The sequence below is a fragment of the Burkholderia sp. IO2 genome (assembly GCF_029522185.1).
Taxonomy (GTDB): domain Bacteria; phylum Pseudomonadota; class Gammaproteobacteria; order Burkholderiales; family Burkholderiaceae; genus Burkholderia; species Burkholderia cenocepacia.
In genome coordinates this window covers 1-55,658 of sequence record NZ_JAKWFH010000047.1, presented here as the reverse complement: position 1 = coordinate 55,658, position 55,658 = coordinate 1, and the positions used below count along the sequence as shown (strand labels likewise).

Annotated in this window: 52 protein-coding genes and 1 other RNA gene (1 of these 53 running past the window's edge); 27 read left to right on the top strand and 26 right to left on the bottom strand. The window is 67.8% G+C overall.

Annotated features, from left to right (window positions below; genetic code table 11):
* The 4 genes from MMB92_RS26235 to MMB92_RS26220 all read right to left on the bottom strand — a co-directional run.
* Positions 1 to 1,062, bottom strand: partial view of an MFS transporter gene (locus tag MMB92_RS26235; RefSeq protein ID WP_006482466.1) — the 5' portion only. The gene continues 216 nt to the left of window position 1, outside the view; 1,062 of the gene's 1,278 nt are visible here — the first part of the coding sequence; the start codon lies at positions 1,060 to 1,062; the stop codon falls past the left edge of the window.
* Between the two features lie 192 nt (positions 1,063 to 1,254).
* Positions 1,255 to 1,836, bottom strand: a complete 582-nt coding sequence (locus MMB92_RS26230) for a YceI family protein (RefSeq protein WP_006476873.1) — start codon at positions 1,834 to 1,836, stop codon at positions 1,255 to 1,257.
* A gap of 65 nt (positions 1,837 to 1,901) precedes the next feature.
* On the bottom strand, positions 1,902 to 2,462 hold the full coding sequence (locus MMB92_RS26225) for a YceI family protein (RefSeq protein ID WP_006482463.1): 561 nt from the start codon (positions 2,460 to 2,462) through the stop codon (positions 1,902 to 1,904).
* A gap of 8 nt (positions 2,463 to 2,470) precedes the next feature.
* On the bottom strand, positions 2,471 to 3,031 hold the full coding sequence (locus tag MMB92_RS26220) for a cytochrome b (RefSeq protein ID WP_006482464.1): 561 nt from the start codon (positions 3,029 to 3,031) through the stop codon (positions 2,471 to 2,473).
* A 259-nt stretch (positions 3,032 to 3,290) separates the two neighbouring features.
* On the opposite strand from MMB92_RS26220, the gene MMB92_RS26215 reads away from it, so the two are divergent.
* From MMB92_RS26215 to MMB92_RS26190, 6 genes are all read left to right on the top strand, one after another.
* Complete coding sequence (locus MMB92_RS26215) at positions 3,291 to 3,956, top strand: paraquat-inducible protein A (protein ID WP_012492950.1); 666 nt, start codon at positions 3,291 to 3,293, stop codon at positions 3,954 to 3,956.
* Positions 3,953 to 4,588, top strand: coding sequence for a paraquat-inducible protein A (locus tag MMB92_RS26210; protein WP_043205735.1), 636 nt, complete (start codon positions 3,953 to 3,955; stop codon positions 4,586 to 4,588). The genes MMB92_RS26215 and MMB92_RS26210 overlap by 4 nt, the downstream gene beginning before the upstream one ends.
* Entirely contained in the window at positions 4,581 to 6,200 is a 1,620-nt protein-coding gene (locus MMB92_RS26205) for an MlaD family protein (protein WP_006482664.1), read from the top strand. The genes MMB92_RS26210 and MMB92_RS26205 overlap by 8 nt, the downstream gene beginning before the upstream one ends.
* Complete coding sequence (locus tag MMB92_RS26200) at positions 6,197 to 6,922, top strand: PqiC family protein (RefSeq protein WP_006497516.1); 726 nt, start codon at positions 6,197 to 6,199, stop codon at positions 6,920 to 6,922. The genes MMB92_RS26205 and MMB92_RS26200 overlap by 4 nt, the downstream gene beginning before the upstream one ends.
* Before the next feature lie 479 nt (positions 6,923 to 7,401).
* A complete protein-coding gene (locus tag MMB92_RS26195; protein ID WP_006493515.1) occupies positions 7,402 to 9,516 on the top strand; it encodes a site-specific recombinase in 2,115 nt (704 codons plus the stop codon).
* Positions 9,517 to 9,668: 152 nt separating this feature from the next.
* Positions 9,669 to 10,970 (top strand): class I SAM-dependent RNA methyltransferase, encoded by a 1,302-nt coding sequence (locus MMB92_RS26190; protein ID WP_006497517.1) that lies wholly within the window; start codon positions 9,669 to 9,671, stop codon positions 10,968 to 10,970.
* A 73-nt stretch (positions 10,971 to 11,043) separates the two neighbouring features.
* Here the strand turns inward: MMB92_RS26190 and MMB92_RS26185 are convergent, their stop codons facing one another.
* On the bottom strand, positions 11,044 to 11,508 hold the full coding sequence (locus tag MMB92_RS26185; protein ID WP_006493327.1) for an SRPBCC family protein: 465 nt from the start codon (positions 11,506 to 11,508) through the stop codon (positions 11,044 to 11,046).
* Positions 11,501 to 11,833 carry a winged helix-turn-helix domain-containing protein gene (locus MMB92_RS26180; RefSeq protein WP_006483451.1) on the bottom strand — a complete coding sequence of 111 codons (333 nt, stop codon included), beginning with the start codon at positions 11,831 to 11,833 and terminating at the stop codon, positions 11,501 to 11,503. Before MMB92_RS26180 ends, MMB92_RS26185 begins: the two co-directional genes overlap by 8 nt.
* A gap of 177 nt (positions 11,834 to 12,010) precedes the next feature.
* Between MMB92_RS26180 and MMB92_RS26175 the strand changes: the two genes are divergently transcribed.
* Together MMB92_RS26175 and MMB92_RS26170 are read left to right on the top strand one after the other, a co-directional pair.
* A complete protein-coding gene (locus tag MMB92_RS26175; protein ID WP_006483432.1) occupies positions 12,011 to 12,415 on the top strand; it encodes a VOC family protein in 405 nt (134 codons plus the stop codon).
* 73 nt (positions 12,416 to 12,488) lie between these two features.
* Complete coding sequence (locus tag MMB92_RS26170; RefSeq protein ID WP_006497518.1) at positions 12,489 to 13,175, top strand: YafY family protein; 687 nt, start codon at positions 12,489 to 12,491, stop codon at positions 13,173 to 13,175.
* A gap of 73 nt (positions 13,176 to 13,248) precedes the next feature.
* Here the strand turns inward: MMB92_RS26170 and MMB92_RS26165 are convergent, their stop codons facing one another.
* Complete coding sequence (locus tag MMB92_RS26165) at positions 13,249 to 14,172, bottom strand: carbon-nitrogen hydrolase family protein (RefSeq protein ID WP_006483427.1); 924 nt, start codon at positions 14,170 to 14,172, stop codon at positions 13,249 to 13,251.
* A gap of 89 nt (positions 14,173 to 14,261) precedes the next feature.
* Between MMB92_RS26165 and MMB92_RS26160 the strand changes: the two genes are divergently transcribed.
* Positions 14,262 to 15,182 carry a LysR family transcriptional regulator gene (locus tag MMB92_RS26160; RefSeq protein ID WP_125332827.1) on the top strand — a complete coding sequence of 307 codons (921 nt, stop codon included), beginning with the start codon at positions 14,262 to 14,264 and terminating at the stop codon, positions 15,180 to 15,182.
* 90 nt (positions 15,183 to 15,272) lie between these two features.
* On the opposite strand, the gene MMB92_RS26155 is transcribed toward MMB92_RS26160, so the two are convergent.
* The 3 genes from MMB92_RS26155 to MMB92_RS26145 are packed head-to-tail and all read right to left on the bottom strand — an operon-like array spanning position 15,273 to position 18,201.
* Entirely contained in the window at positions 15,273 to 16,727 is a 1,455-nt protein-coding gene (locus tag MMB92_RS26155; RefSeq protein WP_058902145.1) for an NAD(P)(+) transhydrogenase (Re/Si-specific) subunit beta, read from the bottom strand.
* Positions 16,724 to 17,050: an NAD(P) transhydrogenase subunit alpha gene (locus MMB92_RS26150; protein WP_006476884.1), complete on the bottom strand. Its 327-nt coding sequence runs from the start codon at positions 17,048 to 17,050 to the stop codon at positions 16,724 to 16,726. Before MMB92_RS26150 ends, MMB92_RS26155 begins: the two co-directional genes overlap by 4 nt.
* Positions 17,051 to 17,061: 11 nt before the next feature.
* Positions 17,062 to 18,201 carry a Re/Si-specific NAD(P)(+) transhydrogenase subunit alpha gene (locus MMB92_RS26145; RefSeq protein WP_012492952.1) on the bottom strand — a complete coding sequence of 380 codons (1,140 nt, stop codon included), beginning with the start codon at positions 18,199 to 18,201 and terminating at the stop codon, positions 17,062 to 17,064.
* Positions 18,202 to 18,480: 279 nt separating this feature from the next.
* Here MMB92_RS26145 and MMB92_RS26140 point away from each other — a divergent pair, with 279 nt between their 5' ends.
* From MMB92_RS26140 to MMB92_RS26130, 3 genes are all read left to right on the top strand, one after another.
* Positions 18,481 to 18,990, top strand: a complete 510-nt coding sequence (locus tag MMB92_RS26140; protein ID WP_006493325.1) for an NUDIX hydrolase — start codon at positions 18,481 to 18,483, stop codon at positions 18,988 to 18,990.
* Complete coding sequence (gene mnmA, locus MMB92_RS26135; protein WP_048987091.1) at positions 18,987 to 20,162, top strand: tRNA 2-thiouridine(34) synthase MnmA; 1,176 nt, start codon at positions 18,987 to 18,989, stop codon at positions 20,160 to 20,162. Before MMB92_RS26140 ends, mnmA begins: the two co-directional genes overlap by 4 nt.
* 118 nt (positions 20,163 to 20,280) lie before the next feature.
* Positions 20,281 to 21,900 (top strand): FMN-binding glutamate synthase family protein, encoded by a 1,620-nt coding sequence (locus MMB92_RS26130; protein WP_006483441.1) that lies wholly within the window; start codon positions 20,281 to 20,283, stop codon positions 21,898 to 21,900.
* A 103-nt stretch (positions 21,901 to 22,003) separates the two neighbouring features.
* Here the strand turns inward: MMB92_RS26130 and MMB92_RS26125 are convergent, their stop codons facing one another.
* A complete protein-coding gene (locus MMB92_RS26125) occupies positions 22,004 to 22,618 on the bottom strand; it encodes a glutathione S-transferase N-terminal domain-containing protein (protein WP_034178360.1) in 615 nt (204 codons plus the stop codon).
* Between the two features lie 184 nt (positions 22,619 to 22,802).
* On the opposite strand from MMB92_RS26125, the gene MMB92_RS26120 reads away from it, so the two are divergent.
* The 10 genes from MMB92_RS26120 (at position 22,803) to MMB92_RS26075 (ending at position 33,333) form a co-directional block, all read left to right on the top strand.
* On the top strand, positions 22,803 to 24,188 hold the full coding sequence (locus tag MMB92_RS26120; protein WP_062911010.1) for an aminopeptidase P N-terminal domain-containing protein: 1,386 nt from the start codon (positions 22,803 to 22,805) through the stop codon (positions 24,186 to 24,188).
* Positions 24,189 to 24,225: 37 nt separating this feature from the next.
* The gene (locus MMB92_RS26115; RefSeq protein ID WP_006483428.1) at positions 24,226 to 25,413 is read left to right on the top strand and encodes a UbiH/UbiF/VisC/COQ6 family ubiquinone biosynthesis hydroxylase; all 1,188 of its coding nucleotides are present in this window, start codon (positions 24,226 to 24,228) and stop codon (positions 25,411 to 25,413) included.
* Positions 25,414 to 25,541: 128 nt separating this feature from the next.
* Complete coding sequence (dusB, locus tag MMB92_RS26110; RefSeq protein WP_006497523.1) at positions 25,542 to 26,609, top strand: tRNA dihydrouridine synthase DusB; 1,068 nt, start codon at positions 25,542 to 25,544, stop codon at positions 26,607 to 26,609.
* Positions 26,606 to 26,839, top strand: a complete 234-nt coding sequence (locus tag MMB92_RS26105; protein WP_006476892.1) for a Fis family transcriptional regulator — start codon at positions 26,606 to 26,608, stop codon at positions 26,837 to 26,839. The genes dusB and MMB92_RS26105 overlap by 4 nt, the downstream gene beginning before the upstream one ends.
* A 44-nt stretch (positions 26,840 to 26,883) precedes the next feature.
* Positions 26,884 to 28,449 carry a bifunctional phosphoribosylaminoimidazolecarboxamide formyltransferase/IMP cyclohydrolase gene (gene purH / locus MMB92_RS26100; protein ID WP_006483450.1) on the top strand — a complete coding sequence of 522 codons (1,566 nt, stop codon included), beginning with the start codon at positions 26,884 to 26,886 and terminating at the stop codon, positions 28,447 to 28,449.
* Between the two features lie 154 nt (positions 28,450 to 28,603).
* Positions 28,604 to 29,146 (top strand): crossover junction endodeoxyribonuclease RuvC, encoded by a 543-nt coding sequence (gene ruvC, locus MMB92_RS26095; protein WP_006476894.1) that lies wholly within the window; start codon positions 28,604 to 28,606, stop codon positions 29,144 to 29,146.
* A 171-nt stretch (positions 29,147 to 29,317) separates the two neighbouring features.
* Entirely contained in the window at positions 29,318 to 29,899 is a 582-nt protein-coding gene (gene ruvA, locus MMB92_RS26090; RefSeq protein ID WP_006483429.1) for a Holliday junction branch migration protein RuvA, read from the top strand.
* A gap of 108 nt (positions 29,900 to 30,007) precedes the next feature.
* A complete protein-coding gene (ruvB, locus tag MMB92_RS26085) occupies positions 30,008 to 31,078 on the top strand; it encodes a Holliday junction branch migration DNA helicase RuvB (protein ID WP_006483430.1) in 1,071 nt (356 codons plus the stop codon).
* A 23-nt stretch (positions 31,079 to 31,101) separates the two neighbouring features.
* Complete coding sequence (locus MMB92_RS26080) at positions 31,102 to 32,055, top strand: oxygenase MpaB family protein (protein ID WP_006497524.1); 954 nt, start codon at positions 31,102 to 31,104, stop codon at positions 32,053 to 32,055.
* Positions 32,056 to 32,208: 153 nt separating this feature from the next.
* Entirely contained in the window at positions 32,209 to 33,333 is a 1,125-nt protein-coding gene (locus MMB92_RS26075; RefSeq protein ID WP_034178361.1) for a ParB/Srx family N-terminal domain-containing protein, read from the top strand.
* 62 nt (positions 33,334 to 33,395) lie between these two features.
* Here the strand turns inward: MMB92_RS26075 and MMB92_RS26070 are convergent, their stop codons facing one another.
* From MMB92_RS26070 to tyrS, 3 genes are read right to left on the bottom strand one after another with little or no spacing between them, the layout of a single operon-like run.
* Positions 33,396 to 34,058, bottom strand: a complete 663-nt coding sequence (locus tag MMB92_RS26070; protein ID WP_212093140.1) for a histidine phosphatase family protein — start codon at positions 34,056 to 34,058, stop codon at positions 33,396 to 33,398.
* Between the two features lie 23 nt (positions 34,059 to 34,081).
* The gene (gene dtd, locus MMB92_RS26065; protein WP_006483442.1) at positions 34,082 to 34,540 is read right to left on the bottom strand and encodes a D-aminoacyl-tRNA deacylase; all 459 of its coding nucleotides are present in this window, start codon (positions 34,538 to 34,540) and stop codon (positions 34,082 to 34,084) included.
* Positions 34,537 to 35,778 carry a tyrosine--tRNA ligase gene (tyrS, locus tag MMB92_RS26060; protein ID WP_006483424.1) on the bottom strand — a complete coding sequence of 414 codons (1,242 nt, stop codon included), beginning with the start codon at positions 35,776 to 35,778 and terminating at the stop codon, positions 34,537 to 34,539. The genes dtd and tyrS overlap by 4 nt, the downstream gene beginning before the upstream one ends.
* Positions 35,779 to 35,920: 142 nt before the next feature.
* Between tyrS and MMB92_RS26055 the strand changes: the two genes are divergently transcribed.
* Positions 35,921 to 37,069: an anhydro-N-acetylmuramic acid kinase gene (locus tag MMB92_RS26055; protein ID WP_006483425.1), complete on the top strand. Its 1,149-nt coding sequence runs from the start codon at positions 35,921 to 35,923 to the stop codon at positions 37,067 to 37,069.
* Positions 37,070 to 37,176: 107 nt separating this feature from the next.
* Here MMB92_RS26055 and erpA read toward each other — a convergent pair whose 3' ends face one another.
* From erpA to rplM, 3 genes are all read right to left on the bottom strand, one after another.
* Positions 37,177 to 37,548, bottom strand: a complete 372-nt coding sequence (erpA, locus tag MMB92_RS26050; RefSeq protein WP_006476903.1) for an iron-sulfur cluster insertion protein ErpA — start codon at positions 37,546 to 37,548, stop codon at positions 37,177 to 37,179.
* Between the two features lie 227 nt (positions 37,549 to 37,775).
* Positions 37,776 to 38,168, bottom strand: coding sequence for a 30S ribosomal protein S9 (gene rpsI, locus MMB92_RS26045; RefSeq protein WP_006476904.1), 393 nt, complete (start codon positions 38,166 to 38,168; stop codon positions 37,776 to 37,778).
* Between the two features lie 11 nt (positions 38,169 to 38,179).
* On the bottom strand, positions 38,180 to 38,608 hold the full coding sequence (gene rplM / locus MMB92_RS26040; RefSeq protein WP_009687896.1) for a 50S ribosomal protein L13: 429 nt from the start codon (positions 38,606 to 38,608) through the stop codon (positions 38,180 to 38,182).
* 310 nt (positions 38,609 to 38,918) lie between these two features.
* On the opposite strand from rplM, the gene MMB92_RS26035 reads away from it, so the two are divergent.
* A complete protein-coding gene (locus MMB92_RS26035) occupies positions 38,919 to 39,227 on the top strand; it encodes a DUF1090 family protein (RefSeq protein WP_006497529.1) in 309 nt (102 codons plus the stop codon).
* 410 nt (positions 39,228 to 39,637) lie between these two features.
* A complete protein-coding gene (locus MMB92_RS26030; RefSeq protein ID WP_012492957.1) occupies positions 39,638 to 40,102 on the top strand; it encodes an OsmC family protein in 465 nt (154 codons plus the stop codon).
* 68 nt (positions 40,103 to 40,170) lie between these two features.
* On the opposite strand, the gene rnpB is transcribed toward MMB92_RS26030, so the two are convergent.
* The 3 genes from rnpB to pyrC form a co-directional block, all read right to left on the bottom strand.
* An RNA gene (rnpB, locus tag MMB92_RS26025) (RNase P RNA component class A) lies at positions 40,171 to 40,582 on the bottom strand.
* Between the two features lie 12 nt (positions 40,583 to 40,594).
* Positions 40,595 to 41,485: a DUF3025 domain-containing protein gene (locus MMB92_RS26020; protein ID WP_212123221.1), complete on the bottom strand. Its 891-nt coding sequence runs from the start codon at positions 41,483 to 41,485 to the stop codon at positions 40,595 to 40,597.
* Complete coding sequence (pyrC, locus tag MMB92_RS26015; protein WP_006492342.1) at positions 41,482 to 42,546, bottom strand: dihydroorotase; 1,065 nt, start codon at positions 42,544 to 42,546, stop codon at positions 41,482 to 41,484. The genes MMB92_RS26020 and pyrC overlap by 4 nt, the downstream gene beginning before the upstream one ends.
* Positions 42,547 to 42,751: 205 nt before the next feature.
* Here pyrC and MMB92_RS26010 point away from each other — a divergent pair, with 205 nt between their 5' ends.
* Both MMB92_RS26010 and MMB92_RS26005 read left to right on the top strand, forming a co-directional pair.
* On the top strand, positions 42,752 to 43,666 hold the full coding sequence (locus tag MMB92_RS26010; protein WP_006483857.1) for a class II glutamine amidotransferase: 915 nt from the start codon (positions 42,752 to 42,754) through the stop codon (positions 43,664 to 43,666).
* Positions 43,667 to 44,279: 613 nt separating this feature from the next.
* Positions 44,280 to 49,568, top strand: coding sequence for an autotransporter outer membrane beta-barrel domain-containing protein (locus MMB92_RS26005; RefSeq protein ID WP_277563036.1), 5,289 nt, complete (start codon positions 44,280 to 44,282; stop codon positions 49,566 to 49,568).
* 85 nt (positions 49,569 to 49,653) lie between these two features.
* Here MMB92_RS26005 and MMB92_RS26000 read toward each other — a convergent pair whose 3' ends face one another.
* From MMB92_RS26000 to MMB92_RS25975, 6 genes are all read right to left on the bottom strand, one after another.
* Positions 49,654 to 50,379, bottom strand: coding sequence for an amino acid ABC transporter ATP-binding protein (locus tag MMB92_RS26000; RefSeq protein WP_006492344.1), 726 nt, complete (start codon positions 50,377 to 50,379; stop codon positions 49,654 to 49,656).
* The gene (gene gltK, locus MMB92_RS25995) at positions 50,376 to 51,053 is read right to left on the bottom strand and encodes a glutamate/aspartate ABC transporter permease GltK (RefSeq protein ID WP_006483854.1); all 678 of its coding nucleotides are present in this window, start codon (positions 51,051 to 51,053) and stop codon (positions 50,376 to 50,378) included. The genes MMB92_RS26000 and gltK overlap by 4 nt, the downstream gene beginning before the upstream one ends.
* Positions 51,053 to 51,793 (bottom strand): amino acid ABC transporter permease, encoded by a 741-nt coding sequence (locus MMB92_RS25990; RefSeq protein ID WP_006483858.1) that lies wholly within the window; start codon positions 51,791 to 51,793, stop codon positions 51,053 to 51,055. Before MMB92_RS25990 ends, gltK begins: the two co-directional genes overlap by 1 nt.
* Before the next feature lie 84 nt (positions 51,794 to 51,877).
* Positions 51,878 to 52,771 carry a glutamate/aspartate ABC transporter substrate-binding protein gene (locus MMB92_RS25985; RefSeq protein WP_006483860.1) on the bottom strand — a complete coding sequence of 298 codons (894 nt, stop codon included), beginning with the start codon at positions 52,769 to 52,771 and terminating at the stop codon, positions 51,878 to 51,880.
* Between the two features lie 218 nt (positions 52,772 to 52,989).
* Entirely contained in the window at positions 52,990 to 54,276 is a 1,287-nt protein-coding gene (locus MMB92_RS25980) for a Glu/Leu/Phe/Val dehydrogenase (protein WP_006483853.1), read from the bottom strand.
* Between the two features lie 276 nt (positions 54,277 to 54,552).
* Entirely contained in the window at positions 54,553 to 55,515 is a 963-nt protein-coding gene (locus MMB92_RS25975) for a LysR substrate-binding domain-containing protein (RefSeq protein ID WP_006483851.1), read from the bottom strand.
* Positions 55,516 to 55,658: the final 143 nt, after the last annotated feature.

Genomic DNA, 55,658 nt, shown 5'->3' with positions numbered 1-55,658 from the left:
CAGCCCCGGCAGCGCCGCGAAGTAGCCGGTCATCAGGAACGCGAGCAGCACCTGCAGCGCGATCAGCGTGCCGAAGCCCGGATGCGCGACGAGATACGCGAACGCCGGATAGATCAGCACGAGGATGCCGACGGCCGGCGCGATCATCACGCGCACGCGGCCGTAGCGATCCGACCAGTGGCCGACGAGCGGCGCGAACGCCATCTGGATCACGCCGACCACGAGGATCGCGGCGAATGCGGCGGACGGCGCGAGGCCGAGCTGCTTCACGCCGTAGGTCGGCATGAACAGCACGAGGTAGGTGGCGACGGTGCCGAGCACGACCACGCCCATGGCCGCGACGAGGCGCGCCTTGTGCGACGCGAACGTATCGCGCAGCGGGTTGGCGGTGCCTTCGGCCGCGAGGAATTCGGGCGTCTCGTCGACCTTGGTGCGGATGTAGTACGCGACCGGCCCGAGCAGCAGCCCGAAGAAGAACGGCACGCGCCAGCCCCACGACGCCATCTGCGCGGCCGACAGCTGCGCGTTCAACACGGTGCCGAAGCCCGCGGCGAGCAGCGTCGTGAGCCCCTGGCTCGCGACCTGCCAGCTCGCGAAGAAGCCGCGCCGGCCGGGCACGTGCTCGGCGAGGAACGCGGTCGCGCTGCCGAACTCGCCGCCGGCCGAGAAGCCCTGCATCAGCCGCGCGGCGACGAGGATCACCGGCGCGGCGACACCGATCGTCTCGTAGGTCGGCAGCACCGCGATGATCAGCGTGCCGGCCATCATCAGCAGGATCGACAGCGTCAGCGCGGCCTTGCGACCGGCGCGGTCCGCATACGCGCCAAGCACGATCGCGCCGAGCGGCCGCATGAAGAACGACACGCCGAACGTGCCGAGCGTGAGCAGCAGCGACACGGTGTCGTTGCCGGCCGGGAAGAACAGCTTCGAGATCGTCACCGCGAAAAAGCCGTAGACGACGAGATCGAACCACTCGAGCGCGTTGCCGATCGACGCGGCGACCACCGCGCGCCACACGCGCGGCGACGAGGCAATGGAGCTGGACTGCGTGACGGCATGCATCGGCGATCTCCTTGTCGTTGTACGTTCTGTTCGAGGCGGCCGCCGTCGCGCCGTCGGCCTGCCCGGCGCCGCATGGCCACATGCGGCGCTCGGGCGATTATAGGCGCGCAAAAAAACCGCCGCGCCCCGGTAACGGGAACGCGGCGGTTGATCCGCGGCGGCCGGCACGATGGCCGGCCGTGCCGGGAAGCCTTACTGCTGCTTGACCGCTTCGGCCGTGATCAGCAGCTTCGTCTTCATCTTGAAGCCGTACTGCTTGCCGTAGTCGAGGCCGAAATCGTCGCGGCTGAATTCGCCGACCGCGTCGACGCCGCACACTTCACGCTTGAGCATCGGGTGCGGCATGCACTTGAACGAATCGATCTTCAGCGTGAGCGGCTTCGTGACGCCATGCAGCGTCAGGTTGCCGACCACCGACACCGGCTTGTCGCCGTCGAACTTGATCGTGCCCTTGTAGTTCGCCTGCGGGAACTTCGCCGCATCGAAGAACTCGGCCGTCTGCAGGTGCTCGTCGAGCTTCGCGCTGCCCGTGTGGATCGACGCGATGTCGGTCGTCACGTCGACCGTGCCGGTCTTCGCCGCACGGTCGAGCGTCACGGTGCCGCTCGACTTGTCGAACTTGCCGCGCCAGACCGACAGGCCGCCGAAGTGGTCGGCCTCGAAGCTCGGGTACGTGTGGCTCGGGTCGAACTGGTAGGTGGCGCTTTCGGCAAAGGCCGAGAACGACAGCGAAGCGGCCAGCGCGCCGGCAGCGATGATCAGATGCTTTTTCAAACCTTTTCTCCTGGAAACGGCGCCGCGCCCTCGCGCGGCATTCAGTTGAGGCAACAACCCGCCGCCTACTTCGTGGCGACGAGATGGAACTTGATCTGCACTTCGTCCGCGACGATCGACGTGTCCTTCCACTCGCCGGTGCCGACGTTGAAGGCCGAACGCTTGATCGGCAGCACGCCGTCGAACGTCTGCGTCGCGCCGTTTTGCGCGACCGTGACGGGCACCGTGACGGTCTCGGCCTTGCCCTTGATCGTCAGCTTGCCGGTCACGTTGTACTTGTTGCCGCCGGCCGGCGCGATCGCCGACGACACGAAGGTCGCCTGCGGATAGGTCTTCGCGTCGAACCAGTCCTTGCCGGCGACCTGGTCGTTGTACATCTTGTCGCCGAGGTCGAAGCTCGCGACGTCGATCGTCATTTGCGCGCTGCCCTGCGCGGCTTTCGCCGGGTCGAACTTCACCTGCGCGGAGAACTTCTTGAACGCGCCTTCGGTCGGCACGTTCATCTGCTTCGACACGGCGGACACCTTGCTCTTCGCGAGATCGACGTCGGCATGCGCCGCGCCCGACGCGACAAGCGCCGCCGCGGCGAACGCGGTCAGCATGGAGCGGGAGAAAGACACTTTCATGGGATCCTTCATTTGGCAAAGGGAAGCATGCGCGACAGCAGGCCGTCGCGGTCCAACAGCTGGTGCTTGAGCGCCGCGAGCACGTGCATCGCGACGAGCGCAAGCAGAATGTAATTCAAAGACACGTGCAGCGTCTTGAAGGTTTCCTTGAGCGCCGGATCGGGATCGATCAGGCGCGGCAGCGGCACGATGCCGAGATAGACGACCGGGATGTTCGACGCCGAGCTGTACAGGTAGCCCGTCACCGGGATCACGATCATCAGCACGTACAGCAGCATGTGCACGCCGTGCGATGCCGCGCGCTGCCACGCCGGCGTGTCGCCCGGCAGCGGCGGCGGCACGTGGGTCGCCCGCCACAGCACGCGCACGACGGCCAGCGCGAACACCGTCACGCCGATCCACTTGTGCCACGAGAAGTACTTCAGCTTGGTCGGCGTGAAGCCGGGGATGTCCGTCATCACCCAGCCGAGCGCGAAGCCGCAGACGATCAGCAGCGCGATCAGCCAGTGCAAGGCGATCGCGGTGTGTGCGTACCGTGCCGGCGCGGCCGGCGGCGATTTCGATGCCATCTTGGATTCCTCAGTTCAGCGAACGGCTGCGCCGGTAAATTCGTCCGACGCATGTCAAGGGCGCCATGCTACCGCAACCTTTTGACGTGCGCGGACTCCGAGAACAGGCGCGCCAGCCGGCTGACGGCTTCCCGCCATGTTACCGACCGGTCACGAAACTCACGATCCTTGACGCATCGAAAAAGCCCTTTTGGTAAGATTGGCGCGGGTTCCGGCCCCGTCGACGCGTTCCCCCAGCCGTCGCGACACCGCCTTTTCCATGCAACGATACGACCTGATTGCCTGCCACGAATGCGACGCACTGTTGCATAAACCGCGCCTGAGCGGCCGCGAGATCGCGCGCTGTCCGCGCTGCGACGCGCTGCTTTATCGCAACAGCACCACGCAGATCGAGCGCATCACCGCGCTCGCGGTCGCCGCGCTCGTCACGTTCATCATCGCGCAGACGTTCCCGATCCTGGAAATGGACCTGAACGGCACGCGCGTGCAGACGACGCTGATCGGCGCGATCGACGCGCTGTGGCGTCAGGACATGGCGATCGTCGGCGTGATGGTGTTCTGCTCGACCGTGCTGTTCCCGCTCGTCGAGATGGCCGCGCTGCTGTACGTGCTGCTGCCGATCCGGCGCGGCATCGTGCCGCCCGGGCTGAACCTCGTGCTGCGCACGATCCAGCTCGTGCGGCCGTGGGGAATGATCGAGGTGTTCATGCTCGGCATCCTGGTCACGATCGTGAAGATGGTGAGCCTCGCGCGCGTCGTGCCCGACGCGGCGCTGTTCGCGTTCGGCGCGCTCACGCTGATGACCGCCGTCGTGCTGATGTTCGACCCGCGCACGCTGTGGGACATCGCCGACGACCTGCGCGCCGGCCGCGCGCCGGAGCGGCCCGACGCCGCCGCGCCGCTGCCGGACGCACCCCGCCGATGACGAGGCCCATGCCGACCGCCGCCCGCGAGGGTTACGCCAGCTGCCACGCGTGCGGGCTCGTGCAGACGATCGACCGGCCGCACGCGCATTGCGCGCGCTGCGGCAGCGCGCTGCACGTGCGCACGCCGAACAGCATCATGCGCACGTGGGCGCTGCTGCTCGCGGCCGCGATCCTCTACATTCCGGCGAACCTGCTGCCGATCATGCGCACGTCGTCGATCGTCGGGTCGCAGCAGGACACGATCATGAGCGGCGTCATCTATTTCTGGACGTCCGGCGACTGGCCGCTCGCCGTGGTCGTGTTCGTCGCCAGCATTCTCGTGCCGATGCTCAAGCTCGGCGTGCTGACGATCCTCGTCACCAGCGCGCAGCGTCGCGCCGCGTGGCGACCGCTGCAGCGCACGCGCCTCTACCGGATCGTCGAGCGCATCGGCCGCTGGTCGATGCTCGACATCTTCGTCGTGACGCTGACCGTCGCGCTCGTCCATTTCCGTTCGCTCGCCGTCATCACGGCCGGCCCCGGCGCGCTCGCGTTCGGCTCGGTCGTGATCCTGACGATGCTCGCGTCGATGCAGTTCGATCCCCGCCTGATCTGGGATCCAGTCGAAACCTCAGGGAATCACCATGAATAGTCCACAAGGCCCGCAGCACGACGCGCCCCGGCCGCCCGATCCGGCGATCTCGACGAAAAGCGGCTGGCTGCCGTCGCTCGTCTGGCTCGTGCCGCTGATCGCCGCGCTGATCGGCATCGGCCTCGTGATCAAGTCCGTGCGCGAGCGCGGCCCGGAAATCACGATCAGCTTCCACAGCGCCGAAGGGCTCGAGCCGGGCAAGACCCAGGTCAAGTACAAGGACGTCGAGATCGGCATGGTCAAGACGATCAAGCTGTCGAAGGACCTGTCGCGCGTGCTGGTCCAGGTGCAGCTCAAGAAGGAAGCCGAGGACTTCGCGGTCCAGGGTTCGCGCTTCTGGATCGTGCGGCCGCGCGTCGGCGCGACCGGCGTGTCGGGGCTCGGCACGCTGCTGTCCGGCGCGTACATCGGCGTCGACGCCGGTCACGGCCAGGACACGCTGACCGACTTCACCGGCCTGGAGACGCCACCCGCCGTCACCGGCGACCAGAAAGGCACGCAATACGTGCTGCGCGGCGATTCGCTCGGCTCGGTCGACATCGGCTCGCCGGTCTACTACCGCCGCGTCCAGGTCGGCCAGGTGGTCGGCTTCTCGCTCGACAAGGACGGCACGGGCGTCACGTTCAACGTGTTCGTCAATGCGCCGTACGACCAGTACGTCGGCCTGAACTCGCGCTGGTGGCAGGCGAGCGGCGTCGACCTGCGGCTCGATTCGAGCGGCCTGAAGCTGAACACGCAGTCGCTCGCGACGGTGATCCTCGGCGGCATCGCGTTCCAGACGCCGCCGAACCAGGGCAGCGGCGCGACCGCACCGAACAACACGACGTTCCGCCTCGGCTCCGACGAGGGCGACGCGATGCGCGACCCGGACGGCCAGCCGCTGCAGGTCGTGATGAACTTCAGCCAGTCGCTGCGCGGGCTCGCCGTCGGCGCGCCGGTCGACTTCCGCGGCATCGTGCTCGGCGAAGTGACGAACATCGGCATCGACTTCGATCCGAAGACGAAGAACTTCCTGATGCCGGTGACGATCAACGTGTATCCGGAACGCCTCGGCCGCCGCTTCCGCGAGACGATCGAGAGCAAGGGCGAACCGGCGCGCCGCGAGATCGTCGAGCGGCTCGTCCAGCACGGGCTGCGCGGCCAGTTGCGCACCGGCAACCTGCTGACGAGCCAGCTGTACGTCGCGCTCGACTTCTTCCCGAAGGCGCCGGCCGTGAAGATCGACACGAGCCGCCTGCCGCTCGAGCTGCCGACCGTGCCGAATACGCTCGACGAGTTGCAGCTGCAGGTCGCCGACATCGCGAAGAAGCTCGACAAGGTGCCGTTCGACCAGATCGGCGCGAACCTGAACAGCGCGCTCGCGAACGCCGACAAGCTGTTCAAGCAGCTCGACACGCAGGTCGCGCCGGAAGCGCGCGACACGCTGTCGGCCGCGAAGCAGACCTTCTCGACCGCCGAGGCGACGCTGCAGCAGGATTCGCCGCTGCAGTCCGACGTGCGCGGCGCGCTGAAGGAACTCACGCGCACACTGCAATCGCTGAACGCGCTCGCCGACTATCTGGAGCGCCACCCCGAATCGCTGCTCAAGGGCAAGCCAGGAGATAAACAATGACGACACGCGTGAACGGTTTCGCGAGCGGCGCGGCGACGGCGCTCGCCGTACTCGCGCTCGCCGCGTGCAGCTCGCCGCCCGCACGGTTCTACACGCTCAGCCCGGCCGACGCCGCGGCGCCGCTGCGCACCGCGCCGGCCAATCCGGCGTTCCTGATCGAGGTGCCGTCGGTCGGCGTGCCCGAGCAGGTCGCGAAGAGCCAGCTGGTCGTGCAGAAGAACGCCGCGCAGGTCGACGTGCTCGAGCAGGAACGCTGGGCGTCGCCGCCCGCCGACGAGATCCGCCGCGCGCTGTCGGACGATCTCGCCGCGCAGCTCGGCACGATCGACGTCGCGAATTCCGCTTACCCGCCCGGCGTGCCCGTGTACCGCATCAGCGTGAACGTGCAGCGCTTCGAATCGTGGCCGGGCAAGCGCGCCGCGGTCGACGCCGTGTGGAGCGTACGCTCGCTCGCCACGCAGGCCGTGATGACCTGCCGCACGAGCGTCGCGGAACCGGTCGCCGACGGCTACGACGCGCTCGTCGCCGGCCACCGGCGCGCGCTCGACGTGATCGCCTCGCAAGCCGCGGACGGCGTGCGCGCGATGGCCGCACGCCGCGGCACGGCGGCGACGGCCACGCCCACGGCCGGCGGCAAGACGGCCGCCGCGCCGGTCGTGCCGTGTCCGGCCAGCCCGACGTCCGGCGGCGATGCCGGCGCGACGGGCAAGTCCGGCGCATAAGCGGACGCGGACGGCGCGCGGGCGAGCGTTCGACACGACGTGCGACTGCGCGGTGTCGAATGGCGCCGCCCGCTCGGCCGTGCCCGCCGAGTATCGTCGGCCGCACGCCGCCGCAGCCGGCTTCGCCGATCGCCGTCATTGGCCAAGCGGTCGTTGACATTCTTTGTCAAAGCCGCCGGAACCCGCGCCATGCAACGCGGTCGGCTTGCGTTTTCCGGCCCGATTGACGATCCTACGCACTTTCAGGCTCGCGCCGTTCGCCGTGCGCACCAGCCAGCGGCGCCGGGCCGCGTTCGGCCCGACCGCCATGCCTCCCGGCGCCCGCACGCGAATCGCGTGCATCGCAGCGGGGCAGCCGCATCGCGGGTCGCCGCCCGTCGTCCGGCACCGGCCCCGTCTCACCCGTTCTCACCGGCGCCGCGCCGTTGCTCCGGCCGGCATCCCGAACCCGCCCGTCCCGGGCTTTCGCTATTCCGTTTATGTTTCGTTCCCTGACGACCCTGATCAAGAAGTGGCGCGCGTCGCGCAATGCCGGTCACCAGCTCGATGCGCTGCTCGCGCACGCCGATGCCGACGCGTCGTACGCCGAGCGCAGCGAATGGCTGATCGAGCTCGCGCACTGGCTGCGCCGCAACGGCACGGTGCAGGACGCGCAGGCCGAACGCGACGCCGACACGCGCGCGTATCCGGCCCATGCGCGGTTGCGCTACCTGTTCCACGTGCTCGACCGCAATCCCGCGTGGAAAGCGCACGCCGCACGCATCCTGCGCGGCATCCTGCGCGAGTGCGACGGCATCTCGCTGCTGTGCGATGCCGGCATGCCCGTGCATTCGGGCTTCTTCGGCGCGCTGTTCGAGCGGATCGACTCGTCGCTGATCCCGCCCGCGCCGAACCGCCGCGAGCTGTCGGCGTTGTTCACGCTGATGTTCCCGACGCCCGAGGACGCGAAATGGATCGACGCGCTGCCCGACGACCTGCTCGCACGCCTGGCCGAGCTGATCTCGTTCGACGTCACCGAAGAAGAGCGCCACGAGCCCGGCTCGTTCTCGCGCGACCTGCTGGCCGCGCTGCACAACCTGACCTGCCAGATCAGCTCGACGGGCCTGTCGCAGACGGTGCGCAGCCGGCTGTCCGACGACGATGCGCGCAAGCCGCTCGAATCGCAGCCGTTCTACCGCCTCACGCGCGCGATGCTCGCGGTCGAGACCGCGCATGCGGCCGTCGAGGACGGCGGCGACCCGAGCAAGCTGCTGCACGAGGTGAACTACCTGCGCGTGCTGCTCGACGAATGCCGGATCGCCGTCGACGACGTGTTCGCGCACCTGTACCGCAACGGCGTGTCGGTCGACATCGTGTTCCAGGTCGAGCGGATGCGCATGCGCATCCTGCGCGCCGAAACGCTGCTGAACGCATGGATGGCGCGCGACGACCTGCATGGGATGGCGCACCTGACCGCCGAGCTCGTCGACGCGAACCAGAACAGCCAGAGCGTCGCGCACCTCGTGCGCAGCAACTTCTCGCTGTTCGCGCGCAAGCTCGTCGAGACCAACGCGGACACCGGCGAGCACTACATCTCGCGCGGCCGCGCCGAGTACCTGAAGATGCTGCGGATGGCCGCGGGCGGCGGCCTCGTCACCGTCGTGACCGTGTGCGTGAAGTTCGCGATCACGGGCGCGCACCTGCAGTCGATGCTCGAAGGGCTGCTCGCGGGCATCAACTACGCGGCCAGCTTCATGCTGATGCACTTCCTGCACTTCACGCTCGCGACCAAGCAGCCCGCGATGACCGCGCCGACGCTCGCGCGCGAACTCGACGACACCGGCCACGAGGAAGGCGTGAAGGCGTTCGTCGCGTCGGTGATCGCGCTGATCCGCACGCAGGCGGCCGCGATTTCCGGCAACGTGCTGGTCGTGCTGCCGGTGTGCCTGCTCGTGCAGCTGTTCGCGAGCAACGTGCTGCACGCGAACCTGATCTCGCCGGAGAAGGCGCACGCGACGCTGCATTCGTTCTCGCTGCTCGGCCCGACGCCGTTCTACGCCGCGCTCACCGGCGTGCTGCTGTGGGCGTCGAGCCTGCTCGCCGGCTGGGCCGACAACTGGTTCGTGCTGCACCGGGTCGGCGATGCGCTCGCGTACAACCGCCGGCTGCGCCTGACGCTCGGCGCGGCCGGTGCCGCGAAGCTCGCGCACTTCTGTCGTTCGAACGTCGCCGGCGTGGTCGCAAACGTCGGCCTCGGCCTGATGCTCGGCCTGATCCCGGCGATCGTCACCGTGTTCATGTTCCCGTTCGAGGTGCGGCACGTGACGCTGTCGGCCGGCTCGATCGGGATCGCGCTCGGCGTGCTGGGCAAGGGTGCGCTCAGTACGCCCGAACTGTGGTGGGCCGGCGCCGGCGTGCTGAGCATGGCGATCCTCAACGTGCTCGTGAGCTTCGCGCTCGCGTTCACGATGGCCGTGCGCTCGCGCAGCCTGCGCCCGACCAAGGTGCGCGCGCTCGTCGCGGCGATCGTCCGCACGGTGCTGTCGAATCCGCTCGCGCTGTTCTGGCCGGCGGGCAACCCCGCCGCGCGCGCCGGCCAGCCGGGCGCGCACTGACCTGCGGCGGGGTGCGAGGCGGCCGGTCGCCGCCGCGCCGCCCTTCCGGCGCGCACCTATGATCGTCGCGCCGGCGCCGCCGCGCCGAAACGCCGGCCCCGGTCGTCCGCGCCGCGTACAATAGTGGACTTTTGCACGTCCTCACCCGCCTTATGTCCTCGCCCACCCTGTTCGAATTCTTCGCCCCCTGCCCGCGCGGCCTCGAAGCGGCGCTTGCCGCCGAGCTGGCCGAAATCGCCGGCCGCCACCTGAACGGCGCGCCGTTCACCGCGGGCGCGCAGGTGCCGGGCGGCGTCCATTTCAGCGGCGGCTGGGCCGCCGGCATGGCCGCGAACCTCCATTCGCGGATCGCGAGCCGCATTCTGCTGAAGATCGCGCACGGCCCGTACCGCAACGAGCAGGACGTCTACGCGCTCGCGCTCGAGCAGCCGTGGGAGCGCTGGTTCGCGTCGACGCAGACGCTGCGCATCGACATCACCGCGATCAAGTCGCCGCTGAAGAGCCTCGAATTCACGACGCTGCGCGTGAAGGATGCGATCTGCGACCGGATGCGCGAGAAAACCGGCGCGCGCCCGAGCATCGACACCGGTGCGCCGGACGTGCGCGTGTTCGCGTTCCTGACGGCCAACGAATGCACGCTGTACCTCGACACATCGGGCGAGCCGCTGTTCAAGCGCGGCTGGCGTCTCGACAAGGGAGCGGCGCCGCTGCGCGAGAACCTCGCGGCCGGCATCCTGCGCCTGACGGGCTGGACGCCCGGCACCGCGCTGTACGACCCGATGTGCGGCAGCGGCACGTTCCTCGCGGAAGCCGCGCAGATCGCGCTCGGCGTGGCGCCCGGCGTCGAGCGCCGGTTCGGCTTCGAAAAGCTCAAGCAGTACGACATCACCGCGTGGCAGGGGCTGAAGGTCCCGGCGCTCGACGCGAAGCGCGCGGCGCGCGCCAAGCGCGGCGAAGCGCTCGGCGTGTACGGCAGCGACATTTCCGGCGACATGCTCGAGAAGGCGCGCGCGAACCTCGAACGCGCGGGCGTGCCGTCGGTGTGGCTCAAGCAGGTCGACGCGCGCGGGATGACGCCGCCGTCCGACGGGCCGGGCATCCTCCTCGCGAACCCGCCGTACGGCGAGCGGATCGAAGTGCGCGGCCGCAGCGCCCGCGGCGAGGTGCGCGAAACCGGCCGCAACCGCGGCAACGACGACGCATTCCGCCGCACGCACACCGACGCGCCGGACAGCGAGTTCTTCAACGCGCTCGGCGATGCGCTGAAGCAGCGCTTCACGGGCTGGCAGGCGTTCCTGCTGACGTCCGACCGTTCGCTGCCGGGCCAGTTGCGCCTGCGCGAATCGGCCAAGACGCCGCTGTTCAACGGTGCGCTCGAATGCCGGTTGTTCCGCTTCGACCTGATCGCCGGCAGCGTGAAGGCGCGCCCGGCGGCCGCGGAAGGCGACGCGTAAGCCAGCCGTCCGCTGTCACGAGCAACGACGTCCGGGGGCCGCCATCGCGGCCCCTGTGCTTTTGCGCGGCCGGTCAGTGCTTCGACTTCGACCACCGCGCCATCGTGAACGGCAGCGCCTGCCCGGTCTCGAGCAGCGTCTTCAGGCTCGACAGCACGACCGGCCAGCCGCCGCGAATCCCGCGATCCATCTCCGAACCGGGCACCAGCCCGTCGTGCGTGACGGTCAGTTTCACGACGCCCTCGTACGGCTCGACCAGATAGGTCACGCGTGATTCCTCGCCCTCCCCCGACGGCGTGCGCCACGTGACGACCAGCCGGCGCGGCGGATCGTTCTCGACCACTTCGCCGACGATGTCGACCCGTGACGGATCGTCGTAGTCCTGATGTTCCCAGCGCGACCCCGGCCGCCAGTCGGGCGACGCGTTGCGATGCCGCACCCAGTAGTCCTTCGTCAGCTCGGCGTTGGTCAGCGCATCGAACACGCGCTCGGGCGTGGCCGCGATGAAGGTCACGTACACAAAGGCGGGATTACCCATCGTCATCTCCTGTGTCGCGGGGCGCTTCCAGCCCGCGCTTGAGATCCGCCAGCGCCTGCAGGCGCTGACGCTCGAACTTGCCGATCCAGCGTTCCGCGATGTCATGGATCGGCACCGGATTCAGGTAATGCAGCTTCTCCCGGCCGCGCCACGTCGTCGCGACGAGATTCGCGGCCTCGAGCAGCGCAAGGTGCTTGCTGACGGCCTGCCGGCTCATCGCGAGCCCGTCGCACAGCTCGGACAGCGTCTGGCCGTTTTTCGCATGCAGCAGGTCGAGCAACTGACGGCGCGTGGCGTCGGCCAGCGCCTTGAAAACGAGGTCCATGCCGCTCCCGGGTCGATGACCTCATTATGCAACCAAATGGTTGCATGTCAAGGGTGACAACTCTACTGACAATACGGTGTCAGCAGCCCGCGATCACACTGCAATCCCGGCGCAATGCAGGCTGGTTTCCACACCGAATCCGCATAACAACGCAAACAACGCAACAAGGAGCTCGTCATGACGTCAGCAACCGCTACTGCCACCCTGGAACGCGCGATCGCCTGGTTCGACATTCCGTCCCTCGATTTCGACCGCGCGATCCGCTTTTACGAAACCGTGCTGCAAACCACGTTGCAGCGCGAAATCATCGGCGGCGTGCCGATGGCGACCTTCGATCGCGACGCGTCGAGCACGGGCGGCAGCATCGTGTTCGATCCGCAGCAGATGAAGCCGAGCGCGAACGGCGTGCTCGTCTACCTGAACGCCGGCGAATCGGTCGTCGCGGCGCTCGAACGCGCGAAGCGCGCGGGCGGCGTCGTGCAGGGCTCGGTCGTCGAGCTGCCGAACAACTACGGCTACGTCGGCTACCTGATCGACACGGAAGGCAACCGCGTCGGCCTGCACGCGCCGAAATGCCACTGAGCGCGGCGCTCAGCGGGCCGGCGCGGCGCTATCATCGCGAAGTCCCCGTAGCCAGAGGAATCGAGGTGCTGTCATGACCCGCCGTGCCGACCGCCTGTTCCAGATCGCCGAGCTGTTGCGCGGGCGTCGCCTCACGACCGCGCAGCAACTGGCCGACTGGCTGTCGGTGTCGCCGCGCACGGTCTATCGCGACGTGCGCGACCTGCAACTGTCAGGGGTCCCGATCGAAGGCGAGGCCGGCATCGGCTACCGGCTGAACCGCAACGCGAGCCTGCCGCCGCTCACGTTCACGGCCGAGGAGCTGGCGGCGCTCGCCACCGGCGCGCGCATGCTCGAGACCTGGGGCGGGGCGCGTTTCGCGAGCGGCGCACGCTCGGCGCTCGCGAAGATCGCGTCGGCGATGCCGGCCGACAAGCGCACGGCGCTCGACCGCCTGCCCGTGTTCGCGCCGTCGTTCCACATCGACGAGACGTTTTGCGCGAAGGTCGACGCGATCCACCAGGCGATCGACACGCGCCACATCGTCAGCTTCGACTATCGCGACCGGCTCGGCGCGCATTCGCAGCGCCGCGTATGGCCGCTCGGGCTCGTCTACTGGGGCGGGCGCTGGACGATCGGCGCGTGGTGCGAGCTGCGCGACGATTTCCGCACCTTCGACATCGCGCGGATGGGCGACATCACCGTGCACGAGCAGTTTCCGGACATGGAAGGCCGGCGGATCGCCGACTACATGCGGATCGCGGAAGCGCCGATGCGCTGACGCGACGCGGCGGCGGGCACCCGCCGCCGCCCTTCGTTTTCCGCGCGCCGTGTGGCGCCCACCTCCGCTTTCGCTACCCGCCGAACACCACGGGCCGCTTCGGCCGCTCGTCGACGTGCAGTGAAAACACGTCCGCACGCGCATAGTGGCCGACGACGTCGAAGTCGTAGCGCGCCTTCACGAGCTCGTCGGTATCGATGCGCGCCGTGACGAGCCCGGCCTCGCCGATCAGCGGCTCCGTCAACGGGTCGCCGAGCGGCCCGACGATCACGCTGCCGCCGCGGATCAGCGGCCGCTCGGGGTCCCAGCCCGGCACGTCGATGCCGAGCGCGCGCGGCGACGGCTGCACCTGGCACGCGCTCACGACGAAGCAACGCCCTTCGTGCGCGATGTGCCGCATCGAGCTTTGCCACACGTCGCGCTCGTCGACGGTCGGCGCGCACCAGATCTGCACGCCTTTCGCGTACATCGCGCAGCGCAGCAGCGGCATGTGGTTCTCCCAGCAGATCGCGGCACCCGCGCGGCCCGCGGCCGTCTCGACGACGGGCAGCGTCGAGCCGTCGCCCTGCCCCCAGATCAGCCGCTCGGTGCCGGTCGGCATCAGCTTGCGGTGCTTCGCGACGAGCCCGTCGCGCGGATCGAAGAACAGCGCCGTGCAGTACAGCGTGCTGCCGCCGCGCTCGATCACGCCGACCACGAGGCTCGCGCCGGTGCGCTGCGACAGCGCGGCCAGTTCGTCGGTTTCGGGCCCCGGTACGTCGATCGCCTGCGCGGCGTAGCGCGCATACGCGTCGCGCCCTTCGGGCAACCGGTAGCCGAGCCGCGTGCCGAAAATTTCGCCTTTCGGATAGCCGCCGAGCACGGCCTCGGGCAGCACGACCAGCGACGCGCCGCTGTCGCGGATCGCGGTTTCGTAGCCGAGGATCGTGTCGAGCGTGGCGCGCGTGCCGGCGGGCGATGCGCCGATCTGCAGCGCGGCGATGACTGACGTGGACATGAAGGCGTCTCCGGTGAATGCGGTGAATGGGATGACGCCATCTTTGTCGATATCATTTCATCGATCAAATCGATACAACGATAACTGACATGAATATGGATGATATCGCCAGCCTGGACCTGAACCTGCTGAAGGTGTTCGAGGCGCTGTACGAGGAAGGCGGCGCGAGCCGCGCGGCGCTGCGGCTCGATCTCACGCAGTCGGCGGTCAGCGCGGCGCTCGGGCGGCTGCGCGTGATCTACGCCGATCCGCTGTTCGTGCGCACCGGCCGCGGGCTCGCGCCGACGCCGCGCGCCGACGAACTGAAGCCGATCCTGTCCGACGCGCTCGACCGCTGCCGCGAAAGCCTCGCGATAGCGGCGGACGGCGGCGAGCGCGTTGGCCGCACGATCTCGATCGGGCTGTCCGACGATTTCGAGATCGCGCTCGGCCGCGCGCTGATCGATGCGGTCGCGCAAGCAGCCGCCGGCATCCGGCTGATCTTCCGGCAGACCCACAGCGGCATCGCCGGCGACGCGCTGCTGCGGCACGGCGTCGATCTCGCGATCGCGTCGGGGGGATTCTCGGCGAACGGCCTCAGCAGGCACGCGGTCGCCACCGGCGGCTATGCGTGCCTGATCGATCCGGCCGGCCGCGCACGGACACCGCGCACGCTGACGCTCGCCGAGTTCCTGCGGCGCGACCACCTGCTCGTGTCGTCGGGCGGCGTGATCGGCATCGTCGACGAGGCGCTGGCCGCGCTCGGCCACAAGCGGCGCGTCGCGGCGTCGACCACGCATTTCGCCGCGCTGCCGTACCTGCTCGCCGGCTCCGACGCGGTCGCGACGATTCCCGCGCATGCGGCGCGTGCGATCGCGCAGGCGACTTCGCTGCGCGCGCTCGCGTGCCCGGTCGACCTGCCGCGCTATCCGGTCGAAATCGGCTGGCGCACGAGCACGCAGCGCGACCCGGCGATCGTGCGCGTACGCGACGCGATCGCCGCTTGCATCGCGCAACGCGTCGCACCATGAAAAAAGGCCCAGCCGGCTTGCACCGGTCGGGCCTGTCCGGAGGCGCGACGTCCGCGCATCGAAGCGGGCGCCGCGTAGCCGGGGCGGGCGTTACTCGACGGCCTTCACCATGTCCTCGATGACCTTCTTCGCATCGCCGAACACCATCATCGTCTTGTCCATGTAGAACAGGTCGTTGTCGAGACCCGCGTAGCCGGCCGCCATCGAGCGCTTGTTGACGATCACCGTGCGCGCCTTGTACGCCTCGATGATCGGCATCCCCGCGATCGGCGATTTCGGATCGTTCTTCGCGGCCGGGTTCACGACGTCGTTCGCGCCGAGCACCAGCACCACGTCCACCTGGCCGAATTCGCCGTTGATGTCCTCCATCTCGTGCACGATCTCGTACGGCACTTCCGCTTCCGCGAGCAGCACGTTCATGTGCCCCGGCATCCGCCCGGCAACCGGGTGGATCGCGTACTTCACGTCGATGCCCTTCTCGACCAGCTTGTCGGTCAGCTCCTTCAGCGCGTGCTGCGCGCGGGCGACGGCGAGCCCGTAACCCGGCACGATCACGACCGATTCCGCGTTGCCGAGCATGAACGCCGCGTCGTCGGCCGAACCCGACTTCACCGGCCGCTGCTCCTGCGCGCCCGCCGCACCGCCGGCCGCCGCTTCGCCGCCGAACCCGCCGAGGATCACGTTGAAGAACGAGCGGTTCATCGCGTGGCACATGATGTACGACAGGATCGCGCCCGACGAGCCGACCAGCGAACCGGCGATGATCAGCATCGCGTTGTTCAGCGAGAAGCCGATGCCGGCCGCCGCCCAGCCCGAGTACGAGTTCAGCATCGACACGACCACCGGCATGTCCGCGCCGCCGATCGGGATGATGATCAGCACGCCGAGCACGAACGCGATCGCCGTCATGATGATGAACGGCAGCCACGCCTGCGTGATGAAGAACAGGATGCCGAAGCCGAGCATCGCGATCGCGAGCATCAGGTTGATCAGGTGCTGGCCGGCATACACGACCGGCGCGCCCTGGAACAGCCGGAACTTGTACTTGCCCGACAGCTTGCCGAACGCGATCACCGAACCGGAGAACGTGATCGCGCCGACGAACGTGCCGATGAACAGCTCGACGCGGTTGCCGTACGGGATGAAACTCGACGACACCGCGTCCTGCGGCACGAGCCCGAACGCTTCCGGCTCCGACACCACCGCGTACGCGATGCACACGGCCGCGAGACCGATCAGCGAGTGCATCGCCGCGACGAGTTCCGGCATCTTGGTCATCTCGACGCGCGCGGCGACGAATGCGCCGACGCCCCCGCCGACGATCAGCGCGCCGAGCACGAGCGCGAGGCCGAGCGGCAGGTTCGCGCCGAGCCACGTGGCCTGCTTGACGATCAGCGCGATCGTCGTGAGGATCGCGATGGCCATCCCGACCATCCCGAACAGGTTGCCGCGCCGCGCGCTCTTCGGGTTCGACAGGCCCTTCAGCGCCTGGATGAAGCACACCGACGCGACGAGGTACAGCAGCGTAACGACGTTCATGCTCATCGCGCGCCCTCCTTGCCGCCCTCGACACGCTTGGGCTCCTTCTTGCGGAACATCTCGAGCATGCGCCTCGTCACGAGAAAGCCGCCGAACACGTTGACGGCCGCGAGCGCGACCGCGAGCGTGCCGAAGAACTTGCCGGTCGCGCCGACGGTGAGCGCGGCCGCGAGCATCGCGCCGACGATCACGATCGCCGAGATCGCGTTGGTCACGGCCATCAGCGGCGTATGCAGCGCCGGCGTGACGTTCCAGACGACGTGGTAGCCGACGTACACCGCCAGCACGAAGATGATCACGTTGATCACCGTGTGATTGATGACTTCCATGGTCTCCTCCGTTATTTGCGCGCGAGCTCGCCGTCGCGGCACAGCAGCGTCGCGGCGACGATGTCGTCGGTCAGGTCGATGTTCAGCGTGCCTTCCTTCGTGACGATCAGCTTCATGAAGTCCAGCAGGTTGCGCGCGTACAGCGCCGACGCGTCCGACGCGACCATCGATGCGAGGTTCGTGTAACCGGCGATCGTCACGCCGTGGTGCACGATCACCTGGTCGGCGACGGTCAGCGGGCAGTTGCCGCCCTTGCGGCCGTCGATTTCCGGGCCGCGGCCGGCCGCGAGATCGACGAGCACCGAGCCGGGCTTCATCGACTGCGCGGTGTCGACCGAGATCAGCGTCGGCGCCGGACGCCCGGGAATCAATGCGGTGGTGATCACGATGTCGGCCTGCTTCGCGCGCTCGTGCACGAGCGCGGCCTGGCGGCCGAGCCATGACGGCGGCATCGGGCGCGCATAGCCGCCGACGCCCTGCGCGGCTTCGCGCTCTTCGTCGGTTTCGAACGGGACGTCGAGGAATTTCGCGCCGAGCGACTCGATCTGCTCCTTCACGGCCGGCCGCACGTCGGATGCCTCGATCACCGCGCCCAGCCGCTTCGCGGTCGCGATCGCCTGCAGGCCCGCGACGCCCGCGCCGAGAATCAGCACGCGCGCCGCCTTCACGGTGCCCGCGGCCGTCATCAGCATCGGCATGAAGCGCGGATACAGCGATGCGGCCACCAGCACGGCCTTGTAGCCGGCGATGTTCGCCTGCGACGACAGCACGTCGAGACTCTGCGCACGGGTGGTCCGCGGCGCGGCCTCGAGCGCGAAACCGGTCACGCCGGCCGCGGCGAGTTTCGCCGCCTGCTCGCCGTTGAACGGCTCGAGCATGCCGACCAGCACGGCGCCGCGCTTGAGCAACGGCAGTTCGGCGTCGGTGGGCGCCTGGACCTTCAGCACGAGGTCGGCGGCAAAAGCGGCCGACTGGTCGGTCAATTCGGCACCGGCGGCCACATAGGCTTCATCGGGATAGCTGGCTGCGCTGCCGGCCCCTTTCGCGATACTGACGCGATGGCCGGCCGCCGCGTATTTCTTCACGGTTTCCGGCGTCGCAGCCACACGCGCCTCGTTGGCCCGCGTTTCAGCAGGCACTCCAATATGCATCGTCAGTTCCTCCAGTCATTGTCAGTATTTCTTTTCTTGCGATTTTTACTGCGCAACGAGCCGGACAGGCTGACTTACCGGCTCACGAGCAACGGCTTTCACGCTGCACTTTAACCGAAAGCGATGGCCCCGCCAGCACTTTCCGCACGACCGTGCTCGAATGCGACATGCGCTTGACCCGTGCCGTCACGCATCCCCGGCACGGACGATCTGCCGGGGTCGGATTCGTCTAACCAGACGGCCGGCAGCGTTCGGGCGCAACCGGTAAAATGCCGAACCATGAAACCCGAACTCTGGACCCCGCATGTGACGGTCGCCGCGCTCGTCGAGCGCGCCGGCCGCTTTCTCGTGATCGAGGAAGAAACCTCGACGGGCCTGCGCATCAATCAGCCGGCCGGTCATCTCGAAGCCGGCGAAACGCTGGCCGACGCCGTGATCCGCGAAACGCTCGAGGAAACCGCGCACCCGTTCACGCCCGACGCGCTCGTCGGCGTCTATCTCGCGCACTACGAGCGCCCCGGCAGCGCCGGCGCGACCTACCTGCGCTTCACGTTCTGCGGCACGGCCGGCGAGCCGATCGCGGGCCATGTGCTCGACGACGGCATCGTGCGCACGCTGTGGATGACGGCGGACGAGCTGCGCGCGTGCAGCGAGCGCCATCGTTCGCCCGCGGTGATGCGCTGCGTCGACGACTATCTCGCCGGGCGGCGCATCCCGCTCGATTTCGTGCACACGCATTCGGTCGCCCCGCGCCCCGAGGCATTCGAACGTCAGGCGGTCAGCAAATGAGCAAGCGCCGTGTAGTGGTGGGCATGTCGGGCGGCGTCGATTCGTCGGTGACCGCGTGGCTGCTGAAGGAACAGGGCTACGACGTGGTCGGCCTGTTCATGAAGAACTGGGAAGACGACGACGACGGCGAGTACTGCTCGACGCGCCAGGACTGGATCGACGTCGTGTCGGTGGCCGACCTGATCGGCATCGACGTGGAAGCCGTCAACTTCGCCGCGGAATACAAGGACCGCGTGTTCGCCGAGTTCCTGCGCGAATACTCGGCCGGCCGCACGCCGAACCCCGACGTGCTCTGCAATGCCGAGATCAAGTTCAAGGCGTTCCTCGACCACGCGATGTCGCTCGACGCGGAAATGATCGCGACCGGTCACTACGCACGCGTGCGCGAACGCGACGGGCGTTTCGAACTGCTGAAGGCTTTCGATCATACGAAAGACCAGTCGTACTTCCTGCACCGGCTGAACCAGGCGCAACTGTCGAAGACGATGTTCCCGCTCGGCGAGATCCCGAAGACGAAGGTGCGCGAGATCGCCGCGCAGATCGGGCTGCCGAATGCGAAGAAGAAGGATTCGACCGGCATCTGCTTCATCGGCGAACGGCCGTTCCGCGATTTCCTGAATCGCTACCTGCCGACCAAGCCGGGCCCGATGAAGACGCCCGACGGCAAGGTGGTCGGCGAGCACATCGGCCTCGCGTTCTATACGTTCGGCCAGCGCAAGGGCATCGGCCTCGGCGGCAGCAAGAGCGGCAGCGGCGAGCCGTGGTTCGTCGCCGCGAAGGACATCGCATCGAACACGCTGTACGTCGCGCAGGGCCACGATCATCCGTGGCTGCTGTCGCGCGAGCTCGTCGCCGGCAACGTGAGCTGGGTCGCCGGCGAGCCGCCGGCCGACGGCTTCGCGTGCGGCGCGAAGACGCGCTACCGGCAGGCCGACGCGGCGTGCGTATTCGGGCGGGCCGCGACAGGCGCCGAGGCCGCCGGCCCGGCAGGCGAAGCGCGCTTCTCGCTCGCGTTCGACGACGCGCAGTGGGCCGTCACGCCCGGCCAGTCGGCCGTGCTGTACGACGGCGAGATCTGCCTCGGCGGCGGCATCATCGAATCCGCGGCCACCGGCCAGCCCGGTCAGGCCACGTCGGCGGGCCACGCGCCGGCACTCGCCGAAGCACGCTGACATCCATTCGGTTTAGACTTGCGGCACGTCGCGCCCGGCGGAACACGATTCCGCCGCGGCCGGCGCGCCGCCGCGCAGCGTACGCATGGCGGTATTTCAAGATTCTTACGGAGTCCCCATGCTTTCAAGACGCTACCTCGCGATGTGGTGTGCTGTCCTGCTGCTCATCGCCGCGGCCGCACTCGCGTCGATCCACGTGCTTTCGTGGCTGTGGATCATCCTCCCCGTCGCCCTCGTCGCGCTCGGCCTGTACGACCTGAACCAGGACCGCCACGCGATCCTGCGGAACTACCCGCTCTGGGGCCACTTCCGCTTCCTGTTCGAATTCATCCGACCTGAAATCCGCCAGTACTTCGTCGAGGACGACACCGACGAGAAACCGTTCTCGCGTGCGCAGCGCAGCCTCGTCTACCAGCGCGCGAAGAACGTCGCCGACAACCGCCCGTACGGCACCGAGCTGAACGTGAAGGCCGTCGCGCACGAATGGATCAGCCATTCGCTCGCGCCGACGAAGCTGCCGAACCACGATTTCCGCATCCGCGTCGGCGCGAGTCGCGCGCAACCGTACGACATTTCGATCTTCAACATCTCGGCGATGAGCTTCGGCTCGCTGTCCGCGAACGCGATCCGCTCGCTGAACCTCGGCGCGAAGAAAGGCGGCTTCGCGCACGACACCGGCGAAGGCTCGCTGTCGAAGTACCACCGCGAGCACGGCGGCGACATCATCTGGGAAATCGCGTCCGGCTACTTCGGCTGCCGCAACGACGACGGTACGTTCAATCCGGACAAGTTCGCGAAGCAGGCCGCCGATCCGCAGGTCAAGATGATCGAGGTGAAGCTGTCGCAGGGCGCGAAGCCCGGCCACGGCGGCGTGCTGCCGGCCGCGAAGATCACGCCCGAGATCGCCGAGACGCGCGGCGTGCCGATGGGCAAGGACTGCATCTCGCCCGCGACGCATTCGGAATTCTCGACGCCGCGCGGGCTGCTCGAATTCGTCGAGCGGCTGCGCACGCTGTCCGGCGGCAAGCCGACCGGCTTCAAGCTGTGCATCGGCCATCCGTGGGAATTCTTCGGGATCGCCAAGGCGATGCTCGAGACCGGCATCGTGCCCGACTTCATCGTCGTCGACGGTGCGGAAGGCGGCACCGGCGCGGCGCCGCTCGAATTCACCGACCACGTCGGCGTGCCGCTGCAGGAAGGGCTGCTGCTCGTGCACAACACGCTCGTCGGAATCGGCGTGCGCGATCGCGTGAAGCTCGGCGCGAGCGGCAAGATCATCACCGCGTTCGACATCGCGCGCACGCTCGCGATCGGCGCGGACTGGGTGAACTCGGCGCGCGGCTTCATGTTCGCGGTCGGCTGCATCCAGGCGCAGCACTGCCACACCGACCGCTGCCCGACCGGCGTCGCGACGCAGGACCCGGTGCGCCAGCGCGCGCTCGTCGTGCCCGACAAGGCCGAGCGCGTGTACAACTTCCACCGCAACACGCTGCATGCGCTGCAGGAACTCGTGCAGGCGGCCGGACTCGCCCATCCGTCCGAGCTGCGCGCGCATCACATCGTGCAGCGGGTCGCGCCGCACGAGGTGCGATTGATGTCGCAACTGCTGAAGTACCTGAAGCCCGGTGCGCTGCTCGACGGCCAGACCTGCGGCTTCTCGCTGTACGACAAGTGGTGGCCGATCGCGCGCAGCGATTCGTTCACGCTCGGCGAAGCCGTGTACGCATCGATCGAGTGACGCACGCGGCCGCTCCGCTGCGGCGGCCCACGCGACAAAAAGAAAAGCGCCCCGCGGGGCGCTTTTCTTTCGTCTGCCGAATGCGCGCGGGCCGGGCCGCGGCTCAGTTCTGCGGCAGCGTATCGGCGAACGACGGTCGCTGCTGCAGCTTCACGAAGTGCTTGTCGAGGTTCGGGTGGCGATCGCGCCAGTTAAGCTCGGGCATCCGGAAGTCGAGGTAGCCGAGCGCGCAGCCGAGTGCGATGTCGGCGAGCGTGTAATGATTACCGACGCACCACGTCTTGCCGCCGAGCCCCTGCGACATCGCGACGAGCGCATCGTCGATCTTGCGTTGCTGGCGCGCGATCCAGCTCGGGCTGCGCTGCCCTTCTTCGCGCAGCGTGTGTTCGAGACGGATCGCGACCGCCGCGTCGAGCACGCCGTCGCCCAGTGCTTCCCAGCAGCGCACTTCCACGCGCTCGCGGCCCGACGGCGGAATCAGCTTGCCGACCGGCGACAGCGTATCGACGTATTCGCAGATCACGCGGGAATCGAACACCGCGGCACCATCCTCCATCACGAGGCACGGGACCTTGCCGAGCGGATTCGAAGCATGAATATCCGTCTCCGGCGCCCACACGTTCTCGAGCTCCAGCTTGTAGTCGATCTTCTTTTCAGCAAGCACGATCCGCGCCTTTCGGACGTACGGGCTGCTGAGCGAACCGATTAATTTCATCATCTGCCTTTTTAAGGGAACCGCCGAGAGTATACGTTGTCGTCGATCATAACCGGCCGGTGCAGCCGGGTAGAAAATCGCCCGTCCGGCCTGTGGATGGTTTGCAACAGCGGCCGCGCGGGCCCAGTCGGTGCGGCTTCCGGCCCCACTCTCACGCACGGCGTCACGCGGCGCTACAATCGCACGAATGAACGCGCCCCTCGATACCGCCATCGCCGTCGACGTCTACCGCCAGCGCCGTGAACGCGTGCTTGCCGCACTGCGTGCCGCGGGCGGCGGCGTCGCCATCGTCCCCACCGCGCCGGAAATGCTGCGCAACCGCGATACGGCCTACCCGTACCGGTTCGACAGCTACTTCCATTACCTGACGGGCTTCACCGAGCCGGATGCCGTGCTCGTGCTGAACGCGGCCGCGCCGCACGGCGCGCCGCAATCGATCCTGTTCTGCCGCGCCAAGAACGTCGACCGCGAGATCTGGGAAGGCTTCCACTACGGGCCCGAGGCCGCGCGCGACGCGTTCGGCTTCGACGCGGCGTTCGCGGTCGACGTGATCGACACCGAGATGCCGCGCCTGCTCGCCGATGCGGGCACCGTCCACTACCGGTTCGGCGCATCGGCCGACTTCGAGCGCCAGCTCGCCGGCTGGCTCGACGCGGTGCGCGCGCAGGCACGCGCGGGCGTCGCCGCGCCGGACGCGCTGCTCGATCTCACGCCGCTGCTCGACGACATGCGGCTCGTGAAGGACGAACACGAACTCGCGATCATGATGCGCGCCGCGCACATCTCCGCGCTCGCGCATCGCCGCGCGATGCAGGTGTGCCGCCCCGGCATCCGCGAATACGAGCTCGAGGCCGAGCTGCTGTACCTGTTCCGCAAGCACGGCGCGCAGGCGCCCGCGTACGGCTCGATCGTCGCGGCCGGCGCGAACGCGTGCGTGCTGCACTACCCGGCCGGCAACGCGGCCGCGCGGGACGGCGACCTGATCCTGATCGACGCCGCCTGCGAACTCGACGGCTATGCATCCGACATCACCCGCACGTTCCCGGCGAACGGGCGCTTCTCGCCCGCGCAGCGCACGCTGTACGACATCGTGCTCGCCGCGCAGCAGGCCGCGATCGACGCGACGCGCGCGGGCGTGCCGTTCGAGGCGCCGCACGACGCGGCCGTACGCGTGCTCGCCCAGGGGCTGCTCGACACCGGCATCATCCCGAAAACGCGCTTCTCGAACGTCGACGACGTGATCGCCGAGCGTGCGTACACGCGCTTCTACATGCACCGCACCGGCCACTGGCTCGGCATGGACGTGCACGATTGCGGCGACTACCGCGAGCGGCTCGCCGCGCGCGACGCCAACGGCGCGCTGCCGTGGCGCACGCTGAAGCCCGGCATGACGCTCACCGTCGAGCCCGGCCTGTATGTGCGCGCGGCCGACGACGTGCCGCCCGAGTACTGGAACATCGGCATCCGCATCGAGGACGACGCGATCGTGCGCGAGCACGGCTGCGAACTGATCACGCGCGGCGTGCCGGTCGCGGCCGACGAGATCGAGGCGCTGATGCGCGCGGACGCATGACCGGCCGCCGACCGTACCCTCCGTTTCACGAATCAAGATGACGACCGCTTCCTCCCCGGCCACGCCGGACTACGACCTCGCCATCGTCGGCGCGGGCCCCGTCGGGCTCGCGCTCGCCGGCTGGCTCGCCCGCCGCAGCGCGACGCAGCACGCGTCGATCGCGCTGATCGATGCGCGCGAACCGGCCGCGAGCGCGAACGACCCGCGCGCGATCGCCGTGTCGCACGGCAGCCGCGTGCTGCTCGATACGCTCGCATGGCCCGCCGACGCCACGCCGATCGAACATATCCACGTGTCGCAGCGCGGCCATTTCGGCCGCACGCTGATCGACCGCGACGAACACGCGCTCGCCGCGCTCGGCTACGTGGTGCGCTACGGCTCGATCGTGCAGGCACTCGCGGGCGCCGTACGCGGCACGCGCGTCGACTGGCTCACGTCGACCACCGCGCACACGCCGCAGCAGGATGCCGACGGCGTCACGCTGACGCTCGACGGCCCGCAAGGCGAACGCACGCTGCGTGCGCGCATCGTCATCAACGCCGAAGGCGGGCTGTTCCACCAGCAGCAGGCCGATACGGGCAAGCATCGCCGCGACTACGGCCAGACCGCGCTCGTCGGCACGGTCACGGTATCGGCGCCGCGCCCGAACGTCGCGTGGGAACGCTTCACGCACGAAGGCCCGCTCGCACTGCTGCCGCTGGGCGGGCCGCGTCAGGCCGACTACTCGCTCGTCTGGTGCTGTACGCCCGACGAAGCGGCGCGACGGGCCGCGCTGCCCGACGATGCGTTCCTGCGCGAGCTCGGCAGCGTGTTCGGCGAACGCATGGGCGAATTCGTCGCGATCGCCGGGCGCGCGTCGTTCCCGCTCGGCCTGAACGCCGCGCAGACGCTCGTCAACGGCCGCATCGCGATCGTCGGCAATGCCGCGCAAACGCTGCATCCGGTGGCAGGCCAGGGGCTCAACCTCGGCCTGCGCGATGCACACACGCTCGTCGACACACTGTCCGCACAAGGCTTCGAAGCGACCGCGCTCGCGACCTTCAACGCGCGCCGCGCGCTCGACCGGCGCTTCACGATCGGCGCGACCGACACGCTGGCGCGCCTGTTCACGATCGACGCGGGCCCGCTGCCGCTGCTGCGTGGCGCGGCGCTCACCGCGCTCGAATTCGTGCCGCCGCTCAAGAAGGCGATCGCACGCCAGATGATGTTCGGCCAGCGCAACTGACACGCGGCGCGCCGCACCGCCTCTCCAGGCAAACCGGGTCAAATCGGCGGGGCATGGGAATACGGTAAAATGCCCGTTTTCCGTCTTCCCTTCCCCTGCCCGCGCGTGCCGCGGGCGGCGCCATTACGATGCCCGTTATCGGCCCTCACGTATTGCGTAACAACCTGTTCGTCGCCCCGATGGCCGGGGTGACGGATCGTCCGTTCCGCCAGCTGTGCAAACGGCTGGGGGCCGGTTACGCCGTGTCCGAGATGGTCGCGTCGAACGCGCAGCTGTGGAAAAGCGCGAAGACGATGCGGCGCGCGAACCACGAAGGCGAAGTCGAGCCGATCGCGGTGCAGATCGCCGGCGCCGATCCGGCGATGATGGCCGAAGCGGCCCGCTACAACGTCGACAACGGCGCGCAGATCATCGACATCAACATGGGCTGCCCGGCGAAGAAGGTCTGCAACGTCGCGGCCGGCTCCGCGCTGCTGCAGAACGAGCCGCTCGTGCAGCGGATCGTCGAGGCGGTCGTCGCGGCGGTCGGTACCGGGCCCGATGCGGTGCCCGTCACGTTGAAGATCCGCACCGGCTGGGACCGCGAGCACAAGAACGCGATCACGGTCGCGCGCCTGGCCGAGGCAGCCGGCATCTCGATGCTGACCGTGCACGGCCGCACGCGCGCCGACCTGTACCGGGGCGACGCCGAGTACGACACGATCGCGGCCGTGAAGGCGGCCGTGCGGATTCCGGTCGTCGCGAACGGCGACATCACATCGCCCGCCAAGGCGAAGGCCGTGCTCGATGCAACCGGCGCCGACGCGCTGATGATCGGTCGCGCCGCGCAAGGCCGGCCGTGGCTGTTCCGCGAAATCGATCATTTCCTGCAAACCGGCGAGCTGCTGCCCCCGCCGCGGATCGACGAGATCCAGCACGTGATGAACGAACACCTGGAAGACCACTACGCTTTCTATGGCGAATTCACCGGCGTCCGTACTGCGCGCAAGCACATCGGCTGGTACACTCGCGGCCTTTCCGGTGCCAACGGGTTCCGGCACCGAATGAACACGCTCGATTCCACCCGCGAGCAACTCGCCGCCGTCAATGCATTCTTCGAGGCGCAAAAGGCGCTGTCGGACCACCTCGTCTACGTCGACGACGAAGAGGAAAACGGCCAGGGCGAGTCGGACGACCATAACCAGTTAGCAGCATGAGCAAGCACAACATCGAACAATGTGTCCGCGAGAGCCTGGACGTGTATTTCCGGGATCTAGACGGCTCCAATCCGCACGACGTCTATGAAATGGTGATGTCCTGCGTCGAAAAGCCGATGCTCGAGGTCGTGCTCGTACAGGCCGGCGGCAACCAGTCGCTTGCCGCGGAGTACCTCGGCATCAATCGCAATACGCTGCGCAAGAAGCTGCAGCAGCACGGCCTGCTGTAGGCGGCCGTCCCGTCCCCGTTTCCCTGGCTATTGGTGGTTCCATCATGATCAAGCAAGCGCTCATTTCCGTTTCCGACAAGACCGGCATCGTCGACTTCGCGAAGTCGCTGTCCGACCTCGGCGTCAAGCTGCTGTCGACGGGCGGCACCGCGAAACTCCTCGCCGACGCGGGCCTGCCCGTGACCGAAGTGGCCGATTACACGGGCTTCCCGGAAATGCTCGATGGGCGCGTGAAGACGCTCCACCCGAAGGTGCACGGCGGCATCCTCGCCCGCCGCGACCTGCCCGAGCACATGCAGGCGCTCGAACAGCACGGCATCCCGACGATCGACCTGCTCGTCGTGAACCTGTATCCGTTCGTCGCGACGATCGCGAAGGACGACTGCACGCTCGCCGACGCGATCGAGAACATCGACATCGGCGGCCCGACGATGCTGCGCTCGGCCGCGAAGAACCACCGCGACGTGACGGTCGTCGTCGATCCGGCCGACTACGCGGTCGTGCTCGATGAAATGAAGGCGAACGGCAATACGGTCGGCTACCCGACCAACTTCCGCCTCGCGACGAAGGTGTTCGCGCACACCGCGCAATACGACGGCGCGATCACGAACTACCTGACGAGCCTGACCGACGAGCTGAAGCACGCATCGCGCAGCGCGTACCCGGCCACGCTGAACCTGGCGTTCGACAAGGTTCAGGACCTGCGCTACGGCGAGAACCCGCACCAGAGCGCGGCGTTCTACCGCGACCTCGCGGCGCCGGCCGGCGCGCTGGCGAACTACCGCCAGTTGCAGGGCAAGGAACTGTCGTACAACAACATCGCGGATTCGGACGCGGCGTGGGAATGCGTGAAGACGTTCGACGCGCCGGCCTGCGTGATCATCAAGCATGCGAACCCGTGCGGCGTCGCGGTCGGCAACGACTCGGCCGACGCGTACGCGAAGGCCTTCCAGACCGACCCGACCTCGGCATTCGGCGGCATCATCGCGTTCAACCGCGAAGTCGACGAAGCGGCCGCGCAAGCCGTTGCGAAGCAGTTCGTCGAAGTGCTGATCGCCCCGTCGTTCTCCGACGCCGCGAAGCAGGTGTTCGCCGCGAAGCAGAACGTGCGCCTGCTCGAAATCGCGCTGGGCGACGGCCATAACGCATTCGACCTGAAGCGCGTCGGCGGCGGCCTGCTCGTGCAGTCGCTCGATTCGAAGAACGTGCAGCCGCACGAGCTGCGCGTCGTCACGAAGCGGCACCCGACGCCGAAGGAAATGGACGACCTGCTGTTCGCATGGCGCGTCGCGAAGTACGTGAAGTCGAACGCGATCGTGTTCTGCGGCAATGGCATGACGCTCGGCGTCGGCGCCGGCCAGATGAGCCGCGTCGATTCCGCCCGCATCGCGAGCATCAAGGCGCAGAACGCCGGCCTGACGCTGACCGGCTCGGCCGTCGCGTCGGATGCGTTCTTCCCGTTCCGCGACGGCCTCGACGTCGTCGTGGCGGCCGGCGCGACCTGCGTGATCCAGCCGGGCGGCTCGATGCGCGACGACGAAGTGATCGCGGCAGCCGACGAGCACAACATCGCGATGATCCTGACGGGCGTGCGCCACTTCCGTCACTGATCGCCGCACGCGGCCCGCGCGGCCGCTGCACCGGAACCCGGCGGCATCATCCCCGCCGGGTTTTTTATTGCGCGACGCCTTCGCGCACGGCCGGGCAACCGGTGTGCCGCACCATTCGTTGTAGTATCGCTGCATCACGCCACTCTCCTCACTCATGCGAATTCTCGGCATCGACCCCGGCCTGCGCGTCACCGGCTTCGGCGTCATCGACGTCAGCGGCCACCGGCTCGCCTATGTCACGAGCGGTGTGATCCGCACGCCGACGGCCGACCTGGCCACCCGGCTCGGCACGATCTTCCAGGGCGTGTCGACGATCGTGCGCGAACACGCGCCCGACCAGGCCGCGATCGAAAAGGTGTTCGTCAACGTGAACCCGCAGTCGACGCTGCTGCTCGGCCAGGCGCGCGGCGCCGCGATCTGCGGCCTCGTCGCGGGTGGCCTGCCGGTCGCCGAATACACGGCGCTGCAGCTCAAGCAGGCCGTGGTCGGCTATGGCCGCGCGACCAAGACGCAGATGCAGGAAATGGTCACACGGCTGCTCAACCTGTCCGGCCAGCCCGGCTCCGATGCGGCCGACGCGCTCGGCATGGCGATCTGCCATGCGCACGGCGGCAACACGCTCAGCACGCTGGGCGGCCTCGCGCCGGCGCTCGCGCAGAAAGGGCTGCGGGTGCGGCGCGGCAGACTGGTCGGCTGACGCCGCACACCGCGGCCCGGCACGTCGGCTCGACTGCATTGGCCGCCTTGCCCGGTTTGCCCGCGCCCGCCATGCGCGCGACCCGCGCCGCTTCGGCCTGACGGCCGCGCCCATCGGCATTGCGCCGCGCGTGCGCTACACTCGCGCTTTCTTCCTCGCATCCCGTCCTCCATGATCGGTCGCATCGCCGGCATCCTGCTCGAAAAGAACCCGCCTCATCTGCTCGTCGACTGCAACGGCGTCGGCTACGAAATCGACGTGCCGATGAGCACCTTCTACAACCTGCCGCAAACGGGCGAACGCGTCGTGCTGCTCACGCAGCAGATCGTCCGCGAGGACGCGCACCTGCTGTACGGCTTCCTGACGCAGCAGGAGCGCACGACCTTCCGCGAACTGCTGAAGATCACCGGCATCGGCGCGCGCATGGCGCTCGCCGTGCTGTCCGGCATGAGCGTGCAGGAACTCGCGCAGGCCGTGACGATGCAGGACGCCGCCCGCCTCACGCGCCTACCCGGCATCGGCAAGAAGACCGCCGAGCGCCTGCTGCTCGAACTGAAGGGCAAGCTCGGCGCCGACCTCGGCGCGCTCGCCGGCGCCGCGTCGCCGTCCGACCACGCGACCGACATCCTCAACGCACTGCTGGCGCTCGGCTACTCCGAGAAGGAAGGCCTTGCCGCGATCAAGAACGTACCGGCCGGCACCGGCGTGTCCGAAGGCATCAAGCTCGCGCTGAAGGCATTGTCGAAGGCGTAACGCGCGTTCGATCCGGCCGTCGAAGCCAGTGTCGCGCCGCCGCGCGGCGCTCGCCAGTCGGCCGTTCGGCCAGGTGGCCCGGGCTGCGTCGCGCGGTACAATGGCCGCATGATTGAAACCGACAAACTCGCCACCGAGCAGCGGATCATCGCCGCCACACCTGCCTCGTCGCACGAGGAGGTGTTCGAACGTGCGTTGCGACCGCGCCAGCTCGACGACTACGTCGGCCAGGAAAAGGTGCGCGGCCAGCTCGAGATTTTCATCGAAGCCGCGAAGCGCCGCTCCGAGCCGCTCGACCACGTGCTGCTGTTCGGGCCGCCGGGTCTCGGCAAGACGACGCTCGCACACATCATCGCGCGCGAGATGGGCGTGAACCTGCGCCAGACGTCGGGCCCCGTGCTCGAGCGCGCGGGCGATCTCGCCGCGCTGCTGACGAACCTCGAAGCGAACGACGTGCTGTTCATCGACGAAATCCACCGGTTGTCGCCGGTCGTCGAGGAAATCCTGTATCCGGCGCTCGAGGATTACCAGATCGACATCATGATCGGCGAAGGCCCGGCCGCGCGCAGCGTGAAGCTCGACCTGCAGCCGTTCACGCTGGTCGGCGCGACCACCCGCGCGGGGATGCTCACCAACCCGCTGCGCGATCGTTTCGGGATCGTCGCGCGCCTCGAGTTCTACGACGCCGATCAACTGTCGCGCATCGTACGGCGCTCGGCGTCGCTGCTGAATGCGCAGATCGATCCGAACGGCGCGCTGGAAATCGCGAAACGCTCGCGCGGCACGCCGCGGATCGCGAACCGGCTGCTGCGTCGCGTGCGCGACTTCGCGGAAGTGAAGGCCGACGGCCAGATCACCGCGGCGGTTGCCGACGCCGCGCTCGCGATGCTCGACGTCGATCCGGTCGGCTTCGACCTGATGGACCGCAAGCTGCTGGAAGCGATCCTGTACAAGTTCGATGGCGGCCCGGTCGGCATCGACAACCTCGCGGCGGCGATCGGCGAGGAGCGCGACACGATCGAGGACGTGCTCGAACCGTACCTGATCCAGCAGGGCTTCCTGCAGCGCACGCCGCGCGGGCGCGTCGCGACGCTGCTCACGTATCGCCACTTCGGGCTGTCGGTACCCGACGCGCGCCGCCCCGAACGCGACGAGTGGGATACCCCCGACGGGAAGTAATCCGTCGCCCGAGCCGCACCGCCATGACGACGCCGCCCAGCCGCCACCCCACCGCGCCCGCGCCGGGCCCGCGCTGGGCCGAGCCGATCCGCAAGCGGCTCGTGGCCGGCATCACGCACCTGACGGCCGGCGGCGGTGGCCCGTCGATCGATCTCTCCTCTCCGCCCGGAGACCCGGGGCTGTTCGGCCCCGACGCCGTCTGCTGGCGCGTGCATGCCGATTTCACGTCGATGATGACGGGCGGCATCGCCGCGTTGCTGCTGCAGGCGCTCCACCCGCTCGCGCTCGCGGGCGTCTGGGATCATTCGTCGTTCCGCACCGACATCTTCGGCCGCTTGCGGCGCACCGCCACGTTCATCACGGGGACGACGTTCGGCAGCCGCGCGGACGCGCTCGCGCTGATCGAGCGCGTGAAAGCGATCCATGCGCGCGTCACGGGCAGCGCGCCGGATGGCCGGCCGTACCGCGCCGACGATCCCGCGTTGCTGACCTGGGTGCACGTCGCGGAAGTGTCGAGCTTCCTCGCCGCGCATCTGCGTTACGTGAATCCGGCGCTGCCGGGCGAACTGCAGGACCGCTACTACGCGGAGACGGCACTGATCGCCGAGCTGCTCGGCGCCGATGAGGTCCCTCGTTCACGCGCCGAGGTGGCGGCCTATCTCGCGCGCATGCTGCCCGAACTCGAAGCCGGGCCGCGTACCTTCGACGTGATGTCGATCCTGCTGAACGTGCCGGTCGCGAGGCCCGCGCTGCGGCCTGCCGCGTCGCTTGTGATGCATGCCGGGATCGACCTGCTGCCGCCGTGGGCGCAGCGCATGCTCGGCGTGTCGACGTTCGCGCCGTTGCGGCGCGCGGTGGTCCGGCCCGGCATTCGCGCGGTCGCCCCCGTGCTGCGCTGGGCGCTCGTCAACGGCGCGTCAAAGCGTGCGCGCCGCCGCGCGACGGCCACCCCGTCCGACGACACTCCGCCAGCCTGACGATCCGCTTGTTCGGATCATTTCAATTTACCGTCAAATACCTGTGACAAGCTGACGGGCTTGCACCCGCGCACGGTCGCACGTCCTGCCTGTCACGCACGCCCGTGGCCCGCGCGGTGTCCCGCCACCCGCTACCGACACCCGATGCCCGCGATGCCACGCCTGCCGATCCGTTTCGCCCTTGCCGCCAGCCTGTCCACCCTCTTCGCCCTCGCCGCGTGCGGCGGCGACGACGTCGTCGCCGTCGCACGCACGGACGCACAACCGCCATCCGGCGGCACGACGACGCCGGCTCCCACGCCGCCCGCCACGACCACCCCGCCACCGGGCAAGTGGAAGGCGGCCCGCGCCGGCGACCTGATCGACGTCACGCTCGGCGATCTCCATCCGACGCAGGGTGCGATCGGCTACGACCAGATCTATTACAAGCTCGGCCGCTACGAACTGCAGCCCGACAAGAAGTTCGACGACTTCTGCGCGGATGAAGGCCTCGGCGGCGTCGCATCAAGCGGCTACACGGCCCGATCGTCGCTGCGCGAGCCGGCCAGCTACACGTGCGCAACGACCGACGCGAACGCCCGCGACCGCTCGGTGCTGAACCCCGTCGTGATCGGCCCGAACGGCGACGCGCTGTACCTGACCGACGGCCACCACGGCCTGTCGACCTATTACGAAACGCCCGACGGCGGCCCGGCGCTGCACGTGCACGTCGTCGTCAAGGACAACCTCAGCGACTACTCGGGCGACGCGTTCTGGCAGCAGATGCAAAGCCGCGGCTACCTGCGCCTGAAGAACGGCGAAGGCAAGCCGATCACGACCGCGCAACTGCCGACCGGCCTCGGCCTGACACTCGGGATGACGAACGACCGCTACCGCTCGCTCGTCTATTTCACGCGCGACATCGGCTACAGCAAGCCCGCACAAGCGACCGACTACCTCGAGTTCTACTGGGCCGACTGGCTGCGCGCGCAGCCCGGCACGTTCGCGCTGGCGAGCTACGACCTCACGCGCGGCGGCACGACCGATCCCGACCCGGCGAAGGCCGACACCGGCTACCTGAATGCGGTCTGGAACGCATCGACGCGGATGGTCGCGGCCACCGACCCCGTGATCGACGGCAAGACGGGCGCCGACCTCGGGCGCGCCGATGCGATCAACGGCGGGAAGAAATACAGCAAGGGGGAATTCGACAAGCTGCGCCAGCCGATCACGGCCGACAAGCCCGGCAAGATCGCGTACGCGCTCGACTACAAGACGCGTCACGGGCTGCCGCAGTAAGCATCACACCGAAAGGAAGAAAGGGCACCCCGGGCCGGCCATGTCGGACGGGGGTGGCGCGCTCAAAGCACCTTGCGGTACCCGTCGTCGTCGCTCGCGGCTTCGAGATGCGACACGTCGGCCCACCGCACGACCTGCGCACGACCATCCACGTAATCGACGACGTTGATGCTGGTGTTGAGCAGCTGATAGGTACGCGGCGCCGACAGCTCGATCCCGTTCGCGAAGCGATACACGCAATCGAGCACGCCGCCGTGCGCGACGCACGCGATGCGGCCGCCCGGATGCGCGGCGACGATCGGTTCGAGCGCATGCAGCACGCGGTGATAGAACGCACGCTGCGACTCGCCGCCCTCCGGCGCGAAGCCCGGGTCGCGCGTCTGCCAGGCCGCATACGCGTCCGGAAACAGCGCCTCGATCTCGGTGCTGTCGTGCCCCTGGAATGCGCCGTACGAACGCTCGCGCAACCCTTCGCGCAGCAGCAGCGGCAACCCGAGCGCATCGGCGAACGGTTGCGCGGTCTGTTGCGCGCGCATCAGGTCGCTCGAATACACCGCGTCGATCCGCGCGCCGTCGCGCGCCTCTCTCGCGAGCCGCGCCGCCAGCCGCTGCGCCTGCGCGAGCCCGGTGTCGGCCAGCGGGATGTCGATATGCCCCTGGATACGCTTGATGCGGTTCCAGGCCGTCTCGCCATGGCGGATGAAAAGAATCTGCGTGGTGGCCATCGCGGCGAATCTCCGGGGAAGAATCAGGGCCGCACTTGCAGCCAGAACGTCACGGGGCCGTCGTTGACGAGCGACACCTGCATGTCGGCGCCGAACTCGCCCGTCTCGACGACCGGATGGCGCGCCCGCGCGGCGGCGACGAAATAGTCGAACAGCCGCGCGCCTTCGTCGGGCGGCGCGGCCGGCGTGAAGCTCGGACGCAGTCCGCTGTTGGTATCGGCTGCCAGTGTGAACTGCGACACGAGCAGCAGCCCGCCCGCGCGGCCTTCGCCGTCGATGTTCGATACCGGGAGGTTCATCTTGCCGGCTGCGTCGCTGAACACGCGGTAGCCGAGCAGCTTCGCGAGCAGCTTGTCGGCCGCGGCCTCGGTATCGCCACGCTCCGCGCAGACCAGCGCGAGCAGGCCCGCGCCGATCTCGCCCGTCGTCCGGCCGCCGACGCGCACGTCGGCGCGCGTCACACGCTGGATCAGCGCGATCATGCGGTCAGCGTGACGCGTGCGAAGCGGCGCTTGCCGACCTGCACGACGAACTCGCCGGCCTCGACCTTCAGGCCCTTGTCCGACACGGTCGCGCCGTCGATCTTCACGCCGCCCTGCTCGATGTTGCGCAGCGCTTCGCTGGTCGACGGCACGAGGCCCGCCTGCTTCAGCAACTGCCCGATCGCCAGCGGCGCACCGGCCAGCGTGACCGACGGAATGTCGTCCGGCACGCCGCCCTTCGCGCGGTGGTTGAAGTCCTCGAGCGCGCGCTCGGCGTCGGGCTGCGAGTGGAACCGCGCGACGATTTCCTGCGCGAGCAGCACCTTGAAATCGCGCGGGTTGCGACCGCCTTCGGCCTCGCGCTTGAAGCCGGCGATCTCGTCGAGGCTGCGGAACGACAGCAGCTCGAAGTAACGCCACATCAGCGTGTCCGAGATGCTCATCAGCTTGCCGAACATGTCGGTCGGCTTCTCGCTGATGCCGACGTAGTTGCCCTTCGACTTGGACATCTTCTCGACGCCGTCGAGGCCTTCGAGCAGCGGCATCGTCAGGATGCACTGCTGTTCCTGGCCGTACTGCTTCTGCAGTTCGCGACCGACCAGCAGGTTGAACTTCTGGTCGGTGCCGCCGAGTTCGAGATCCGCGTTCAGCGCGACCGAATCGTAGCCCTGCATCAGCGGGTACAGGAATTCGTGAATCGAGATCGGCACGCCGCCCTGGAAGCGCTTCGTGAAATCCTCGCGCTCGAGGATCCGCGCGACCGTGTAGCGCGACGCGAGCTTGATCATCCCGTCCGCGCCGAGCGGCATCGACCATTCGCTGTTGTAGCGGATCTCGGTCTTGTCGCGATCGAGCACGAGCGCGGCCTGCTCGAAGTAGGTCTTCGCGTTCGATTCGATCTGCTCGCGCGTGAGCGGCGGGCGCGTCGCGTTGCGACCCGACGGATCGCCGATCAGCGACGTGAAATCGCCGATCAGGAAGATCACCGTATGGCCGAGATCCTGCAGCTGGCGCATCTTGTTCAGCACGACCGTATGGCCGATGTGGATGTCCGGTGCGGTCGGATCGAGGCCGAGCTTGATGCGCAGCGGCGTGCCCGTGGCTGCGCTGCGCGCGAGCTTCTGCGCGAACTCTTCCTCGATCAGCAGTTCGTCGACGCCGCGCTTCGTGACGGCGAGCGCATGCCGGACTTCGTCGGTGATCGGGAAAACGGGCTTGGAACTGGGTTCGGTGCTCATCGGTGCCAGGAAGAATGTCGCAAAAACAGGGATTTTCCCATAACTTGCGCGCGCATCGCTTAACGACGCGTCACGTTACGCGGATAATCGGGCGCAAGGCGCGCGGCACCGGCCCGCGCCGCACGATCCAGGAGAACCCAACGTGCCGCAACGACAGCCGCAGCCTGCCCATCCGGCAGACGGCATCTACTTCGGGCTGATGTCGGGAACCAGCATGGACGGCGTCGACGGCGTCGCCGTGCGTTTCGAGGCCGGCCGCGCGCCGGTCGTGCTCGCGGAAGCGTTCGTCGGCTTCGCGCAATCGCTGCGCGACGCGCTGTTCGCGCTGCAGCAGCCCGGCGACAACGAGATCGACCGCGAATCGCTCGCGGCGAATGCGCTCGTCACGCGCTATGCGGTGTGCTGTCATGAATTGCAGCGCACGGCCGGCCTGTCGCGCGACGAGATCCGCGCGATCGGCGTGCACGGCCAGACCGTGCGCCATCGCCCCGAGCGCGGCTATACGCGCCAGCTCAACAATCCAGCGCTGCTCGCCGAACTGACGCAGGTCGACGTGATCGCCGATTTCCGCAGCCGCGACGTGGCCGCCGGCGGTCACGGCGCGCCGCTCGCGCCCGCGTTCCATGCGACGGTGTTCGGCGCACCGGGCGAAACGCGGGTCGTCTGCAATCTCGGCGGGATCAGCAACATCACGATCCTGCCCGGCGCGGGCGGCGACGTGCGCGGCTTCGACTGCGGCCCCGCCAATGCGCTGATCGACGCATGGGCGACCCGCCATCTGGGCAAGCCGTACGACGACGGCGGCAAGTTCGCCGCCCGCGGCACCGTCCACGCGGCGCTGCTCGCTGCGCTGCTCGACGAGCCGTATTTCACCGCGCCGCCGCCGAAAAGCACCGGACGCGACCTGTTCAATCCCGCGTGGCTCGATGCGAAGCTCGCCGCGTTCTCGCAGGTCGCACCGGAGGACGTGCAGGCGACGCTCACCGCGCTCACCGCCGTGTCGGTGGCGCGCGAAGTCGCGCAGCACGCACCCGGCTGCAAGGCCGTGTTCGTATGCGGCGGCGGCGCACGCAATCCGGTGCTGCTCGACGCACTCCGGCACGCGCTGCGTGAAGCCGGCGTGCCGGCCACCGTCGATACGACGGCCGCGCTCGGCGTGCCACCGCAGCAGGTCGAAGCGCTCGCGTTCGCGTGGCTCGCGTACCGCTTCACCGCGCGCCAGCCCGGCAATCTCGCGACGGTCACCGGCGCAGCCGGCAACCGCGTGCTGGGCGCGCTCTATCCGCGCTGACGCGATATCCGCCGCGCGGCGAGCGCTGCAGCGCGAGCGCGCATAAAAAAACGGGGCATGAAGCCCCGTTTTTCATTTCGGCGAACCGGCGCGAATCTGTCGCGCGCTCAGACCGAGAACGACGAACCGCACCCGCAGGTGGTGGTCGCGTTCGGGTTCTTGATCACGAACTGGGCGCCGTTGAGGTCGTCCTTGTAGTCGATCTCGGCGCCGACCAGGTACTGGTAGCTCATCGAGTCGATCAGGAGCTGGACGCCGTTCTTGTTCATCACGGTGTCGTCCTCGTTGACTTCCTCGTCGAACGTGAAGCCATACTGGAAGCCGGAGCAGCCGCCACCCTGCACGAACACGCGCAGCTTCAGGTCGGGATTGCCCTCTTCGTCGATCAGTTGCTTGACCTTGTCGGCCGCGGCGTCGGTGAAGACGAACGGCAGCGGCATATCGGTCGTCGTTGCTGCGGTTTCGGTAACAGCGTTCATTCGAACTCTCCAAAAAGCTTTAGCCGCTATTGTAGGGCCGATCAGAAGATCGTGCCGAAGTCCATGAAATCAATAGGTTCTTGTCGATTTCATCAAGCGTACCCGCGCGGGCGGCCGCCGCAGCGGCCCGGGCGCGGGAAACAGCGCGCATAAAAAAACCGCCAGCGTGAAAGCTGGCGGTTTTTCCGGCGGACGCCACCCGAAAGCGGCGAGGCCATGAAGCGGAATTAACGCTTCGAGAACTGCTTTGCGCGGCGTGCCTTGCGCAGACCGACCTTCTTACGCTCGACTTCACGCGCATCGCGCGTGACGAAGCCTGCGCTCGACAGCGACGGCTTGAGCGTCGCATCGTAGTCGATCAGTGCACGGGTGATGCCGTGGCGCACTGCGCCTGCCTGACCCGTTTCGCCGCCGCCGTTGACGTTCACCTTGATGTCGAACGTCTGGCCGTGGTTCGTGAGTTCCAGCGGTTGACGCACGATCATCAGCGACGTTTCGCGCGAGAAGTAGTCAGCGATGGGCTTGCCGTTGACGATGATGTCGCCCTTGCCAGCCTTGATGAAGACACGTGCGACAGCGCTCTTGCGGCGGCCCGTGCCGTAGTTCCAGTTACCGATCATGTGGGCTCCCCTTAGATCTCGAGCGCCTTCGGCTGTTGAGCCGAGTGCGGATGCGTCGCTTCTGCGTAGACCTTCAGCTTCTTGATCATCGCGTAGCCGAGCGGGCCCTTCGGCAGCATGCCCTTGACCGCCTTCTCGAGCGCGCGGCCCGGGAAGCGTTCCTGCATCTTGCCGAACGTCGTTTCATAGATACCGCCCGGGTAGCCCGAGTGACGGTAGTACTTCTTGTCCAGCGTCTTGTTGCCCGTGACCTTCAACTTGCTCGCGTTGATGATGATGATGAAATCACCAGTGTCGACGTGCGGGGTGAACTCAGGCTTGTGCTTGCCGCGCAGACGGCGTGCCACTTCGCTGGCAACACGGCCGAGAACCTTATCCGTCGCGTCAATCACGTACCATTCGCGCGTCACCTCATGGGCTTTTGCGGAAAACGTCTTCATGATCGATCCAAAAAAAATGCTTTGCCCGATGTGTTCTTCCTGCTTGTCTGTGTGCGCTTCGAGGCGCGGTGCAGGCTCTCCCTGTTCTTTTTCCGTGGGCATGAATGCGGAAAAGCCCTGAATTATAAAGGAAATACGGTTGCGTGGTCAAAGAGAATCCACGTCCCGTGTTCGTGGCGGCCGAAATGGGCCAAAATTCGGTCGTGCCCCGACAAGCCAGGCGAACCGAGCGCCTGCGGCGGCACCCCTCGACGCGCGGCACATGACCTTGCCGCGCCGACCGGCCGAACCCGAAAAACAACAAACCAGCATGATGAAACAACGACTTACGCCCTTCGTCGCGGCCGCCCTGCTGGCCGCCGCGGCGCCCGCCGTCGCCGCCCGCTCCGGCTGCGAAGCCAAGCTCGACGCGCTCGATGCGCGCATCGCCGAGGCCCGAACCGCCCATGCCGAAGATCGTATCGCGCGCCTGCGCGCGGTGCGCGAACGCGTCCGCCACTTCTGCGCGCGCAGCCACGGCCATGCATCGGCCGCCGCCCATGCGCCGGCGCCCGATGCCGGCTCGCGCGGCACGCCGCCCGACGCGACCTCGCAGCCGGCTGCGCGCCAGCCGGTGTAACGGTGCCGATGCGCGCAAGCCGCGCGCCGATGTTTGCATGGGACGAAAAAAAGCCCGAACGGCTGGTTCGGGCTTAATCCACCTTAGGAGGAGGGTGGAGGAGACATTCGGAGGTTGCCGCAGCGCGACAACCAATGAGGCTTATTATACGAATGCCCCGCCGACTTCACAAGAAAATTTGCATTGCGAAATCAAATCTCATGATGCGGGATTTCGACCGGCAAGCTTAAGGAGGCTACTTTCTGTTTTAAATCAGGTACATAACCACCTCTCACACGACCTGAAACCGTCCTCGCCTAGAGCAAAACCCCTAAATCCGGCAGGGAAATCATCGGCCGGCGCCCCGCTCGCGCGGCGCCGGCATGGCGCGTCGTGCAGCGCATCAGCCGATCGTTGCACCGCGGGCTACAATGCCGGATCGAATCCGAATCAGGCAACGCTGGAGTGCAAGCATGGAATGCAAAGTAAGCTGGATGGGTCAGGACGGCATGGCGTTTTCCGCCGAGACCGGCAGCGGGCACCTCGTCACGATGGACGGCGCGCCGGAAGGCGGCGGCCACAACCTCGCGCCGCGTCCGATGGAAATGGTGCTGCTCGGCACTGGCGGCTGCACGGCCTATGACGTCGTGCTGATCCTGAAGAAGAGCCGCCAGGAAGTCACCGGCTGCTCGGTTACGCTGAAGGCCGAGCGCGCGAGCGAAGATCCGAAGGTGTTCACGAAGGTGCACTTCCACTTCACGGTCACGGGCCGCAACCTGAACCCGGCCACGGTCGAGCGCGCGATCAACCTGTCGCACGACAAGTACTGCTCCGCGTCGATCATGATCGCGAAGACGGCCGAACTCACGCATTCGTTCGACATCGTCGCGGCCTGACCGCACGGCGCGCGCAAGAAAAAAGGGCCGGCGCTCCGCAAGGAGACGCCGGCCCTTTCGCATTCGAACGGCAAAGCAGGCCGATAAGCCGGATTCTGTGCACGCCGCGCGCCGAAGCACGCAACGCGTGGCAGTCATTCCTCTAGGCGCGCCATTGCTGACGCGCTCAAGCTTCCTACCCGCAGACGAGACGGGGGCCCCGTCCTGCATCCGAAAATGCGCGCCTGCCTACTTGGAATTGCTCCGGGTGGAGGTTACCGTGCCGGCGAACGTCGCCGTCGCCGCGGTGCGCTCTTACCGCACCGTTTCACCCTTACCTGATCCCGGCTTGCGCCGGGCCATCGGCGGTTTGCTTTCTGTTGCCCTGTTCCGCGTGTCGCCACGGATGGCCGTTAGCCATCACCCTGCCCTGTGGAGTCCGGACTTTCCTCGCCCCCGCGCGCCCGAAGGCGGCGAGGCCGCGACTGCCTGGCCTGCTTTGCGACGCGCATTCTAGCACTGCGCGCCGCCGTCGGCAGCGCGCGAGCGGCGGCCGCGGCGAAACACGGCCGGATCGTCGTAGAACGCGGCGTCGGCGTTCGCCGCGCACCAGCCCGGCACGCCGAGCACCGGCAGCGGCGCGAAGTCGCGGCTCGTCAGCGCGCGCGTCGCCAGTTCGGCGGCGATGTGCGCGTCGACATGCGCGATCCGTCGCGCGTCGGGCCATGAAAAATAGTCGGCGCTCACTTCGACGATCCAGGCGTGCGCGGTGCAGGACTTGTACGGTGCGACGAGCTGTTCGAGCAGCGCATGGCCGACGAGCCGCGCTTCGCAACGCGTGCCCCACGCATCGCGCGAGCTCACCAGCAGCCGCGGCCAGTCGAAGCCGCGCAGCGCGTCGGCGAGCGCGCGGTCGGCGGTGACGAACAGCGCGCCGTTCTCGTCGAACAACGTGAGCGCATCGCGCAACGTGCCGCGCACCGGGCCGACGCCGCCCGCCGCGTCGATCGCCGCGGCCTGGCGCGCGTTCAACGCGGCCTTGGTGCGCGGGTACGCGAACCAGACGAGCGCATTGAAGAAGTCGTGAAGATGGTGGCGGGTCGGCACCCGCCCGGTGTCGGCAATATGGGTCTCGTACGCGACGCCGGGCGGCAGTTCGGCCTGCGGCACGAAGCGCAGCGACCTGCCGCGACCGGTGACGCGATCGCCGCCTCGCGATACGCGATCCAACGCGCCGTTCAACGCATCGAGCAGCGCGGCCGCGCGCGCACGGGCAGCCGCCTGCCACGCGCGGCCCGGCTCCGCGTAAGGCGCGAGCCACGGCGCGGACCAGTCGATCCGCGCGAAATCCGCCGCCGCGCGACCGGCCGCGGGGCCGGGTTCGCGCGGTGGCGCGCAGTTCACGCCAGTTTCCAGCCGATCGTCTCGCCGCCGCGCAGCGGCACGACCGGCGTCTCGCCCGCGAAGATCTCGCGCGGCAGTTCCCACGGCTCGCGGCGCAGCGTGACCGTCTCGGCGCTGCGCGGCAGCCCGTAGAAATCGGCGCCGAAGAAGCTCGCGAACCCTTCCAGCTTGTCGAGCGCACCGGCCGTGTCGAACGCTTCCGCGTACAGCTCGAGCGCGTGCAGCGCCGTGTAGCAGCCCGCGCAACCGCACGCGGTTTCCTTCGCGTCGCGCGCGTGCGGCGCGCTGTCGGTGCCGAGGAAGAAGCGCGGGTTGCCCGACGTCGCGGCCTCGACCAGCGCCACGCGATGCGTCTCGCGCTTCAGCACCGGCAGGCAGTAGTAATGCGGGCGGATCCCGCCGACGAACAGCGCGTTGCGGTTGTACAGCAGGTGATGCGCGGTGATCGTCGCGCCGAGCAGGCCGGGCGCCGCGTCGGCATCGCGGACGTAGTCGGCCGCGTCCTTCGTCGTGATGTGTTCGAACACGACCTTCAGGCCCGGGAAATCGCGGCGCAGCGGCGTCATCACGCGGTCGATGAACACCTTCTCGCGGTCGAACAGGTCGATCGACGCATCGGTCACCTCGCCGTGCACGAGCAGCGGCATGCCGGTTTCCTGCATCGCCTCGAGCGTCTTCGCACATTTCGCGAGATCGGTGACGCCATGGTCGGAATTCGTCGTGGCGCCTGCCGGATACAGCTTCACGCCGTGCACGAAGCCGCTTTCGCGCGCGCGGCGGATTTCGTCGGGCGGCGTGTTGTCGGTCAGGTACAGCGTCATCAGCGGCTCGAACGTCATCCCGGCCGGCAGCGCGGCGAGGATGCGCTCGCGATACGCCTGCGCCTGCGCGGTGGTCGTGACCGGCGGCTTCAGGTTCGGCATGACGATGGCGCGGCCGAACTGGCGGGCGGTGTGCGGCAGCACGGCGGCGAGCATGTCGCCGTCTCGCAGGTGCAGGTGCCAGTCGTCGGGACGGGCGAGCGAAAGCGTCGCCGGGGAAGAAGCGTTCGAGGCAGTCATAGGAGGCGTCGTGAGGAACGGGCGTGCCATCGGCGGGGCCGGAACGCACGTGCGCGGGCCGACTGACGGCAAACCGCAACACGGGGCCTTTGGCCAGCGGAATCCGCTTTTTACCGCTCAGGGCTCGGTGATATGCTAGAAGCCGCATTGTACCGGGGTTCGCCCGGTTCGTTACCCCCTGCTTCAGCCTGCCGCCCCACGTAAAATGTGCCAACTCCTAGGAATGAACTGCGCCGCGCCGACGGACGTCACATTCTCCTTCACAGGTTTCGCGGCCCGGGGCGGGCTCACCGATCACCATGCCGACGGCTGGGGCATCGCGTTCTTCGAAGACAAGGCCTGCCGCCTCTTCATCGATCACCAGGCATCGGCCACGTCGCCGATCGCCGAAATGGTGAAGCGCTACCCGATCAAGTCCAAGAACACGATCGCGCACATCCGCAAGGCGACGCAGGGGCACATCCTGCTCGAGAACAGCCATCCGTTCATGCGCGAACTGTGGGGCCGGCACTGGATCTTCGCGCATAACGGCGACCTGCAGGACTACGCGCCGGACATGGACGGCAGCGTCTACCATCCGGTCGGCACGACCGACAGCGAACAGGCGTTCTGCGTGCTGATGCAGGGGCTGCGCGAAGCCTTTCCCGGCGCGCAGCCGCCGCTGCCGGAGCTGTTCGAGCGGGTCGGCGAACTGACGCGCGGCATCACCGATCACGGCGTGTTCAACTTCCTGATGTCGAACGGCCAGGCGCTCTTCGCGCACTGCTCGACGCGGCTGCACTACCTCGTGCGGCGCTGGCCGTTCTCGACCGCGCATCTCGTCGACGAAGACCTGTCGATCGACTTCGCCAAATACACGACGCCCGAGGATCGCGTCGCGGTGATCGCGACACAGCCGCTCACCGACAACGAAGTCTGGACCGCATTCGAGCCGGGCGAGCTGATCATGTTCCAGTGCGGCGACGTCGCCGCGCGGATGCAGATTCCGGTGCCCGAGCGCGTGCTCGAGAAGCTGCGCAACCCGTCACTCGACGCGTCGGCGTCCGCGCCGCGCGCGGTGGTTCGCGAAGCGCTCGCTACCGCGGCCGACGGCGATTCCGACGACGCGATCGATTTCTGACGCCCGGCGCGGCATCGGCTGCGCCCGCTTTCTGCTCATTTTCTGCTGGCTGCGCGGGCGTCATACCGCACTGTCGACGACGCGCGTCGTCGGCGCAAATCGCTCGGCCCCAGCCAATCGGGTTCCATTTCGAGCACCAGTCGGCGCAATCAATCGATGCCACGCAACATTCGCTTGATTTTATTAAATTACAAGCGAAAATAAATAAAAGATGCAGCAAACAAAATAATCACCAATTAAAACTAAAATCCGGGCCTGCATTTTAACGCGCCACGCCTGCCGGAACCGTGCGCTATCCCACCCACTCCGGCCACCCTCCCGGATTCTCACACCCACCGCCCAAACCCGCCTCCACCATAGCTTTCGGTTCGATTACCCACACAAATCAAAAATACCACGCACTACGGTTCGCATCATTACAGTTTCCAGTTTATCGATAATCGACGCCCATTCGAATCAGTAGACTCCGCCCATCCTCGGTGTAACTAAACACGATTGGCGCGACACGCAGCCATAGCCGCCGCACGCCCCTTCGGATTATTTCCCCACCGCGGAATGCGAATTCGCCGAATGGCGGCGAATGCCACGTCAAAAGAAGAAAGAGGGGTATGTCGTGAATCACTCATTTCGATCGATATGGAGCGAGGCCGCCGGCTGCTGGGTCGCGGTGGCGGAAACGACCCGGGCGCGCGGCAAGCGCTCGGGCAGCGCATCGGGGGCAAGTCGCCGCACCGCGCACGAGGCAACGCGTCACGCCGTGCGCCGGTCGCCACTGCGCGTCGCGGCGCTCGGCGCCGCCCTGGCCGCGCTGTCGGTCGGCACCGTACACGCGTCGACCTGCGGCAACGGCGCCGCAATCGCGAGCGGCGGCACCTGCGTGCTCGACAGTTTCAACCCGACCGTCAACAACGACCTCGTCGGCGCCACGACCGTGTCGGGCGGCGACCGGGTCGGCCTGACGGGCGCCTGGACGGGCGCGACCGGCGACATGGGCTACACGCCGATGCCGCTCGCCAACACGTCCATCATTTCGGGCAACCCGAATCAGCCGTTGGTCACGCTCGGCGGCAAGACGCAAAGCGTCGGCACCCCCGATTCGATCACGGGCGGTCGCACGTCCGTCGCCACCTACGACTCGTCCGCGTTCGTGTCGTCGAACGCCGGCTCGACCGTCGTGCAGGTGTACCACGACGTGAGCGGCGACCAGTACGTGAACACGCGGATCGGCACGGTCGCAAGCTCGGGCGGCACGCTCGACGTCTCGATCGGCAACGCGGCGAACGCGCCCGCGGCGACCGGCAACGTAATGACGATCGCGGCCAAGCAGAGCGATCTCACCTACGCGGACGGCACCGGCTCGGTCCCGAGCGTCATCAACTGGAATTCGCGCAACCAGATCTGGTTCATCACCGGCGACTATCTCGCGAGCGGCGGCCCCGTCGGCAGCATCAAGCTCGACGTGCCGACCTACGCCGGTACCTTCACCGCGTTCGACGGCAGCACGTGGACCGTCACCGATGCCGCGTCGCTCGCCGCGTACAACGACTTTCTCGTGCGTTCGGTCCGCAACGGCGCGCTCGGCTCGCAGACCGCCTACGACAACGCATTCGGCCAGGCCGTGACGCTCTCCCCGCAGATCTTCGAGTATGCGAACAACGTGTCGCCCGGCGACAAGAACGCGCTGCCCCGGAACTACCCGTCCGCGATGCACGGTACGGGCGCAAACGCGACGCTGCACATCGGCAAGGGCGGCCAGATCGACTTCCGCGGCTCCAACACGATCGACGCGAGCGCGGCGGTCGTCGCGGAGAACGGTGCGCACTTCGTCAACGACGGGCGCCTGTCGGGCGACTTCACGCTGGTGCGCCTGCTGAGCGGCTCGAGCGGCGTCAACAACGGCACGATCTCATCCGGCTACACGGCCGGCGACAACGTCGACACGGGCACCGCCCGGCCCGACAACTTCGGGCTCGGCACGTATGTCGAAGGCAGCGGCGTGTATGCGAACGGCACGGGCACCACGTTCGTCAACAACGGCGTGATGAACGTCGGCGCGTGGGATCTCACCCGCAACCGGCTCGACCTGCAGAACTACGCGGTGGCCGCGACGGACGGCGCGCACGCGTCGAACGCCGGCACGATCAACGTCGGCGTCAACGCGACGACGCTGGACAGTCAGGTGATCGGCGGCCTCGTCGCCGGCGGCAGCTTCACGAACGAAGCCGGCGGCACGATCTATCTCGGCCGCGCCGCGCAGTACGACGTCGCCGCGCCCGAAGCCACGAACGACGTCGCGCTCGCCGCGCACGCGTACGGCATCCTGCTCGGCGCGTCGGGCACCGCGAGCAATCTCGGCACGATCGTGATCGGCACGCAGACCCAGAACGGCGCCGCGCTGGCGAGCATCGGCTCGACTTCCGGCACGCTGACCAACGCGGGCGCGATCGTCGTCAACGGCGCCGCGGCCGGCACGCCGCTCGCCAACGTCGGCATGCTGGCGGCCAACACCGCCGCGACCGTGACCAACACGGGCACGATCACGCTGAATGGCGTGAACGGCATCGGCATCATGGTCGTCGGCACCGGCACGAACGCGACGGCCGCGACGTCGACCGGCACGATCAACGTGGCCGGCGGCCTCGATCCGGCGTCGGGCACGCGCAACTATGGCGTCTGGGCCGAGGGGCCGCTCGCGAAGGCCACGCTCGACGGCGCGCTGAACCTGACGGGCGCGGGCGCGATCGGCGTGCATGCGCGTTCGGGCGCGACGATCGACATCGGCGCGAACGCCGTGCCGGCCTTCATGTCGGGCACCAACCAGATCGGCTTCTACGCCTACGGCGCGGGCTCGAAAATCAACGTCGCCGGGCAGCACCTGAGCGTCGACACCGACGATTCGACGCTGTTCCGCGTCGCGGGTGGCGCGGCCTACACGGGTGCATCCACGGCCGGCGTGCTGACGACCGACGTCAACGGCCAGCGCTCGCGCGGCGTACTCGCAACCGACGCCGGCACCACGCTGTCGACCGGCAACGCGGTCTACGACGTCAACGGCGCGAACGGCATCGCGATCGCGGTCGAAGGCGGCGCGAAGGGCACGATCGACGCCGGCGCGACGATCAACCTGAACGCGGCCGGCGCGACCGCGGGCGTCGTCGACGGGCAGGCGCACGACCTCGCCGGCGCGAATGCCGGCGCGCCGGTCGCGACGACGCTGACCAACCACGCGGCCGTCACGTCGTCGACCGCCGGCGTGACCGGCTTCATCGCGCAGAATCTCGGCACGCTCGAGAACCGCAGCACGGTGCTGCTGACCGGCGCCGGCTCGACGGGCGTCGTGGCCGGCACGCTCGGCACGGTGAACAACGCGTCGACGATCCGCGTGACCAACGGCACCGGCGCGCTCGTGCAGGGTGCGTCGGCCACGCTCGCCAATGCGGGTTCGATCGAAGCCGAAGACGGTGTCGCGGGCGTGCGTCTGACGGGGGCCGGCGCTTCGGTCGCGTTGTCGGGCGCCGGCACCGTCATCGCGAACGGCAACGCCGACGGCGTGCTGATCGACTCGACCGTCACGGGCGGCGGCATCGCGGCCGGCGCGACGTCGATCGCGGTCGGCGGCTCGGGCAGCGGGGTCCGCAACCTGGGTGCGAATGCAACGATCGCGCTGTCCGGCACGCAGGTCGCCACGACCGGCAACGGCGCCGACGGCCTCACGTCGACCGGCGCCGGCGCGCGTATCGCGACCGATGCGGCCACGGTCGTCCGCACGGCGGGGGCCGATGCGCGCGGCGTGTCCGTGTCAGGCGCCGATTCCGCGCTCACGGCCAACGGAACGACCATCGCGACGACCGGCGCGAACGCGCATGCGATCATCATGGACGGTGGCGCGACAGCCCTGCTGTCGGGCGCGAAAGTCACCGCGTCGGGCAACGCGGCCGACGGCATCGTCGCGCAAAACGGCGGCCGCATCGCCGATACGGGTTCGTCGCTCACCAGCGCGGCCGGCAGCGGCGCCACCGCGAACAGCGGCGGCGTGCTCGCGTTGACCGGCACGGCGCTCACGGGCGCGACGGCCGGCGTGCTGACGTCGGACACGCTCGCGAACGGCGCGACCAGCTCGGTGCTCGTCGACGGCGGCAGCGTGACGTCCGCCACCGGGCCGGCGTTCGCCGCGCGCGGGAGCACGGCCGACATCGCGGTGCGCAACGGCACGGTCGTGACGGCCGGCAACGGTACGCTGCTGAATCTCGCGAACGGCAGCAACGTGACGTTCAGCGCATCGGCGGTCAACCTCGCGGGCGACATCGTGTCGGACGCGTCGAGCACCGGCAACGTGTTCCTCGCGAACGGCACCACGCTGACCGGCAGGATCGACCCGGTCGCACTGAGCGTCGACGGCACGAGCACGTGGCGCATGACGGGCAGCTCGGTCGTGAGCCGCCTGAACAACGCGGGCCTCGTCGCGTTCGCCGCGCCGACCGGCTCGCCGACGCTGACGGACAGCTACAAGACGCTGACGACCGGCGGCTACGTCGGCAACGGCGGCACGATCGCGCTGAACACGTATCTCGGCGCCGACGCATCGCCGACCGACCGGCTGATCGTGAACGGCGGCGCGGCGACCGGCACGACCGGCCTGAAGATCGCCAACACGGCCGGCGCCGGCGCGCAGACGACCGGCGACGGGATTGCCGTGGTCGTCACGGCCAACGGCGGCACGACCACCGCGTCGGCGTTCCATCTCGCCGGCCCGGTACAGGCCGGCGCGTACGAATACCGGCTCTATCGCGGCGGGCAAGGCGATGCGAGCGGCTGGTACCTGCGTTCGCAGCTCGACCCGACCGACCCGGTCGACCCGATCCACCCGTCCGGCGGCGGCGACGGCGGCAGCAACGGGAATGGAAACGGCAACGGCAACGGCGGCGCGCTCGCGTATCGTCCGGGCGTCTCCGGCTACGCGATGACGCCGCTGCTGAACACCGACTACGGCTTCTCGACGCTCGGCAGGCTGCACGAGCGCGTCGGCGACCTCTACAACGTCGAGAAGCAACAGCCCGGCAATCGCGACGGCGTGTGGGGGCGCATCGGCGGCCAGAGTCTCGATGCGAACGCGGGTCGCTTCTCGGCCGACGAACGCACGTTCTTCGCGCAGTTCGGCAAGGACTGGACGCTCGACCAGGCACCGGGCGGCGCCGGCAGCACGCATGCGGGCGTGACGGCCAGCATCGGCGTGTCGAATGCGAGCTTCAGCGACATGGCGCGCGCCGGCTCGCCGAACCTGTCGACGTCGACGGGCTCGGTCGAGATGCATGCACAGAGCGTCGGCGGCTACTGGACCCGCTACCTGTCCGACGGCACCTACTTCGACAGCGTCGGGCAGGTCACGCACTACGGCAACCGCTATCGCGACAGCTACGGCAACGAAGCGTCGCAGAACGGCTTCGGCGTCGCGCTGTCGCAGGAAGTCGGCAAGCCGTTCGCGATCGGCACGTTCCCCGTTGCGATCGAGCCGCAGGCGCAGCTGATGTATCAATACCTGAAGCTGAACGGGTTCAACGACAACGTGTCGGCCGTATCGGGCACGACGACGAATGCGCTGCGCGGCCGCGTCGGCGTGCGCATCTTCCGGCCGAACCTCCAGTCGGACGCGGGCGGCGGCGCCGCGACGCCGTACTTCACGGCCGACGTGCTGCACGACTTCCTGTCGCCGGGGCAGACCGTGGTCGGCGGCACGCCGTTCGCCACGCATCTCGGGCGCACCTGGTACGAGCTCGGCGTCGGCGTGACCGCCGGCTTCGGCAAGTCGGGCGAGTTGTACGCGAATGCGAAGATCGCGCGCAACATCGGCGGTGACTACCGGCGCGGGATCGTCGGGCAGGTCGGCTACCGGTACAGCTGGTAACGCCCGGCGGCGGACGAAAAAAAACCGCCCGGCTGCCTGCCGGGCGGTTTTCGCATGGTCGCGCGCCAAAACGCGCGAACGCTCATCAGTGCAGGATCTTCGCGAGGAAGTCCTTCGCGCGTTCCGATTTCGGATTCGAGAAGAAATCGTCCTTGCGGTCGTCCTCGACGATCGCGCCCTTGTCCATGAAGATCACGCGATGCGCGACCTTCTTCGCGAAGCCCATCTCGTGCGTGACGACCATCATCGTCATCCCTTCCTGCGCGAGTTCGACCATCACGTCGAGCACTTCGTTGATCATCTCGGGATCGAGCGCGGACGTCGGCTCGTCGAACAGCATCGCGATCGGGTCCATCGACAGCGCGCGCGCGATCGCGACACGCTGCTGCTGGCCGCCCGACAACTGGCCCGGATACTTGTGCGCATGCGCCTTCAGGCCGACGCGATCGAGCAGCTTCATGCCCTTCTCCGCCGCTTCGTCCTTGCCGCGGCCGAGCACCTTGATCTGCGCGAGCGTCAGGTTCTCGGTGATCGACAGGTGCGGGAACAGTTCGAAATGCTGGAACACCATCCCGACCTTCGAGCGCAGCTTCGACAGGTTCGTCTTCTTGTCGCCGACCGACTGGCCGTTCACGAGGATCTCGCCCTGCTGGAACGGCTCCAGGCCGTTCACGGTCTTGATCAGCGTCGACTTGCCCGAGCCCGACGGCCCGCACACGACGACCACCTCGCCTTTCTTGACCTCGGTCGTGCATTCGGTGAGGACCTGAAACTGGCCGTACCACTTCGAAACGTTCTTGATGGAAATCATCTTGTGACCTTTTTCTGGAGACCCTTGACGAGAGCAGACGCCAACGAGCAAATCACGAAATAGCATGCGCCGGCGAACAGGACCATCTCGACGGTCGTGCCGTCGCGATCGCCTATGTTGGCGGCCGTGCGGAAGAAGTCCGCGAGACTGATCACGTACACGAGCGACGTATCCTGGAACAGGACGATCGCCTGCGTGAGCAGCAGCGGCACCATCGCGCGGAACGCCTGCGGCAGGATCACGAGGCGCATCGCCTGCGCGTAGTTCATGCCGAGCGCGAACGCGGCATTCACCTGCCCGCGCGGCACCGCCTGGATGCCGGCGCGGATGATCTCGGAATAATACGCGGCTTCGAACAACGAGAACGCGACCATCGCCGAGGCAAGGCGGATGTCGATCGTCGGCGACAGCCCGAGCACGCCCTGCAGCACCTGCGGCACGATCAGGAAGAACCACAGCAGCACCATCACGAGCGGGATCGAGCGGAACACCGTCACGTACGCCTTCGCGAACCATGCGAGCGGCTTGACGCCGGACAGCCGCAGCAGCGCCAGCAGCGTGCCCCAGACGATCCCGACCACGATCGCGATCAGCGTGATCTTGAACGTGACGACCGCCCCCGACCACAGCGTCGGCAGCGCGCCGGGAATACTACTCCAGTCGAACTGATGCATCACTTGCCTCCGATATAGCCGGGCAGCCGCGTACGGCCTTCGATCCAGCGCATGAACGCCATCACGACGAGGTTGATCAGCACGTAGGCGAGCGTGACCGCGATGAACGACTCGTAGGTCTGCGCGGTGTAGTCGACGAGCTGGCGCGCCTGCGCGGACAGGTCGAGCAGACCGATCGTCGACGCGACGGCGGAGTTCTTGAAGATGTTCAGGAATTCCGACGTGAGCGGCGGCACGATGATCCGGTATGCCACGGGCAGCAGCACGTAGCGATACGTCTGCCATTGCGTGAAACCCATCGCGAGGCCGGCCGCGCGCTGGCCCTTCGGCAGCGCGTTGATCCCCGAACGCACCTGTTCGCACACGCGCGCGCCCGTGAACAGGCCGAGACAGACGATCGACGCGGTAAAGAACTGCGTGGTCGGCGGCAACTGCTTGATCCAGGTGCCGATCGACGCAGGCAGCAACTCGGGTATCACGAGATACCAGACGAAGAACTGCACGATCAGCGGAATGTTCCGGAAGATCGACACGTACACGGTACCGATCGCGGACAGCCATTTGTTCGGCACGGTGCGCAGCACGCCGAACAGCGACCCGACGATCAGCGCGATGACCCAGGCGACGAGCGACACTTCGATCGTCACCCAGAAGCCGGACATCAGCCATCCGAAATAAGTCGTCGGCTCGCCGGTCGACACGGGGCTCAGAAAGATGCCCCAGTTCCAGTGGTAAGACATGGGCAAGACTCCAGCAAAAAGAAACGGAAGAAGCGTGGCCTCTTCCGTTTCAGTAGCGTCATTTCTGCATCAACGGCCGTGTGGTCAGTCGAGCGCCTTGTCGTTCGGGTTCGCGTACAGCTTCTTCATCGAATCGGACAGCGGGAAGTTCAGGTTCAGCCCCTTCGGCGGGATCGGGTTCTCGAACCACTTCGCGTAGATCTTCGCGGCTTCGCCCGACTTCTCGACTTGCGAGATCGCGTCGTCGACGACCTTCTTGAAGTCGGCGTCGCCCTTGCGCATCATGCAGCCGTAAGCCTCTTCCGATTGCGGCGTGCCGACGATCACCCATTCGCCCGGCTGCTTCGCCTTCGCGCGCTCGCCCGCGAGCAGCGCGTCATCCATCATGAATGCGACCGCGCGGCCCGATTCCAGCGTGTTGAACGAATCGCCGTGATCCTTCGCGCTGATGATGTTCATGCCGAGCTGCTTGTCGTTGTTCATCTTGCGCAGCAGGCGCTCCGACGTCGTGCCGGCCGTCGTCACGACCGTCTTGCCCTTCAGGTCGGCGAAATCCTTGACGCCCGAATCCTTCTTCGTCATCAGGCGCGTGCCGATCACGAAGATCGTGTCGGAGAACGCAGCCTGCTGCTGGCGCTCGAGGTTGTTGGTCGTCGAGCCGCACTCGATGTCGACCGTGCCGTTCTGCACCAGCGGAATACGGTTCTGCGACGTGACGGGGATGTTCTTCACCTGCAGGTTCGGCAGGTTCAGCTTCTTCTTCACCGCGTCGACCACCTTCAGCTGGAACTCGCGCGAATAGCCGACCACCTGCTGGTTCTGGTCGTAATAGGAGAACGGAATCGACGATTCGCGGTGGCCCAGCGCGATCACGCCCGTGTCCTTGATCTTCTTCAGCGTGCCCGTCTCCTGAGCATGCGCGCCGCTTGCGAATGCGCAAAGCGCCGCGACCGTCAGGACTGCCTTGTGGAATTTCATTTTGGTCATCTCCTTGGCTAAAACCCGCGCCAGTGTATCAAAGTAATATTTTTGAAAGTACTGGTTGTTTACCGCACTACGAATCGCCCTGTGCGAAGCCTTCCTCCAGGCTTCGGGCGCCCGAATGCGCGCGCGGGCGATGCCGGATCCGGCACCGCCCGCGAGGGTTCATATCCGCAATCGGGTGGATTGCGTCATGAATCGATCATAGTCGACGATCAGGGGTAGAGGCCGCGCATTTCGCGCGCCATCAGGATGCGCTTGCACGCGACGATGAACGCCGCCGTACGCACCGTCACCTTGTGCTCTTCCGCGACCGCCCACACGCCGGCGAACGCTTCGCGCATCACGCGTTCGAGACGATGGTTGATCTCGTCTTCCGTCCAGAAGAAGCTCGAGAAATCCTGCACCCACTCGAAGTACGACACGGTCACGCCGCCCGCGTTCGCGATCACGTCGGGGATCACCAGCACGCCGTTCGCGCTCAGGATGTCGTCCGCCGCCGTCGTCGTCGGGCCGTTCGCGCCTTCGACGATGATCTTCGTGCGGATCTTCGCCGCGTTCTTCTCGGTGATCTGGTTTTCCAGTGCCGCCGGGATCAGGATGTCGGTCTCGACCGTCCAGAACTCGTCGTTCGGCATCGGCTCGGCGCCTTCGAAGCCCGCGACGCCGCCCGTGCGTGCGACGTGGTCGAGCAGCTTGTTCGAATCGAGGCCGGCCGGCTGGTAGATCGTGCCCGTGTGATCCTGCACCGCGATCACCTTCGCACCCGCTTCCTGGAACAGCTTCGCCGCGATGCCGCCGACGTTGCCGAAGCCCTGCACCGCGATGCGCGCGCCTTCGATCTCGAGGCCCTTCTTCTTCGCCGCTTCCGAACCGACGACGAACACGCCCCGGCCCGTTGCTTCCTTGCGGCCGAGCGAACCGCCGAGCGAGATCGGCTTGCCGGTCACGACGCCGGTCGACGTCTGGCCCTGGTTCATCGAGTACGTGTCCATCATCCACGCCATCACCTGTTCGTTGGTGTTGACGTCCGGTGCCGGAATGTCGGTGTTCGGCCCGATGATGATGCCGATTTCGCTGGTGTAGCGGCGCGTCACGCGCTCGAGCTCACCACGCGACAGCTTGCGCGGGTCGACGCGGATGCCGCCCTTCGCACCGCCGTACGGCACGTTCACGGCCGCGTTCTTCACCGACATCCATGCCGACAGCGCCATCACTTCCGACAGCGTCACGTCCTGGTGGTAGCGCACGCCGCCCTTGCCCGGGCCGCGCGACACGTTGTGCTGCACGCGATAGCCTTCGAAGTGCGCGACGGTGCCGTTGTCGAGCTCGATCGGGCAGTCGACGATCAGGATGCGCTTCGGGCGCTTCAGCGTTTCGAGCCAGCGCGACAGCGAACCGAGGTACGGCGCGACGCGATCGACCTGCTGAAGGTAGTTGCCCCACGGGCCGAGATCGTCGGCGTGCAGGTAGGACGGGATGGACTGCTGTTGCGAAGACATGGATGCTCCAACGTTCAACGGATTGCGCACATTGTCGAAAAACCCGTTTTTTTTATCCAATGCCGTTTGTTTATTCGATTATGCGTTTCTTGCATGATCGCGATTTTTCGCAAATCCGCGGTCGATTTGCGCAAGAACGGCCGCGATCGGCCGTGCATCGCGTTCGCGAAAAATCGGATGGCGTGGATGCATGCCGCCCGCCGGACCGCCGTCCGACAGGCGCCGCAAGGCCGCCGTTGGCCGGCCGGGCCCGGTTGGCGGATTAACCGCCGGCGGTTAATCCGCCGTGTCGCCGGCTGTGTCGCGCAGTTCGTCACGCACGACGTCCCACAGTGCGCGCACCAGTTTCTGCCGCGGCTCGTCGCCCTGCAGCGCGAGCTTGTCGCAGTACAGCCGGATCTCCATCGTCAGCGTGAACGGATGCGCGCCGCGCGCCGACCGGTCGAGCCGGATCAGCCGGCCGCCCGCGACCGCATCGTCGACCGCGCTGTGCGGCAGGAACGCGACGCCGTGCCCCGCGAGCGCCATCGCCTTCAGCCCTTCGGCCATGTCGGTTTCGTACACGCGATCGAGGAACAGCCGGGTCGGCGCATTCGCGATGATGACTTCGGTCATCCGGCCGAGATACGCGTTCGGCGTATACGACAGGTACGGCACGCGCGCGTCGGCCGCGCCCGGCAGCGTATGGCGCGGCCGGCCCGCGCGGCCGGGCGCCGAGAACGGGCTGATCGGCTCGCTGCCGAGGATCAGCATGTCGTAGCGCGCCGGGTCGAGCGCGACCGGGTGGCTCGGGTGGTGGTAGCCCATCACGAGATCGCAGCCGCCCTCGACGAGCGACAGCACCGCGTCGTGCACGTTCAGCGCGCGCAGCCGCGTGTGGACCTGGCCCATCTTCGCCTCGATCCGCTGCAGCCAGCGCGGGAAATACGTGAGCGACAGCGTGTGCGGCACCGCGAATTCGATCGTCGGCACCGGCGCGCCGACGTGGCCACGCAGCAGCGTGCGCGCCTCGTGCGCCTGCGACAGCATCGTCAGCGCCTGCTCGTAGAAGATCTGTCCGGCCTGCGTGAGCCGCGTCGGATAGACCGACCGATCGATCAGCTCGGTCGCGAGCCACGCCTCGAGCGCCTGGATACGCCGCGAAAACGCCGGCTGCGACACGTGCCGCAGCTCGGCGGACCGGCTAAAGCTGCGCGTTTCCGCGAGGGAGACGAAGTCTTCGAGCCATTTCAGTTCCATGCAGGCGGGCGCGGCGGGCGGCGGTCGGGAAGAAGCCTGCATTCTACCGGCGGGCGGACCCGGCCGGCGGTGTCGAGCGCGGCCCGGCGAGCCGGCGCGGGCGCCCGCCGGCCGGCCATTCGCGCGTCGCTGCGGCGCCGCCC

Excerpts from the sequence above, each read along its gene's own strand:
- MMB92_RS26220 (WP_006482464.1), bottom strand. The coding sequence starts at position 3,031 with ATGGCATCGAAATCGCCGCCGGCCGCGCCGGCACGGTACGCACACACC.
- MMB92_RS25990 (WP_006483858.1), bottom strand. The coding sequence starts at position 51,793 with ATGTCTTACCACTGGAACTGGGGCATCTTTCTGAGCCCCGTGTCGACC.
- MMB92_RS26215 (WP_012492950.1), top strand. The coding sequence starts at position 3,291 with ATGCAACGATACGACCTGATTGCCTGCCACGAATGCGACGCACTGTTG.
- MMB92_RS26165 (WP_006483427.1), bottom strand. The coding sequence starts at position 14,172 with ATGTCCACGTCAGTCATCGCCGCGCTGCAGATCGGCGCATCGCCCGCC.
- pyrC (WP_006492342.1), bottom strand. The coding sequence starts at position 42,546 with ATGACTGCCTCGAACGCTTCTTCCCCGGCGACGCTTTCGCTCGCCCGT.
- MMB92_RS25985 (WP_006483860.1), bottom strand. The coding sequence starts at position 52,771 with ATGAAATTCCACAAGGCAGTCCTGACGGTCGCGGCGCTTTGCGCATTC.
- MMB92_RS26225 (WP_006482463.1), bottom strand. The coding sequence starts at position 2,462 with ATGAAAGTGTCTTTCTCCCGCTCCATGCTGACCGCGTTCGCCGCGGCG.
- MMB92_RS26155 (WP_058902145.1), bottom strand. The coding sequence starts at position 16,727 with ATGAGCATGAACGTCGTTACGCTGCTGTACCTCGTCGCGTCGGTGTGC.
- MMB92_RS26190 (WP_006497517.1), top strand. The coding sequence starts at position 9,669 with ATGTCCTCGCCCACCCTGTTCGAATTCTTCGCCCCCTGCCCGCGCGGC.
- ruvA (WP_006483429.1), top strand. The coding sequence starts at position 29,318 with ATGATCGGTCGCATCGCCGGCATCCTGCTCGAAAAGAACCCGCCTCAT.
- MMB92_RS25980 (WP_006483853.1), bottom strand. The coding sequence starts at position 54,276 with ATGTCTTCGCAACAGCAGTCCATCCCGTCCTACCTGCACGCCGACGAT.
- MMB92_RS26185 (WP_006493327.1), bottom strand. The coding sequence starts at position 11,508 with ATGGGTAATCCCGCCTTTGTGTACGTGACCTTCATCGCGGCCACGCCC.
- MMB92_RS26195 (WP_006493515.1), top strand. The coding sequence starts at position 7,402 with ATGTTTCGTTCCCTGACGACCCTGATCAAGAAGTGGCGCGCGTCGCGC.
- MMB92_RS26210 (WP_043205735.1), top strand. The coding sequence starts at position 3,953 with ATGACGAGGCCCATGCCGACCGCCGCCCGCGAGGGTTACGCCAGCTGC.
- MMB92_RS26080 (WP_006497524.1), top strand. The coding sequence starts at position 31,102 with ATGACGACGCCGCCCAGCCGCCACCCCACCGCGCCCGCGCCGGGCCCG.
- MMB92_RS25975 (WP_006483851.1), bottom strand. The coding sequence starts at position 55,515 with ATGGAACTGAAATGGCTCGAAGACTTCGTCTCCCTCGCGGAAACGCGC.
- ruvB (WP_006483430.1), top strand. The coding sequence starts at position 30,008 with ATGATTGAAACCGACAAACTCGCCACCGAGCAGCGGATCATCGCCGCC.
- MMB92_RS26200 (WP_006497516.1), top strand. The coding sequence starts at position 6,197 with ATGACGACACGCGTGAACGGTTTCGCGAGCGGCGCGGCGACGGCGCTC.
- gltK (WP_006483854.1), bottom strand. The coding sequence starts at position 51,053 with ATGCATCAGTTCGACTGGAGTAGTATTCCCGGCGCGCTGCCGACGCTG.
- MMB92_RS26205 (WP_006482664.1), top strand. The coding sequence starts at position 4,581 with ATGAATAGTCCACAAGGCCCGCAGCACGACGCGCCCCGGCCGCCCGAT.
- MMB92_RS26150 (WP_006476884.1), bottom strand. The coding sequence starts at position 17,050 with ATGGAAGTCATCAATCACACGGTGATCAACGTGATCATCTTCGTGCTG.
- erpA (WP_006476903.1), bottom strand. The coding sequence starts at position 37,548 with ATGAACGCTGTTACCGAAACCGCAGCAACGACGACCGATATGCCGCTG.
- MMB92_RS26070 (WP_212093140.1), bottom strand. The coding sequence starts at position 34,058 with ATGGCCACCACGCAGATTCTTTTCATCCGCCATGGCGAGACGGCCTGG.
- rplM (WP_009687896.1), bottom strand. The coding sequence starts at position 38,608 with ATGAAGACGTTTTCCGCAAAAGCCCATGAGGTGACGCGCGAATGGTAC.
- MMB92_RS26035 (WP_006497529.1), top strand. The coding sequence starts at position 38,919 with ATGATGAAACAACGACTTACGCCCTTCGTCGCGGCCGCCCTGCTGGCC.
- MMB92_RS26010 (WP_006483857.1), top strand. The coding sequence starts at position 42,752 with ATGTGCCAACTCCTAGGAATGAACTGCGCCGCGCCGACGGACGTCACA.
- rpsI (WP_006476904.1), bottom strand. The coding sequence starts at position 38,168 with ATGATCGGTAACTGGAACTACGGCACGGGCCGCCGCAAGAGCGCTGTC.
- tyrS (WP_006483424.1), bottom strand. The coding sequence starts at position 35,778 with ATGAGCACCGAACCCAGTTCCAAGCCCGTTTTCCCGATCACCGACGAA.
- dtd (WP_006483442.1), bottom strand. The coding sequence starts at position 34,540 with ATGATCGCGCTGATCCAGCGTGTGACGCGCGCCGACGTGCGCGTCGGC.
- MMB92_RS26160 (WP_125332827.1), top strand. The coding sequence starts at position 14,262 with ATGAATATGGATGATATCGCCAGCCTGGACCTGAACCTGCTGAAGGTG.
- purH (WP_006483450.1), top strand. The coding sequence starts at position 26,884 with ATGATCAAGCAAGCGCTCATTTCCGTTTCCGACAAGACCGGCATCGTC.
- MMB92_RS26075 (WP_034178361.1), top strand. The coding sequence starts at position 32,209 with ATGCCACGCCTGCCGATCCGTTTCGCCCTTGCCGCCAGCCTGTCCACC.
- ruvC (WP_006476894.1), top strand. The coding sequence starts at position 28,604 with ATGCGAATTCTCGGCATCGACCCCGGCCTGCGCGTCACCGGCTTCGGC.
- MMB92_RS26175 (WP_006483432.1), top strand. The coding sequence starts at position 12,011 with ATGACGTCAGCAACCGCTACTGCCACCCTGGAACGCGCGATCGCCTGG.
- MMB92_RS26180 (WP_006483451.1), bottom strand. The coding sequence starts at position 11,833 with ATGGACCTCGTTTTCAAGGCGCTGGCCGACGCCACGCGCCGTCAGTTG.
- MMB92_RS26120 (WP_062911010.1), top strand. The coding sequence starts at position 22,803 with ATGAACGCGCCCCTCGATACCGCCATCGCCGTCGACGTCTACCGCCAG.
- MMB92_RS26170 (WP_006497518.1), top strand. The coding sequence starts at position 12,489 with ATGACCCGCCGTGCCGACCGCCTGTTCCAGATCGCCGAGCTGTTGCGC.
- MMB92_RS26115 (WP_006483428.1), top strand. The coding sequence starts at position 24,226 with ATGACGACCGCTTCCTCCCCGGCCACGCCGGACTACGACCTCGCCATC.
- MMB92_RS26030 (WP_012492957.1), top strand. The coding sequence starts at position 39,638 with ATGCCGGATCGAATCCGAATCAGGCAACGCTGGAGTGCAAGCATGGAA.
- mnmA (WP_048987091.1), top strand. The coding sequence starts at position 18,987 with ATGAGCAAGCGCCGTGTAGTGGTGGGCATGTCGGGCGGCGTCGATTCG.
- MMB92_RS26130 (WP_006483441.1), top strand. The coding sequence starts at position 20,281 with ATGCTTTCAAGACGCTACCTCGCGATGTGGTGTGCTGTCCTGCTGCTC.
- MMB92_RS26105 (WP_006476892.1), top strand. The coding sequence starts at position 26,606 with ATGAGCAAGCACAACATCGAACAATGTGTCCGCGAGAGCCTGGACGTG.
- MMB92_RS26000 (WP_006492344.1), bottom strand. The coding sequence starts at position 50,379 with ATGATTTCCATCAAGAACGTTTCGAAGTGGTACGGCCAGTTTCAGGTC.
- MMB92_RS26145 (WP_012492952.1), bottom strand. The coding sequence starts at position 18,201 with ATGCATATTGGAGTGCCTGCTGAAACGCGGGCCAACGAGGCGCGTGTG.
- dusB (WP_006497523.1), top strand. The coding sequence starts at position 25,542 with ATGCCCGTTATCGGCCCTCACGTATTGCGTAACAACCTGTTCGTCGCC.
- MMB92_RS26140 (WP_006493325.1), top strand. The coding sequence starts at position 18,481 with ATGAAACCCGAACTCTGGACCCCGCATGTGACGGTCGCCGCGCTCGTC.
- MMB92_RS26125 (WP_034178360.1), bottom strand. The coding sequence starts at position 22,618 with ATGATGAAATTAATCGGTTCGCTCAGCAGCCCGTACGTCCGAAAGGCG.